Genomic DNA, 56822 nt, shown 5'->3' with positions numbered 1-56822 from the left:
CCGTGCGTGGAGGTGTGGCTGTCGCCGCAGACGATGGTGGCGCCCGGCAGCGTGAGGCCCAATTCTGGCCCAATTACGTGCACGATGCCCTGGCGGGCGTGGCCCAGGCCGTAAAGCTCGATGCCGTATTTCTGGCAGTTTTCGGTGAGCTTATCCACCTGCGAGCGGGACAGCGGCTCCGCAATCGGCAGGTGCTGGTTGCGGGTGGGCACGTTGTGGTCGGCGGTGGCTAGAATGCGGCCGGGCCGGTACAGCGGCAGCTCCCGCGCCGCCAGCTCCTCGAAAGCCTGCGGGCTGGTTACCTCATGAATCAGGTGCCGGTCGATGTAGAGCACGTCGAGGCCGCCGGGCACGGAGTTCACCAAGTGGGCATCCCAGACTTTGTCGAATAAGGTGGTGGCCATGAGTGCTGAGTGCGTTTAGAACTGAGAGTCCCGCGAGAAATCGTTCTGGCTTGGTGGCGTCTGCTTCGTCAGCGCTACCGCGTAGCTAATCCAGTCGGTATAGCGTGGCGAGGGCGCGGTTTCTTGCGCGGCCTGAGGGCTCTGTTTTTCTGCGCCGGTCGTGCCGGCCCGGCCTGGTTCCAAAGTAGTCATAATTAGTAGGTGTATTAGAGGGAGGTTACGAGTTTTTCTTGTTCTACCAGCGCGTGTAGGTCTTCGTCTACTACCTCGCGCTTGCGGTCGGCGAGTTGCAGGAAACAGGCGTAGGCTTTGTTTAAAGCGACTTTCTCGAAGTCATAGCCGATCTTCTGGAGCCGGTACGCCAGGGCCGCGCGGCCGGAGCGGGCCGTCAGCACAATGGAAGAATCGGCCACGCCGACTTCGCGCGGGTCGATGATTTCGTAGGTTTCGCGGTGCTTGATGATGCCGTCCTGGTGAATGCCGCTGGAATGCGAAAAGGCGTTGGCCCCCACAATGGCCTTATTGGGCTGCACCGGCATGGTCATCAGGTGCGACACCATAGCCGAGGTTTCGGCTAGCAGGCGGGTGTTGATGCTGGTGTCGAGGTTCAGGTAAGGGTGTTGGCGCAAAATCATCACCACTTCTTCCAGGGCCGTATTGCCCGCCCGCTCGCCCACACCGTTGATGGTGCACTCAATCTGCCGCGCCCCGTTCAGCACGCCCGCAATGGAGTTGGCCGTGGCCAGACCCAAATCGTTGTGGCAGTGCGTAGAAAGCCGCACGTTTTGAATGCCGGTCACGTTTTCGTGGAGGTACTTGATTTTGGCGCCGTACTCCTCTGGCAGGCAGTAGCCGGTGGTATCCGGAATGTTGAGGACGGTGGCGCCGGCCTTGATGGCCGCTTCGCAGACGCGGGCCAGAAACTCGTTGTCGGTGCGACCGGCGTCTTCGGCGTAGAACTCCACGTCTTCCACGAAGCTCTTGGCCAGCCGCACGGCCGCTACGGCCCGCTCCAGCACGGCCTCCTGCGTGGTACAGAGCTTGTAGAGAATGTGCGTTTCGGAAGTGCCAATGCCAGTGTGGATACGCGGGTAACGCGCTCCTTGCAGTGCCTCGGCCGCCACCCGAATATCATTTTCAACGGCCCGCGAAAGACCGCACACCGTAGCTTCCTGCGTTTGGGTGGCAATGGCCCGCACGGCGGCGAAGTCGCCGGGGCTGGAAACGGGGAAGCCCGCCTCAATTACGTCCACGCCGAGCAGTTCGAGCTGCCGGGCAATAACAAGTTTCTCGTCCCTGTTTAGCTTGCAGCCGGGCACTTGTTCGCCGTCGCGCAGGGTGGTGTCGAAAATCTGTATTTTTTGGCTGGTCATAAGCTGCTTTGCGAAAAATCCGGCAGGGCTTCTGCTTTCCGGTCTCGCAAATAGATTGGCTTAGCAGCTATGGTGTAAACCGAAGTTTACTGGTTCGTACGATTTTCAATCCTTCAGTTTGTGTATATAAATAGTTGAAAATGTAGGTATTGCGAAACGCTTCCGTACGATGCCCAACGAAATAAATGACCCCGTTTTTCAGCTAATAAAATCATTGTCGCGCTCCGAGAAGCGACACTTTCGGCTATTTACCAACCGGCAAGGCTCATCGGAGGACCTGAAGTTTCTGCTGCTTTTCGATGCCCTCGACCAACTGCCGCAGTACGACGAAGAGCGAATTCTGACCCTAACGCCCACCATCCGGCGCGTGCAGCTCGCCAATCTAAAAGCCAACCTCTACCGCCACTTGCTCGCCAGCTTGCGCGTGTACCAGACCGGCCAAAACCTCGACATTCAATTGCACGAACAGCTCGACTACGCGCGGGTGCTTTACAACAAGGGCTTCTACCAGCAAAGCCTGCGCATGCTCGATAAAGTGAAAAACGCGGCTCGCCAGGCCCGCCTCTCGCACATCGTTCTAATTGCGCTAGACTTTGAGAAGCTCATTGAGTCGCAATACATTACGCGCAGCATTGAGGGCCGCGCCGAGCTGCTGACGGCGGAGGTAACCGAAACAGTGACGCGCGTGTCGCAGATGCACGAGCTGTCGAACGTGGCGCTGCGCATGTACGGGTTCTTCCTAAAAGTAGGGCCCGCCCGCAACCAGCACGACCACGAAACCATCACCGCGTTTTTTCGGGCTGAAATGCCTGCTTTAGACGTGCGGGAGGCCAGCTTCTTTGAGCGGCTGTATTATTACCAGGCCCACGTGTGGTACTACACCATTGTGCAGGATTTTCGGGCCTGCTACCGCTACGCGCAGAAGTGGGTGGATTTGTTTGAGGAGGCACCGGCCATGAAAGACCAGCAAGCCATGCTCTACATCCGGGGGCTGCATAACTTGCTGGCTGTGCTGTATAATATGCTGTACTACAGCCGGTTTATGGAGGTGCTCAAGACGCTGGAGGATTTCGCAGCCAGCCAAACCCGGCAGGCCACGCTCAACACGGAAGTGCTGCTGTTTCAGCACCTAGGCACCAATCGGATCAACGCTTATTTTCTGGAAGGGCGCTTTACGGAAGGACTGGAGATAGTGCCGGAGCTGGAAGAAAACCTGGAGCTTTTCCGTCCTCAGCTCGACGTACACCGCCGCCTGATTTTTTACTACAAGATTGCCAGCCTGTATTTCGGCAGCGGCCACTACGCCAAGGCCATCGAATACCTGCACAAAATCATCGACCACAAAGACGTAACCTTCCGCGAAGACCTGCAATGCTTCGCCCGCATCCTCAACCTGATTGCCCACTACGAAGCCGGTCTCGACGAGCTGTTGGACTACCAACTCAAGTCGGTGTACCGCTTTCTGGGCAAGATGAACGACCAGCAGCAGATGCAAACGGCCATCCTGCGGTTTCTGCGCAATCTGGGCCACATCGAGCCGCATCAGCTCAAAGAAGCTTTCAAGAACCTAAAGGCCGAAATGACCACTATTGCCACCAATCCCTACGAGCGGCGGCCCTTTCTGTACCTAGACATCATTTCCTGGCTGGAAAGCAAGATTGAAAACACCCCCGTCCAGGAAATCATGAAACGCAAGTTTCTGCGGATGAAGTAGTAAGCACTGCGTCTCTCGTGCTAAGGTTGTAATGCTAACCTTAAGTCAGGAAGGACATAGTCAAGCCCCGGAGGGGCGGCATATTGGTAGTACTACCGAAACAAAAAATGAACAAGCCCCATCGGGGCGACACATGCATAACCGGGTGTCGCCCCGATGGGGCTTTAACCCCTTTCATGGTGATTCTTTCTACCGATATGCCGCCCCTCCGGGGCTCGACTATATATTCTCAGGCATGCTAATGAAGAACATCACCCTAGCGAGAGGCTTCGGGCCCTGGCTTGATGCGCCACATGCCGCTGCATGACAAGGTAAACAACGACCGTTCATCAGGTGCTTCCTGGCGTCAGTAGGACAGTTTAAACAAAAAGCGGGTCATCCTACAGGATGAACCCGCTTTTTACGGATGCTTGTCTGGCGCTAGCTGCGCTGATAGAAGGGCTCTTGCTGGCGGAAATACTCGTTGAGAGGTTCCTCGCCAGCCGGGTTCAGCAGCATCATGTCCACGAATTGGTAGCCTTCGATGCGGCCTTCTAGGAGGGGGCCCAGTTCCTGGAGGAACTCTGGGTTCTGGTCGGGCGTGTCGGCTTGGAAGGCGAGCAGCAGACGCGGCGGCTCCTGACTGTTTTCGATGCGTAAGGCGGCTACATAAGCCTTTTCCAGGAAGTCTTTGCCGGCGCAGAATTCCCGCAGGGAGTCGAGCAGCTCGCTAGATAAATCGGTGGGCGGGCCTAGCTGCACTGGAACTTGGCCTTCGCCACCGGGAGCTTGCGGCAGGTTCACCAAGTCGCTGGCCAGCAGGTCTTGGATTTCCTGGGTGGTGAGCAGCTTGCCGGCGGGGGAGAAGGGGTTCAGGACGCAGTCGGTGGCCTGCACCATTTGCAGCAGGTCGAGGCCCCGTACGCGGATATAGCCGACCGTATCGGAAGTTACGCCGCCTTCGAAAATCCGGTCAGTGGACGTAAAGAGCGGAATTTTGCCGTCGTGCAGCACTTGCAGTTGGATTTCCATGCCGGGCGTCACGGTGATTTCGCCACTTTCGCCTTCACGGGGCAGGGTCACGGCGAAAAGCTCTTCATGGAGCAGGGCCTGGTAGAAGGCCGGCCGCAAGTTAGCCTCGTGCACGGCGCGCAGCAGCAGCTCTTCCAACACGTTGGTGGGCTGGTACGGTAGCTCAATGGGCTGGCCAGGCTCCGGGTCGGGCTGCATCATGGGCATGGGCGGCATCGGTGGGCGCGCGGGCGCTTCCTCCACGGGCAGCGTGTAGTTGGAACCCTTGTAGCGTGGGCCGGAAGTGGCCGGGCGGGGGGCATCGGGCGAGGAGGAAGCTGGAGTCGCGGGGGTGGTTTCCGGCGTTTCCGGCTTCTTTTTCAGAAAGTCAAACAGACCCATAGGAATACGAAAGATGAAGGTGCAATCTAACCAGCTTTACGCGAAGATGCACGGCTGAGTAGCGCACAAACTGCTATCGAAACACGGAGAAACAGTAAGTTTCTGAATGCCAATAGCTGTACATGTTGTGCCAAGACGCGGCTTGCGCCCCATGTTGCGCACTAGAGCTATAAGCTAGTTCCCCTTCTTGGAAAAGAGGGGAACTAGCTTATAGCTCTAGTGCGCAATTATAGCTCGTGCTACTGCCCGTCGCTGCCGTGGCAGGGCGCTAGCAGCTCCGACACTTCCCGCACCGTGTAGGGTTCGTTCTGATTGCCCCAATTGCGCTGCACAAAATTGAGCAGGTTGGTGATTTGCGAGTCGGTGAGGTCTTCGTGGCCGGGCATCACCTGGTTGTAGAGCACGCCATTGACGACCACCGGGCCCTTCATGCCCCGGCGGACGAGGCAGGGCAGTTGGGCGCGGTGCTGGGCCACGTAATCGGAGGCGGCGACGGGCGGAATGAGGCGGCGCAGGCCCTCGCCATGCTCACCGTGGCAACTGGAGCAGTGCGTTTGGTAGAGCGTGGCACCTTCGTTTTGCCGGTTGGAAAAGCAGCCCGGCGCGGTAACCAGCAGCGCTCCGGCCGCCACCACGGTTGTCCAGCGCAACGCGGGCAGCAGCTGGCTCATTTCTGGGCGACGGACGCGGCTAGGTTTTCCTCCTTCAGCAGCAACGGCAACTCCCGAATCAGCCGGTCCACCTCGGATTTCTCCATGCCATCATACAGCCCCCGGATACGCCGTTTCGAATCTACTAGGGCGAAGGTGCCGCTGTGGGCGTAGCCACCAACCACGCCCTTATCTACTTGCGCGGCCGTCATGTAGGCGCGGGCCAGCGCGAATATGGTATCGTGCGGGGCGGTGGCGAAGTGCCAGCGCGAGGCATTCTGGATGCCAAGGCGCTCGGCGTAGTCGCGCAGCACCGGGATGGAGTCGTGGGCCGGGTCGATGGTGTGGCTCAGAAACAGCACGTTGGGGTTGCCCTTGAACTGCTCGTATACGCGCAGCAATTCGCTTTGCATCTTGGGACATATACTGGGGCAAGTGGCGAAGAAGAAGTCCGTCACGTAGACCTTGCCCGCGAAGGTCTGGTTGGTGATGATTTGCCCGTCCTGATTGGTGAGCCGGAACGACGGTACGGGGTCGGGCAGCGTGTCGGCCGGGGTGGTGGGCTCGGCCTGTTTCATGCCGAGAACAGGCAGCCGGGCGGGCTCATCGGCTTTGTTGTCGGTGCAGGCGAAAGGCAGTAGGGTGGTGGCAGCAAGCAGGCCGGCCACCAGAGCGCGGCCCGCGGAAAAGCGCAGGTTGGAAAGCATCATTGGGTTATTGGGCAGAGGTAGGCGGCGTTCCGGCCGCGCGCAACAGCAGGCGGGCCGAGTCCACACTAGTACGAAACAAGCCAGCCACCGAATCGATTTTGCGCTGCTGGCCGGCAAAGTAGCCGAGGCGGCGGGCGGTGGCCACCGTGTCGGCGGGCTTGCGGTACTTGTGCATCCAGTCCATCATGCCGGCATCGGCAGCGAGCAGGGCGCGGCGCTGGCGGGCCGCAGCGGCCGTATCGGGGCCGGGCGACTTCTGCAGCTGCTGGCGGAGCGTGGTGAGCTGGTCCATTTGGGCCATTAGCTCGTCGTGCTTGGCTAGCACGGCCTTTTCGGCCGCTTCGGTCTGCTGCTCCTCACTATTGAGCGAAAGGCAAGCAGGTAGGAAAGCCAAGGCAGGCAACAGGAAAAACAGGCGGAATATTTTCACAGCCGCAAAGGTAGCACCAGCCAAGCTGAATGGGTAATGAAGTGCTTCTGAACACGTATGTGTCCGAGCTGGTTCGGCGCCGAATAAGTCTCAGCCGCCAGCCAGGAAATCAATCTTCTTTGAGGTCATCAAAAGTCTCACCCGTATAAATAGCAGCATCATAGACTACTATTCTTTCCACGTTATACGGTACATAGGCCTGGCTCATTTCCGGTAATAAATCCAAGACAAGATCTATTGCGGAGTGTAGCATCTCACTGTTGATAAAGAAGTCTTTTTTAACAAAGCCGCTCATAATTCCTTCCGTCCCTTTCCGCTTCAAAGAAATATAGCCGTAGCCCGAGTCTACGTAGACATAATTGATGATCTGGCCCTCCGTCGGCTCGCCTTGTTTGGTGAAAAACTTCACTACGATACCGTCTTCGTTTGAAAAGACTTCCATATCGCACTCACGGTCTTGGTATTTGAAAGTCATAAATCGTTTTAAAACAAGCGGTGCGAGTGTATACGTGAACGTACAAGAATGCCTAAGGCTGTTTAGACTATGCTTGAAAGGATAGTTACTGAAAATACTCCCAGAAATATCGCAAAAGATGGTAGCTGCCCCGCACAACAAGAGTGTACCCGCCAAGTATGACGCTGAAAATAAGCACTATCAATCTGGTACTGCTTCCCTGGTACTTGCCCTCGGCGTAACGGCTCCGCAAAAGTCGTACGTTCCGGCCGTTGGCTTTATAGGTGAAGTCGGGGATGGTGGCGGGCGTCCGCGTATTCTTCACCTTAACTCGTTTGGTTGGGCTTCGTATGTAGTGGGCGGGCTGCTAGGGTAGCGGCTAGCGTATGATGGTCTCTTTACTTCTCCGTATTTATGCTTCATCTCCGCTTGTTCTTCGTCAAGCAGTTGATTTCAGGGGTGGCCTGTTTGATCTTGCTTTCGGGCTGCGACTCGGCCGCCTCAACCGATACGGCCGCCACCAACCAACCCAGCGCCAACGGCTCTAACAAGCCGGCTACCGCCTCGACCTCCGACGCCGTGACTGGTCTGTCGGGGCCGATAACCGAGCCGGTGCCCGCGTTCAGCGGGCCGCTGCCTGCCGCTTCGGCCGAGGCCAAGCGCGACGTAGCCAAGGCCCTGCGCGTGGCCGGGTTCATGGCGGTTTACCCCATCTCGGCCGCTGACCAGCATAGCCTGGAGGCGGCGCTCCTGAAGGATTACGAGGAGGATAAGCCCAACTATGGTGATGTGCGCACCATCTACACGGGCATCATGCAAACCCCAAGCGACCCTATCGCCTCGGCCGAGACACGGGAGCGGTACTGGAAGTGGCTGGGCTCCGCCATCGCAGCCCGCCCCGAGAAATTTCGCACCGGCCTGTGGGGTCTGATCCAGCAATACAACCCGGTACTGCTCGTCCACAACGGCCGGGTCGTGACCAAGGCATCCGTACATGACCGACTGGCTACGCAAAGCGCACTAGCGAAAGCGGCGGGCATCACCATGCAGGACCAGCGCCCGGAGGCCGTCGTCGTGGCCGATGGCTGCCGCGCCGCCGTCCGCGACTTTGCCCGCCTGCCCGACGCCGAGCAGCTGGCCCTGGTACGAGGCGAAAGTGAGCACGCGGGCATCACGAACATGCTGCACTCCAAGACGAAAGCCGGGGCCGCCGCCGTCGCCTGGGCCAAAGCCAACGTCCACACCGATGCCGACCTGGTTACGCTGCACCCGCAGGTGCTGGCGCAGGCCATCACCTTCGACCGGCAGCAGTCCAACGCCTCAATGGCCGCCTTCCGCGCTGATATGCAAAACATGGCTGCTGCCAATCAGGAAATCGTGGGCCTGGGAAAAGCGGCCAACGACATCACCAAGGGCTCGGCCCAGCGAGCGAAGGAATAAGCTTTGAGAGTAGTACGCAGGTGAGATTTTTCCAACCCCGGCATGGCAGGGCGGCCGCGACTGGCATTCGAATCAGTTACGCCGCACCGGACAGTAATACGACGCATCTCAAAGCCGTACAACAGGGAATGGGTTGTCAATTGCATTGCTTGCTGGTCAGCAAGGCAGTTGTCTGCTTCTGCACTCTCTGCGGATTAAAACCAAGTGCCCACGTAAGCCATCAATTCACCTGACAGCCAACCCTGAGGACCTATTTAGCATACTGCCAGAGCCAGACGCCAGCCGACCACAATCCCCACACGAGAAGGCCGAAAACGGCCAGCAGCCCGAGTATAGCGACCAGCAATAGCCCGCGACCAGTGCCCTGGTACTTGCCCTCGGCGTAATGGCGGCGCAGCAGGCGTACGTTCTTGTCGTTGGCTTTGTAAGTGAAGTCGAAGATGGTGCCTACTACTGGGATGGCGCCAATGATGGTGTCGAGCAGTACGTTGAGCAGCATGCGGACCACTACGGCCCCGCTGGCGCCGTGGCGCATCATGGTCAGGATCAGGACGCCGGAAATGGCTAGGGACGGAATGCCGCCCACCACTGGAATCAGGCCCATGATGGGGTCGAGGCCGAAGCGCCAGGTGGTGCCGGGCACACGGAACTGGCTGTCGAGCAGGTGCGAAACCTTTTCCACCCAGCGCAGCCGCTCATCATCGGCGGGAGTGGAGAGGGGGCGAACGGAGTAGCGTTGCGTGGGCATGGTGGTGGGTTTGGCGGTTAAGGAGGTAGCTGGTAATAAGGCGGCAATAAGTTGATTAATAGTAATTTGATATTTGTTCAGTAGCTCATTACTTAGGACCTATCACTTAAACGCAGAAGAGGTTGCGTCGGGTTGTAGCTGGCTGCTGCCAACCATCCGACGCGGCCAGTGGTTCTAGGCATTCCACGCATCCAAAACCCTACGTTATGCAACAGCGCACCCTCGGCCGCTCCGGCCTTTCAGTTTCTGCCCTTGGCCTCGGCTGCATGGGTATGTCGGACTTCTACGGCCAGCGCGACGATGCCGAAAGCCTCCGCACCCTGCACCGCGCCACGGAGCTAGGCGTCACGTTTTTCGATACGGCCGATATGTACGGCCCCTTTACGAACGAAGAATTGGTAGGCAAGGCCCTGCGCGACCGGCGCCAACAGGTCGTGATAGCCACCAAGTTCGGCATCCTGCGCGACCCCGCCGACCCAAGCAAGCGGGGCATCAGTGGCCGACCCGAATACGTGCGCCAAGCCTGCGAAGCCAGCCTGCGCCGCCTCGGCACCGACTACATCGACCTCTACTACCAGCACCGCGTCGACCCCAACACCCCCATCGAAGACACCGTGGGCGCTATGGCCGAGCTGGTGAAAGAAGGCAAAGTGCGCCACCTTGGCTTGAGCGAAGCCGCTGCCGCCACGCTGCACCGCGCCAGCGCCGTGCACCCCATTGCGGCTTTGCAAAGCGAATACTCACTCTGGAGCCGCGACCCCGAAGATGGGGTGCTGCAAGCCTGCCGCGAGCTAGGCATTGGCTTCGTGCCGTACTCGCCGCTGGGCCGGGGCTTCCTCACTGGTCAGATTCAGAAGTTCGAGGACCTGGCCGAAGACGATTACCGCCGTCATTCGCCTCGTTTCCAGGGCGAGAATTTCCAGAAGAACCTCGACCTGGTGGCTGGTATCAACGAACTAGCCTCTCAAAAAGGCTGCACACCCGGCCAGCTGGCCTTGGCCTGGGTGCTAGCCCAGGGCAACGACATCGTGCCTATCCCCGGCACCAAGCGAGTACAGTATTTAGAAGAAAACCTGGGCGCGCTGCAAGTAGAGCTGCGTCCGGAAGAGCTAGCCCAGCTCAATACCCTCGCCCCCAAAGGAGCTGCCGCCGGCCTGCGCTACCCCGAGCAGATGATGGGCAGCGTGAATGGGTAGACGAAGCACTGTCATTGCGAGGAGGCACGACGACGCAATCCTTCCTCTCCGTGAGCCAAGCTTACTGAAGCAATAAGCGCTTCTTCGTTAGGACGATAACCCTAACGAAGAAGCGCTTATCTGTAAGGGGCGTTTAGTGCGAATAGAGGAAAGATTGCTTCGCTCTGCTCGCAATGACAGTTACCGTCTTGGCGGGAGCAAATCGATTAAGCCGTCTTCGCTGACTACGATGGCTAGGCAGGCGTAGCGGCTGCTTTCTACGTAGCGCAGGGCCGAGTTGTAGCGGGAGCCGCGCGAGGAGTCGCCTTTTTCGGTGGCGAGGCCGTCGAGGATGGCGCCGATGGCGTAGCAGGTGCCGTGGGGTTCGATGAGGACGGCGCCGTCGATGTTGGTGACGAGGCGAAGCACGGAAGGCGTCATCAGGCGCGGGGCCACGCGGAAGCACTGGCGCGTGAGGCGCGCGGCTTCCTGGGCGGCTCCTTCGGAAATGACCAAGATGGTGCCGTTGGTTTGTTCGGTGGCTCGTTGCGTAAGCTCCCACAGGTAGTCGATGGTGCCCGTATCGAGGCGTGGGAACACCCGGTGCACGGCACGCGCGAAGTTCGCGGCATCGACGCGGCCCTGAGGCAGGCGCGGCGTGTTTGACACCACCTTCATCATCACCTGGTCGTCGTGCGTCAGCTCCCAGCTGTAGTGGCGAGTGAAGTGCACGGTGAACAGTGGCTCGAAGGCGGGGTCTTCGGGCGGTACAAGATAGCCGAGGCCAAACACGTCGGTGGCGTCGGAAACCAGCGCCGTGCGGTCCTCGCTCAGCTCCAACAGCTTCCGAATGCGGCGGTGGTCGCGCAAGGAAACGGGGCTTTCCAGCGTGAGCACCGGCACGATGGCCGGGTGATGGCGCCGGGCGACGAGCATAGTGCCCACGCCTTCGTCGCCTTCATGGCGCAGGGCAGCGATGCCGTTGCAGGCATCGTAGAGGCCGTGGGTGCCCGCGGCGGCGCCGAGCATGAAGCTGCGGCCGGCAGCGCGCAGCACCTCGTTGTAGTCGCGGTCGAGCACCGGCCGGTCGTCGTCGGTGTCGGACTCGCGCAGGGCGCGGCTGCAATCTTGCAGAAACTCCTGCGCCGCCGCGTGCAGCAACGATACCGGCCGATTGCTCGGGCCGCGCACGGGCAGCGCGTAATAGGCGTGGTACGCCTCGGCTGAGAGTTGCAAAATAACCACTACCTGATAGCCGTACAGGCTCACGGGCGGCGAGCAGAAGCTGAGGCGGTCTTCGCCGCGGGTTTTGGCCAGGTTGGTGAGGGTTTGTTCGGTGGCGCGGCGCAGCAGTTCGTACCAGCGCAGTTTCTCGTAACGGTCGTGGTCGGCGGGGTGCAGGTGATATACTACGTCGCGGGGGCCATCGGGCTCCAGGGCTGCGGCAGTGGCTTTCACCCCGGCAAAGTCGGCGGGGCTATACCGCAGGGAAGTAGGTTCTACCACCACGGCCTGGGGCTCATCGGTTTCCTTGGCCGAGGCCAGGCCAAGCAAAAATACTTCGGGTTTAAGCGTCCGGTCGAGCGAGTTGAAGATGCCTTCAGCAAATAGCTGGGCCGAAACACGGAAAAGACTTTGGTGGTCCCACATCGATGGGAGCGGAAAGCTGGCGGAGGACGGCAAAAGCGGGAGATAAGGCGTAGAATCCAGAAATACGGAAAAACACTGTCGAAGATAGGAGCCTTCGCCAGCAACTTCTCAGTCGGAGTGAAGTTATATCTACGGCAAAACATGCCGTTGTGCTTGCGCTACGGGTCCTGAAAACGTAATTTTAGATAACAGCCACTACCGTCATGCTTGTCTACTATATACTCTCCGGGATAGGGATTTTGTGCGCGCTCTCCGTGCTGCCACTCGTGACGGGCTATTGCGCCGCCAGTTACGGGCGCTCGTTCTGGCTGTGGTTTGCTCTAGGCTGGCTGCTACCCTTCGTCTCGTTTTCTATTCTAGTTGCCCTCATCCTGCGCAGCCAGCTAAATCCCGGTGAGCGGCTCCTGGCCGAAGCCAAAGCCATCCTAGCCGCCGCTGAAGCGAAGGAGTTGTTAATGAAGAATGAAGAATGAAGTTTCTTGACAGCCTAAGCCCCAGCGGGGCGGCACCCATGTCGTTGAAACAATAGGTGCCGCCCCGCCGGGGCTCTGTTCTTGATGGTGTACTCACTGCTACCGATATGCCGCCCCGCCGGGGCTCACGCCATCGGTCCTACTATCCCATCTCAGTTCTTGATTCAGAACCACCGGTCTACCCGCTTTTTCGGCGGGCTGAACGGTCGAAGGGCGCGCCATTTGTTTGATGAGCAATTGCGGTAACCGGCCAGACGAAACAACGATAGCTGACGGCGACCGGTCAGCCCGCCGAAAAGCGGGCAGACCGGAGCCAACGACCAATTCCTCATTCATAATTCATAATTCCCTTCGCTGCCCAGGCGGCGGTGCTGAAGCAGCCTTGGAGGAGGTAGCCGCCGGTAGGAGCTTCCCAGTCCAGCATTTCGCCGGCCACAAAGGTGCCGGGGCGACGGCGCAGCATCAGGTGCCCATCCAGTTCGTCCCAGGCCACGCCGCCAGCCGTGCTGATAGCCTCATCGAGGGGGCGCAGGGCGTGCACGGGTAAGGGCACTTGGCGTAGGAGGCGGGCTAAGGCTTCGGGGGTGGCCGTGGCTTCGGGCGGGGCTACTTCGCGCAGCAGCGTAGGCACGGGCGGACCCAGGCGGAGCGTTTGGCGCAGGAAATCGGGGAGGGAGCGGCCGGCGCGGGGTTTCTGGAGCTTGGCAAGGAGCTGCTCGTCGGAGAGGTCGGGCTTAAGGTCAAGAAGGAGCGGGGCGGTAGTGCCTTGGCGTAGCGCGGCGCGCAGGGCGGGCGTGAGGGCGTACACGGGCGTGCCTTCTACGCCGTACTCCGTCAGGAGCAGCTCGCCGCGTTGCGTGTGTTCGCCGCAGCGGAGAGCAATGTTTTTAAGCGGCGCACGGCCTACTTTGGCCCGGAAAAAGCCGGACCAGGCTATTTCGGCGCCGCAGTTGCCCGGCTCAAATGGCAAGCACCGGACGCCTATCTGCTCCAAAGCCGTTACCCACTGTCCATCGGAGCCGGTTTTGGCCCAGCTCGCGCCACCTAGCGCCAGCAGTGTGGCAGCAGGCTGCACCGTAAAATCTTCGCCGGTAACCTCGTTGCGGAGGCGCAGTCCGGTTTCGCCCGCGAAGCCTAGCCAGCGGTGGCGGGTGTGCAGCTGAACGCCCAATGCCTGCAAGTGGCGCACCCAGGCCCGCAGCAGGTCGGCGGGCTTGTGCTGCTCGGTGGGGAAGATGCGCCCACTCGTGCCCACAAACGTGGCGATGCCCAGCGAGGCGGCCCAACGCCGCAAGTCGGCGGGGGAGAAGTGGGTGAGGAAGCTGGCAAACTCGGGGTGCCGGGTGCCGTAGCGGCTGGCGAAGCTGGCTGAGCCTTCGGAATTGGTAAGGTTGAAACCGCCGTGGCCGGCCACCAGAAATTTGCGCCCCACCGTGGCTTGCGCCTCATACAAGTCTACGCGGCAGCCGGCTTCGGCCAACAACTGCGCCGCCAGCAGCCCCGCCGGCCCGCCCCCGATGATGGCAATTGATTTCAATGAGTGAATAACGGAATGAGTGGCTGAGTGAATTGTTTGCTCCGGTCTGCTGGCTTTTTCGCCAGCTGACCGGTCGTCGTAGAAACAATACGTGGCTAGGAGGTGCTGAGGCGAACAGCGGATGGTTTTAGCCAGTTCGGGTTGTCCTGCGGAGGCGGAGCATCTTGCGTGCGGACATTGTTTCCCTCGTCATGCAGACGAAGAAAGCATCTGGCGTGCTGAGGTTGTTTAGCGTGTCATGCAGAGCATTCCGCGCATCAAGCGGCGACGAAGCATCTCGCGTGCTGACGTTAGTGTAGCAACTAAGCGGAGTTACCACCCTAGCGAGATGCTTCGGCTACCGCCTCTGCATGACGGTTAGCATTGCAACCTCAGCTTGCGGCGACCCGTCAGCCCGCGAAAAAGCGGGCAGACGGGCGGGTGGCAGATTCAACTCAATTTGAGGAGAAGGTGCCGTTGCGGGCGAAGAAGTTCTTCCAGGCGCCGCCGGTGGCGGTGGACCAGTTTTGGAGGTTGAAGCTATGGTTGGGGCCGCCGCGCAAGACGTACGCGCGTACGGCCTGGCCGTTTCGGTCCCAGGTGAGGGGCTGGCCGGCGGCGCAGACTTCGGGGCCCTGCGCCCCCGGCACGAGGAAATAGGCCTGGCCTTCGCCGAAGACGGTGGCTTGGCCTTGGCCGTCGATGGCTACGGCGGTGCGTTCCTCTACGCCGATGCCGCGCGGCTGGGCCACGGTGCCATCTTGCCGCAGCCGCGCCAGAAACGCCAGGTGCCGCCCGCGCCGGTCGGGGTTGTCGTAGTGCGAGTCCGTGACTACGCCGGCCAGCCAGGGTGCCGTTTGCAGAAAATTGCCTGACAGGCTCACTTTCGGGTCGTAGGGATTGCGGAGGGCCTCTGTGCTCGTGACGGTGCCTTGGCGCGCATCGAACACTAACTCGCCCAGCACGGCGCAACCTGCCGAGGTGCCGCCGACTGGCACGCGCTTCTGCGTAATGAGATAGTTGAGGGCCTCTTGCACAGGCGTGCCGCGCCAGTAATTCACGTAGTTGGCCTGGTCGCCGCCGGCGATGAACACGGCTTCAGCTTGGCGAATGCGGCGGGCCACGCGTGAGTCGCGGGCCAGCGCCTCAGAGTTGAGCAGCAGCGTCTCGACGGAATTGACGGCGGGCGTGAGGCGGTAGAGATAGTCGTTGTAGCCGGTGCTGCCGCTGGCGCGCAGAATCAGGACGTCGCCGCCGCCGCTGCGGCCCAGCAGCCACTGCATGGCCGCGTCCACGTCGGTGCTGCCGCCCATCAGCAGCAGGCCAGGCTGCACGTTGGTGCCGACTACATCAGCCGTGTCGCCGCTGGTGCCGAGTGAGCCAGGCACAACTTGCGGAACGGTCGGCGGGGTGGGTGCCACGGCCGCGGATTTCTGGCAGGCGGCGGAGCAGGGCAGCAACGCCAGCAAGCTAAGCCGTAGCGCCCGGAAGACGTATGGTTTCATCATGGCCCCAAGATACGCGGCTAGCCGTAGAAGGGCTCTGTACCGTATAGCTTCCGGCATTGCTGCTTCCCGTAAATCTTACGCATGGGTTCCTACTCCATTCTCATCGGCCTCAGCATCGCCGTCATTCTTTCGTACCTCTTCGACGTGGTGGCCCGAGCCACCAAGGTACCATCGGTGCTAATGCTGCTGCTAACCGGCATTGCCCTGCGCCAAGCCGCCGACTACTTCAGCTTTGCGCTCGATATTCCGAAAGTGGTGCTGGAAATATTCGGCATCATCGGGCTCATCATGATCGTGCTCGAAGGGGCCCTCGACCTCAAGCTCACCCGCGACAAGGCCCCGCTGATTCGGCGCTCCTTCTTCGCGGCGGCCCTTATTCTGGTGGTGCAGGCGGTTGCTATTGCGCTGCTGTTGCAGGCCTACATGGGCGCTTCGTTTCAAACCTGCCTGGTGAATGCCGTGCCGCTGTCGGTCATCAGCTCGGCCATTGCCATTCCTAGCGTAGCCAACCTGATGGGCGAGAAGCAGGAGTTCATCGTGTACGAAAGCACGTTTTCCGACATCCTGGGCATCATGCTCTTCAACTTTGCCCTGCAAAAGAATTTCGCGCAGGGCATTTCGCTGGTTACGTTTTCGCTGGATGTGGTAGCCGTGGCGGCGGTGGCGGTGATAAGCACGGCGGCCCTGGCATTTCTGCTAGGGCGCATCCGGTTGCACGTGAAGTTCTTCCTGATTCTGGCCTTCCTGGTGCTGCTCTACAGCCTGGCCAAGCAGCTGCATTTGTCGTCGCTGGTGCTGGTGCTCGTGTTTGGGCTGGCCGTCAACAACGCCGACCTGATTTTGCGGGGGCCGCGGCTGCAACGCTGGCTGCATCCCGAGCAATTGGCCGCCGAGCTGCATCCGCTCAAAAGCATCACCGCCGAGTCGGCGTTCCTGATTCGCACGTTCTTTTTCCTGCTGTTCGGGTTCAGCATTACGCTCGGCAGCCTCATGAACGGCACGTTGCTGCTGCAAGGGCTGCTCATTGTGGGTGTGCTTACAGCCATTCGTTACGTGTACCTGCGCCACATTGCCCGCATCGACCTCGTGCCGGAGCTGTTCATCGCTCCCAAAGGCCTCATCACGGTGCTGCTTTTTTACAGTATTCCCGCGCAGCACCATATCGGTGAGGTAGGCGAGAACATCCTGTTCATGGTGATTCTGCTCACCGGCCTGCTCATGATGATAGGCCTGCAACTCGCCAAGCGCGAGCCGGAAATAGGGGAGTACTAGAGAGGTTAGATGTAAGAACTTAAAACTTAGGTGAGTTTCTAAGTTGAAGCACTCAATCAAACGGTCCTTATCCGTCCGGTTTCAGCTTTTTAGAGGCGGCAGCAGGCAGCAGCGGTACAATTTCGTTGTCGATACACCTGCCCTGTAGCCCAGGATTTCAATTCTGGGCTACAAAGTGACGCCGGGTTTCGCAAGGGCATTGCTCTCAAGCTCGCGTGGGGCGCCACGCAAGCTCCCGAGTTTCCGCAGAAGGCGCGTGGGGTCCCACGCAAGCTCCGCGGAAACTTCCGGATGCTTGTGGGGTCCCACGCAAGCTCCGCGGAAATTCCCGAAGGCGCGTGGGACCCCACGGGCCTTCGGCGGAAACTTTTATGGACCCGTGGCGTGCTACGGGGGCTCCGCAGCATTTGCGTGGGGCTGCGAGAGCCAGATGCTTGCGGCGGATATTTCGGAGAAGAGTGTTCCGATACCGCGGTTACGGACAGAGCCGCTGCCTTATTCCGTCTCCTTCAGCAGCTGCTTGCGGTAACCGGCCAGGATGGCGGACTTGAGCAGGAAACCCACGTAGCGGCCCTGGTCCACGACGGGCAGGGCCCAGGCGTTGAGTTGCTCCATGCAGCGGAGCGTGTCGAGCAAGGAGTCGTCGGGGTTGACGGTGGCGGGCGGGTCGGTCATGAGGTCCCGCACGCGGGTGGTGGTGTAGTGCTCGTCGTCGAAAAGAGCGTCGCGGACGGTATCGAGCGTGATGAGGCCGACCAGCTGGCCGTTGTCGTCTACTACCGGGAACATGTCGCGGGTGCTGTGCCGGAAGATATCGACCAGCGTGCCGAGCGTGTCGTAGGGGTGCACCGGCACGAAATCGGTTTGCACGAGGTGGTGCAGATCGAGCTGGGAAAGCAGGCTCCGGTCCCGGTCTTGGTGCACGTACACGCCGCGCTGCACCAGCTTGCGCGTGTACACGGAGTAAGGCTCGAAATAGCGCGTGATGAGGTAGGAAGAACTCGTCACCACCATTAGGGGCACGAACATGGCGTAGCCACCCGTGATTTCGGCGATAAGGAAGATGGCCGTGAGCGGCGCGTGCACCACGCCCGCCAGCACGCCCGCCATGCCCAGCACGATAAAATGCACCTCCGTCACGTTGGTGAGGCCGCTCAGATTGATGAGCCGCGCAAACACGAAGCCTAGCAGCGCGCCCGCAAACAACGACGAGCCGAACATGCCCCCATTGCCCCCCGCCCCCACCGTAATAGTGGTTGCAAACACCTTGAGCAGCATACTGGCCGTGGCCACGGCCAGTAGAATCCACACGTTTTCGTCGCGGTACACGGCGAAGATAGAGCCGCTGACCAGTTCCTGGTCTTTGCCCGCCAACAGCAGCTGCACGATGTTGTAGCCTTCGCCGTACAGCGGCGGAAATAGGAAAACCAGCACACCTAGCGCCAAGCCACCCACGGCCACTTTGCGGTAGGTGCCCGGCCAGCGCTCAAAAAACTTGTCGGCCGCGAAATACACGCGAATCATGTACACTGACAGCAGCGCCGTGCACAGCCCCAGCATCAGGTAAAAAGGCACGGCATCTACGGGCCAGCTGGTGGTGATGAGCACGAAGGGCTGACCCTCAAACAGCGCTTTGGACACCACGGTGGCCGTGGCCGTCGAAATCAGGAGCGGAATGAAATAAGGAGCCGCCAACTCGCTGAGCACCACTTCCACCGCGAACAGCACGCCCGCGATAGGCGAGTTGAAGATGGCCGCCACGCCGGCCGCCGCCCCGCACCCCACCAGCAGGCGCCGCTCGCGCCGGCCCACGCGCAGCAGTCGGGCCAGGTTGGAGCCCTGGGCCGCGCCCGTCACCGAAATAGGGGCCTCCAAACCCGCCGAACCCCCGAATGACACCGTGATGAAGGAAGTCACGAACTGCGAGTACAGCTTGCTGCGCGGCACAATGCTGCCCTGCCGGGCAATGTTGTAGATGATAGGCCCTAGCCCCCGGCTCAGGTTGCCATCGAGAAAGAAGCGCGTAAACAGCACCGACAAGGCAATGCCGATGATGGGGTAGAGAAACAGCGCAAACACGCGCTTCTCTTCGGGCACCCAGGAGTACAATAACGACTGCGACCGAAGCACCGAATTTTTGAGTAGCACCGCCGTCAGGCCGGCCAGCAAGCCCACCAGCACACTCACCAGAATCAGGTATACCCGGTCGTTGATATGACGCAAGCGCCAGAGCAACAGGGGACTTAGAATCCGGTGAACAATATTTTTGGGCATAGCCGCAAGGCAAAAGGAAGGGCCGGCGCTTCGAGCCGACAAGCAGAGGGGGCAGTATCTCAACGCAGGATAGCAAAAATCCGGCGTGCATAAGCATATAAACTTCGGAAAAAATGGCCTATTGTGCCAGCCCCGGCGTCACATATCCGGCCTCCTGCAACATGGCTTTCACGGCCTGCATAATGTTGCTCTTTATCTGAAGCGTGCCGCGCCGGTATTCATCGGCCGAAGTCCAGAAATACACGCGCAGGTCGGCGGTGGTACCGGCGCTTTTTTCGAGGATGATGTAGGGCAAGTGGGTTTCTTCGTGCTGCACGGTGGGCTGGGTGAGCAGAAAATCCAGGATTTGCTGGCGCACTTTTTCCGGGTGACCAGTCTCGCCGTGGTCCACGCTCACCAGAAAATCCTGGCGTAGGTTACCGTCGCGGGTGAAGTTGATGAGCGGCTCCTTCAACACCAGGGAGTTGGGCAAAAAGACGTGCTTGCCCTCGAAGGTGCGAATGAGCGTGGTGCGGAGATTGAGGGCCTCCACGTGCCCCACTTGGTCCCGGATCTGCACGGTGTCGTTGATGTGGAACGGCCGGTTGAAAGCTAGAATAGCGCCGGCCAGGAAGTTCTCGGCAATGTCCTTGAACGCGAAGCCCACGATGAAAGCCGACAAGCCCGCCCCCGCCAGCAGCCCACTCACAATGCCCGACAAGCCCACCACCTGCATGGCCAGCAGCAGCCCCAGCAACACGAGCCCCCACTTGCTAATGCGGGTGAGGAAATCGGCCAGCAGCGGGTCGTGGGAGCGGCTGCGCAGGCGGCGACCCAGCAACTCGCTGGCTCGTCCGGCCACGAAGAGAGCTATCAGCAGCACAACCAAGGCCAGCGCCAGCTTGGGCAGTACAAACAAAAACTGCTGCCAATACGCCGACAGCACCCGGTGCAAATCCTGAATCATGGTAGTGCTTAGTTGGTAGTGCCTCGTGCTTAGGTTGTGCTTATGTCAGAACATACTAAGCACGAAGCACTACGCACCAAGCACGAGGCACTAGATGAAGCCGCCCCGCGGCATGGGCCAACGGGGCGTTAGGGTAGCCATACGGACAAACTGGGCGGCCAGGTTTGAAAGGTTGAACTTAATAGTTGGCTAACAGCAACAGCACAGGCCCTTGTTTTCCCTTAGCTAACCAAGCAAAATTGTCTCAGCTCTGAGTTCTCAGTTCTGACATCTAACTTCTTACAATACCTACGCGGGCCGGTTCAGCCAGCGCCAGAACACCAAACCACCCACGGCGTAGGCCACTACATCGAGCCAGTCGGCGGTAGCGGCGTGGGGCTGAAGGCGCGGCAGTAGCAACTCAAACCACACCGCTAGGAGCAGCCAGGTGCTGAATATCCAGGAAGCGGGCAATACGAAAGCCGGCCGCCGGAAATATAGGCGCCGCATCACAGAAAGGCCCACTGTCAGCAGTAGCGGCAAAGCCAGCACGTCGGCTAGGTGGTGGTTGATGAAGGTCGGTAGCGGCCAAGAGCCCCAGCGGCGGGCGCAAAAGTGAAGCAGATAAAGCGTCGCCAGAGTCAGAAACAGCGGATGGCGCAGCTCCAAGGGCCACCACTTGAGTGTGCCGGTTAGCCGGCCAGCAGCGTCACGAGCCATAGCATGAAGGAAACAAGCGCCGCAAACGCCAACTGTCCGCCCCGGATGATGTGCTTGAAAAAGCGCATCGTCGGGCTATCCTCGGGCTTGATTTCAATTTGCAGGAAGGTGGGCAATGGCTCTTTGGCCTGCTCTTCCCGCAGCTTCTCACTCCGCAGACGCTGGGCGTCCAGCAGCAGGCCGCACCGCTCGCACCGGTCGTCGGCCTGCTGCTGCCAGCGGCTCCAATAGGCGCAGTGCGGGCATTTTTTGGAAGCAGTGAGCGGGGCGTGGTCCATGCAGGCGGTAAAGGTAGGTGTAGCGCCGGTTTTCGCCTGGGCTGATAGGCGCGGCTACGGGTGCTACAGCTCCATAATGTCTTCGTTCCAGAGCGTGGGTTCGGCCTCGATAAACTCCTGCATCATCTGCACGCACTCCTCCGAATCCAGAATAACGACTTCTACGCCGTGGCTCTCCAGAAACTCCCGCGACTCGCCAAAAGTGCGCGCCTCACCCACAATGACTCTGGGAATTTTGAACTGCACAATGGTGCCGGCGCACATGTAGCAGGGCATGAGCGTGGTGTAGAGCACCGTGTCGCGGTAGGTGCGCTGGCGGCCGGCGTTGCGCAGGGCGTCCATTTCGCCGTGGGCAATGGGGTCCAGTTCCTGCACGCGCTTGTTGTGCCCGCGCGACACGATTTCGCCGTTGCGGACCAGTACCGAGCCAATCGGAATACCGCCTTCCTGCCGGCCCTGGCGGGCTTCGGCAATGGCAGCTTGCATGAATTCGTCCATGAGGGGTAATGGTTGCATTGTTTAATGGTTAAATGGTTGATTTAATAGTTAAATGGCTTAATGGTTACATGGTTGATTGTTCAATGAGCCGCAAGAACGACCAACCATTTAACCATTAAACAATTAAGCCATTCACCTAGCGCAAATGCCCCGATACGGGCAGTATTGGCACTTGTCGAGGTCGTCGGTTTTGCGGATGGGCTCCTGGGGGTCGAGGATGCGGTTGATGATGCGGCTGAGCAGTTCTTCGCTGCGTTGCTGAAAATCCTGGCCTTCGTCGGTGAGGAAACTCATGTCGGCCGACATAGGGCCGGCGCTAAGGTTGCGCAGCGAAATAATGGCCGCGTCGGCGGCGGGCCGGCCGCCCTGGGCCAGCATGAAGCGGTAGAGCCAAAGCTGCCGCACCTTGTCGGCGGCCGAGGTGGCATCGTGAACGAGGCGCTCGGCGGCATCGGCGGAGGTTTCGCCGCGCTTCACCAGGCGCAGATCGTAGGGCTGCACGAGGCCGGTTTTGTAGTCCACCACCCGCAGGCGGCCGTCGGGCAGTTGATCTACCCGGTCGGCAAAACCAATGAGACTGACGCGCAGCTTCTCACCATCGGGCAGGGGCACGTACACGGTGGCTTGCAGGCCTTCCTCGATGCTCTGAATCTGGAGCGGCAGGCCGTCTTTTTCGGTGAGCAGGCCTTCGAGGTAGCGGCGCACGAGCTGCGAAGCCACCTGGCCCAGCACGTGGTTGAGGCCTTCGTCGGCGCGGGCGTGGCGGTCCTTTTCCTCTTTGCGCAGCGCCTTCGCCACCATCACGGGCGCCAGGCCCACGAGGCCCGGAATGTCGGCGGCCGTGAGGGGCTGGCCGCTTTGCTGAAACGGTTGGAGCAAGTCTTCCAATGCCTCGTGCACCACCGTGCCGAAGCCGTCGGCGCCCAGGGCTTCTTCCACCTCATCGGCCTCGCGGAACCGGGCCAGGCGGTTGAAGTAGAATTTCAGCGAGCAGGCCAGGTATTCGTTTAGAGCGGTGGGAGAGAGGCCTTTGTCCAGGACTTCGCGCAGGGCCTGGAGCATGCCGGCGTCTTTTTCGAGGACTAGGTCGGTGGCCTCACCCCCCCGGCCCCCCTCTCCTAGGGGAGAGGGGGGAGCCACGGCGGCGCGGTTATTATCTATTGGTTGGTGGCTGTGTAGTGGAGTCTGGTTTAGGGTTGGGCCTAGCGCCAGTTTATTAGGAGTAAAAGGGGCTGCGGCTATACGGTTGGTGATGATATCGTCAATGTGCTGTAGTACGGCCGGTAGCTGCTGAATTACTGCCTCGTTCGTGAAGCGAACAATGCGGAAGCCACGCTCCTCAAGCTCGTGCGTGCGCCCTACATCGTACTCTGCTTGCTCAGATTCGTTGTGGACTTCGCCATCTACCTCAACCACCAGCCAATTTTCTAGGCTAACGAAGTCGACGATAAATTGACCGATGTGGTGATGGCGCCGAAACTTTGCACCGCTGGCTAGTTTTCTGCCTCGCAGAGCTTGCCACAAAACATCCTCGGCATCCGTCGGGGCCTGACGCATGGCGCGGCTGTATTCCTTGGTCTTCTTATAAGTTTTAGGGTCGGCCGTTGTCCAATGCAAAGAGCCATCATCGAAAGGCTCAGCATCGGTGTCAACATCAGCAACCAGCGGCAAAGGCGAAGCGTCTGGCTCCCCCTCTCCCCTAGGAGAGGGGGCCGGGGGGTGAGGCCCCACCACCGCCACCACGTCTTCCAGCACCATCTGGGGGCTTTGGGGGAGCAGGTCGTTTTGGAGCTGCAATAGGAAGCGGCTTCGCTCGCCGGTGCGGGTGCCTTCGGCGCCGGGCAGCACGTGTACTAGGTCTACACGGCGGGCGCGCTGGAGCAGGCGCCAGAAGTGGTAGGCGGTAGCGGCTTCGTGGTCGGCGTAGGTGGGCAGGCGGAACTCGGTCAGGACGTCGTAGGGGAAGAGGGACGTGTGGCGCTTGGGGGCCGGCAGCACGTTTTCGTTGCAGCTGAGCAGGATGACATGGTCGAAGTCGAGGGCGCGGGTTTCGAGCAAGCCCATCACCTGCACGTCGGCAATAGGCTCCCCGCTGAAAGGCAGGCGGGTGCGCGTCATCTGCTCGTAGAGAAAGCGCCGGAACGAGCGCACCGACAGCCGCTGCTCCCGGCAGTCGAACACCGAATCGAGCCGCTTGACCAGCGTGTAGAACAGGTACAGGTACTCCGCCTCAATGGCCGAATGCTGCTCCTGGTACACCTGCTTCAGCAAGTCGATGAGCGTGTAGCAGGCCGCGATGATGTCGTCGCAGGTGTCCCAGGTCTTGAACAGGGCCTCAATCAGCTCGTGCTCCTGGCCCAGCTCCAGCAGCTCCGAGGCCGGCAGCAGCACCGCGTTGCGCTTCACGATTTCGCGGCATACGTGGTCGAGCAGGCCGTGGTAGCGCGGGTCGGGCTGCTTGTCGAGCCACTGCTGGTAGCGGCGCAGAAACGGGTGGCTCAGCAGCTTGCTCACGGCCAGGTGGTGGTAGCGCGGCACGCCGTAGCCGGTTTCGCTGGAGCCTTCCCGGATGCCGGTCAAATGCACCTCGAACAGCAAGTCTACGAGGTTGAAGAGCGGCGTGCTCTGGAAGCTCAAACCCATGGTCACGTTGTAGTCGGGCACCACGTCGGGCGGCAGGCCGTGCAACACGGGCAGCAGCAGGGTTTCGTCGGGCAGCACCACGGCCACGGTGCTGCTGGGGTGCAGGGTGCGGGCCTCGGCCAAGAGCTGACCCGCCACTTTACCCTGCATGGAAGCATTGGCCACGCCCACGAAGCGCACGTGCCGCGGCAGCCCGCGCAGCAGCTCCGCCGGCCCGCCGAAGGCTTCCCGCGGCAGCTCCCAGCGCGTGAGGTAGCGGCGCAGATGCTGGCCGGCGCGGTTGGGCGTGTCGCCTTCCATATAGAACGCGTCGGCATCGAAATGCACCTCAGCCCGGCCTTCCTTGAGCAGCATCTGAATGAGCCGCTCCTCGGCCCGTGAAAGGGAGCCCAAGCCTATAAACACGTGCTGGGCAATGGGCTGGCCGTTTTTGATGCGCTCCGCCACGCGCTCCGTGGCCCGGCGGTAGGCCAGGCCGGGGTAGGCCACGCGCAGGTCGAGCATGCGGCGGCGCAGGCAGTAGTACACCTTGCTCAGGTCGTCCCAGAACTTGAAGTAGGCACCCGTCACCGACTGCGGCGCGGGCGCCTCGCTCAGCTCCCAGCGTTCCAGGGCCTTGGCCTGCGAGAGGTATTCGAACACCTTATCGGCGGGGGCCAGGTTCTGGTCGAGGCTGGAAAAGTCTTCCAGCAGCAGGCCCGACCAGCCCACGAACCGGTCGAAGTCCAGCTTGGGGTCGATGTCGCGCAGGATGTCGAAGAGCAGCAGTTGCAAGGCAATGGGCTCTTCCACCTGCACGCCGGCCAGCTCCACCATGTAGTCTTCCATGGCCGCCACGCGCGGGCTCCACACCGCCTCGCCGGCGTCGGTGGCCATGGCCAGCTCGTTCTTGAGGTACACCACCGCCCGCCGCGTGGGCACCACCACCACCAGGTCCGACAGCTCCTCGGGGGCGTAGCGCGTGGTGAGCTCGCGCGCCATCTGGGAGAGAAACGATTCAGTAGAAATAGCAGGGGAAGTAAGGGCCGGCGGGGAAGAGAGATTCATGAAAAGTAAAGATACCTTGCGAGGCCCCAGAAAAGGCGTCCACGTCAGAAAATGGTCGATTACTACCGATGAACAAGAGGAAGCTATACGGAAGTGCCCTATTGCTCGTCCTGCTCATAGGGTTGAGCTGGTGGCTTGTTTCCCGCCCGCGAAATCCGCCCGCCGCCGAACAAGCCACGCCTCCCGCCCCTGCGGCAGTTGCCGCTGATACGGTGGTGGCCGCCGCGGCCGTGCCGGCCGCTTCTCTCCCCGATACCGCCGATATAAGCAAGCAGGAACTGCGCCTGTCGGTGGCCGCAACGGATACCGTGCTGCGAATAGAAGGCCGGTTATACCACCTGCGTATGCGCGCTACGGCCGACTCCGCGCACATGCTCAGTGTCGTCACGGGCGGTATTGTGGGCAATGCCTTCGCCGCCGATGATGATTTCGCCAGCACTAAAAAAGTACGTGGCCCTGAGGGCCACTATAGCATCACGCTAACCGATTCCGTGGGGCGGCAGGTATTCCTGCGGGAGTTTCGCAAAGCGGATTTCTTCAAGTTCGTAGGCCCCGACATTGCCGTAGTGGCTGAGCCGGAGCCCGCCCTATTTCTTGGTTATTATCCCGAACTCGGCGGCCTAGCGTTCTGGCAGAGCATTGGCATTCCGCAGAGCGACGTGGGCGATTACCTGTTCCTACTGATGGACTTGCGCGGGCAGGTGCTGGAACTGTCGCTAAGCAATTCCTGGGGCAGTGGCCACGTAGATTGCAGTCCGGCCCCGGCTCCCAACGGCCAAGCTTTTTTGACCTGCGCCAAGCTCCTGCGGCCGGGCCGTCCGCCTTTGTCGCTGGAGAAGCCCAGGTCCGACTTAGTGCTGGCCCGTTTTCTCAACGATAGTACGCTGCTCACGCTGTATGCCTACGGCGAAATGCACTACGAGTATGAGGCAGACAGTACCGTGAAATCGATGGAATTTGTGGAGCCGCCGCAGATGCGGCGTGTACCAAACGCCTTCCTGACTACAGTGCACGGCACTAAAGTCGCCAGTTTCCGCTACGATGGCGCCTGGGAGGTATTGGGATACTTCGTGCCCCGCACCTACGTGCATTCCTTGCGCACCTATTATTTGCTGGACGAAAACCGAGGGCTGCGCCTGATCGACAAGCAAAATCCGTCCGCCACGCGAGAAGTGCGGTTCCAGCAGATGGCCCGCTTCAAGCCACCCCAACGGCCGCACGAAGTGCGTTTTCAGGTGCAGTCTGAAATGGCCGCGTTTGACTTCTACGCCGACCAAGACCATCCTGAGCGGCTTCGCTATCAAAAGTCGAGTAATCAATAGCGAATAGATTTCACCCCGGCTTCCTTCTCGCCGCCTGCCCAGCTGCCACACCCATTCCAGGAACCGTTCTATGACCAAGAGAAAGACGTACGGCAGTGCTTTACTACTCAGTCTACTAAGCTGGCAGCTCATTTCCTGCACGCAGAACCAGCCAGCCGCGGAGCGGGCAACGTCTCCCGCCGCGGATACTGCGGCCACCACCGCGACTACCCCGGCGCTGCCCGAAGTACCCCAAAAGGCGGTGGCCGATACCACGGATTGGAGTACCTATCGGCCGCCACTTCGTGCTTCCCCCGACACCAGCTTGCTCATCAACGGCCAGCGGTATAGGCTGTTGCTTTCTGCCGCTCCCGATTCCACCAAGCCCCTGACCGCAATGTTCCAAGATGCCTCGGGCTCATCCACGGTGAATGGTTTCGATGCTCGCTACCAGATTCTGCTGCGAAACGCGGCCGGTCGAACCGTGTTCCAGAAGCAGTTCCGGAAACCGGATTTTTACCGGGCGGCGGCCAAGGGTATTGTAATAGAAGGTGATCCGGAGCCGCCGCGGTTCGTGGCCTATAGCCCGGTGTTGCAAGCCCTCTTGTTTACACAGGATTTTTGGGTGTCTGAAAGTGACGTGGGAGCGCAAGCTGCCTTGCTGCTGGGGCTGGACGGGCAGGTGCGGGAGTTGTCGGAAAGCAACACGTATGGCGGTAGCGGAGCGGAGTGTACCCCGCACTTCTCGCCTAGCGGGCGGGCTGTGCTTACGTGTGGCAAGCTGCTGGTGCCAGGGCAGGCCCCGGTAAACCTCATTAAGCCAAAAACCTTCCTTGTGGCCGCCTGCTTTCTGACCGATAGCACCCTGCTAACCGTGTATGAATACGGGCAATATCAGTCCACCTATGATTCCCTGGGACGAGTAGCAAGTTATAGTCTGGTAGAGCCGCCCCGCTACCGCCAGGCGCCCAATGCTTTTGTGTTGAACCTGCGCGGCCAGCCCCTGGCCAGCTTCCGCTACAAGGGGTACAGCAATGAGCTGGATTACACCGTGCCGCGCCGTTATGTGCATCAAACCCGCACCTACTACCTGCTGGATGAAAAGCGCGGTCTGTGGCTGCTGAATAAACAGCAGGCCAACCAAGCTACCGAAGTTCGCTTCGCGGCCATGACCCCATTCCGGCCGCCGCAACGCCCCGGGGAGGTGAGACTCACCTTCGGTACGGAGAGCAGAACCTTCGATTTTTACGTTAATCCCGCTCAGCCCCGCAAAATCCGTTATGAGCAAGTGAGCGAAGAATAAAAGACAGGGTTTGAACATCAGCTTCTCTGGTAAGTCTGCCAGGCAAGCCAGTAGTACCTTCTAATAAAAAAATAAGAATGTACTACAATTCTGTAGTACATTCCAAAAAAATAAAACGATGGTACTACAATTTTGTAGTACCATCGTAAAAAATATTTCGAGTGTACTACTCCGTTGCAACAACAGCTGAGCTGCCTTGAAGCCTATACTGTCGCACCTGTTTCGTCCTGCGCCACCGTCACGTACTGCAAGAGGCTCAAACCTTAACTCAACTGCTGGCTCCGGTGGCCACGTCGAACATGCACCTTGGAGGAAGGCCAGCGGAGAGTGCTCAACCAAGAGCATGCTGAGCGGCTGTGCTAGTGAAAGCCGAACAGTATTTCCATCCTAGAGCGGTTCTCAAGTCAGTGTACCTGCCGGTCTGCTGGCGAAAAGCCAGCAGACCGGGAAGACGGCCGCCTACAGCAACCGGAAAACCGCTTTAATTTCACGCGTCCACATTCTCCTCATCAATCTATATCCATGATTCCTGACTTTTTGCAGCCTTTTGCGCCGGAGCTGGAACGCCACGCGCTGCCGAGCATCCGCATCACGGCCACGCCGCTGGAAACCGATGGGCCCGCCTCGGCGGCCAGCAAGTTCCGGGGGCTGCCGCAGCTGCCGCGCACCATCCCGTACCCAACCGATGCCAATGGGCAGCCCCTGCTGATGCTGGCGCAGATCAATCTGGCGGAAGTGCCCGCCAACGACTTCCTGCCGGCCGCCGGACTGTTGCAATTCTACGTGTCGGCGCAGGAGTGGTACGACATGGACTCGCAAGTGCTCTACATCGGCCCGGAGCATGAAGGCGCGGAAACGCACCAGGATTTCAGCTTCCTGCCCGTCACGCACTACGACGACAGCCCCATCAACTGCGAGCATCGGTTGGCATTTACACCAGCGAAGGACTACGGAGGGCTGGAAGATTCCCGGTTTGCGGTCAGGTTCAACGGACTGAATGGTTACGACTACTACGAGACGCTGCCCAAGCCGCAACAAGAGGAGTTCAGCGCCTTCCTGGACGGTAGCGGGCACAAGCTAGGCGGCTACGCCACCTTCACGCAGGGCGACCCGCGCGAGCCCGAGTCCAATACGGCACTCGATGTACAGCTGCTGCAAATCGACGTGGACGAGCAGATTATGTTCGGTGACTCCGGCGTGGCGCACTTTTTCATTGCGCCGCAAGCCCTGAAAAACCGGCAGTTCGATAAGGCCTATTTCTACTGGGACTGCTGCTAAGCCGCGCAACCTCGGCAGGAACCCGGCCGGAAAGCTCGTCGTACCCAGTTGCAGCCTTCCACCGCAACTCTTATTTCAGTACGATGAACCCCACCCAACTCAGCTACGAGCTTCGCAACGGCCAAAGCGCCGACCTCACCCGCCGCCGCTGGATCATTGGCCTGTCCATTCTGGGCGTGGCCGCCGGCCAGATCGTGAGCCTCTACCAAACCGGCATCATCAAGCACCTGCCCGACCCACCCATCGGCCCCTTCGACTCCGACAAGGTAGACGCCTCCGACTACGGCTACAAGCGCCTCGACACCCCCGACGCGCTGCCCATGATGGTAACGTATGGCCTCACGGCCTGCCTGGCCGGGGCTGGTGGCCTACACCGCGCCTCCCAGCAACCCGCCCTGCCGGTAGCCATGGGCCTCAAAACCCTCTTCGACTCGCTCACCACCGTGAAGCTAGGCCAGGAAGAGTGGAGCGAAAACAAAGCTCTGTGCTTCTACTGCCAGGTAGCCACCGTCGCCTCCTTTGCCTCGCTGGCCCTGGCCGTGCCCGAAGCCCTGAAAGGCCTCAAGAAGCTACTCGGCCGCGATTAGTGAGGTAGTTAGCAGTACAAGTTGCTCCGTACCTTGAGAGAAAAGTGGTAGAGAATAGGCGATTTCCTAGGTTCTCTACCAATGTCATCTGGTGCGCGAAACAGCCGCCTGCATCTACTTCTTCTCACATGCGGCGCCGGTCATTAAGCCCCGTAGGGGCGGCATATCGGTAGTTTCACAACAGCCAAGAAACCGCAAAGCCCCGGAGGGGCGGCACCAATCGTTAGGTGTCGCCCCTACGGGGCTTTATAATGGTGTACACACTCAACGACTACCGATATGCCGCCCCTCCGGGGCTCACGTGCCGCACTTCATAGCTTGTGTTCGATATATGACTCAACTGTACAATCAGAATCCAGAGTGGTTCTTGAGAATGACTGGAACCGCGTCGTAACAACGATTATCGTGCAACGCGAAGCCGGAGCTTCGCGCTACAGGCTGGACCGCAACCTGAAACTCGCCCTGATTATTCAGTACCTACTTCTCACTACTCAATGCCCCGCCGCCACCTCGGGAGCTGCCACGGGTGCGGCCGGCGCTACGTAGCGGCGCAAGGAGCGCATGGTCAGGAGCAGGCTGCCGACGGTGAGCACGGCCCCGGCCAGGAAGGCGGCGCCGGGAAAGTGTACGGGAGCTTTGGGGCTGGTGAAGAAGGAGAATAAGTTGGTCATCAGCGGCGGCCCGACGATGGACGTGAGGCTGACGAGGCTGGTAAGCGCTCCTTGCAGCTCGCCCTGCTCCGTGGGCGGCACCTGCCCCGACATGATGCCCTGCAAAGCTGGAATGGCGATGCCGCCCAGGCAGTAAGGCACCAGGAACGCAAACATCATCCACCCTTGGCCCGCGAAGGCGAACAGCAGGAAGCCCACCGCGTAGAAGCTCAACCCAATGAATACCGAGCGTTTCGGGCCTAGCTTGGGGTTGATGTAGCGAATGAGCAGGCCCTGCACCAGCGCCGTCAGCAGGCCCACGGCGCCCAGTGAGTAGCCCACCCAATCCTCGTTCCAGCCAAACTGGTACATTGTGAAATACGACCAGGTGCTTTGCGTGGCGTGCGCGGCAATGTAGAGCATCACCAACGAGCCCACCAACCCCAGAATAATAGGATAGCGCTGCAACTGCCGGAGCGAGCCGATGGGGTTGGCCCGCTTCCAGTCGAAGGGCCGGCGGTTTTCCTTGGGCAGCGACTCGGGCAGCACGAAGAAGCCGTAGAGCCAGTTGAGCAGCGTCAGGCCCGCGGCGGCCAAAAACGGCACCCGCGGCCCAAAGTGGCCCAGCAAGCCCCCAATCACCGGCCCGATGATAAAGCCCAGCCCGAAGGCCGCTCCTATCATGCCGAAGTTCTGGGCGCGGTTTTCAGGGGTGCTGATGTCGGCAATGTAGGCGGAGGCAGTGGTGAAGCTGGCTCCGGTGATGCCCGCAATAACCCGCCCCACGAACAGCCACGTGATGCCCGGCGCGAAGGCCAGGAACAGATAATCGAGCCCGAAGCCGAACAGCGCCGTCAGCAGCACCGGCCGGCGGCCGTACTGGTCGGAGAGGTTGCCGAGCACGGGCGAAAACAGGAACTGCATGCTGGCGAAGGCAAACATCAGCCAGCCGCCGTAGCGGGAAGCATCGGAAAGGGTGCCGCCGGTGAGCTGCGTGATGAGCTTGGGCAGCACCGGAATAATGATGCCGAAGCCGATAACATCGAGCAGCAGCGTGATAAAGATGAAGCCGAGGGCGGCTTTGCGGGGAGCGGAAGTAGCAGCCATAAGCGCAGAATCAACGAGCGGCAAAGCTAAGAAATTTGGCAGGGCCCCAGAACACTTAGCTTGCTATCTGGAAACACTTTCATTGAAAACTGCCAAAATCCTGCTTAGCTTCGTGCGGCTGTATGCCGCTCAGTTCATCCCAATCCACCAAACCTTATTTGCGTTTCGCATGAAAAAACAACTCCTCACCGTAGGCCTATGCCTGGCCGTCAGCGCGTTTTCCGCCGCCCACGCCCAGTTCAAAGTCAACACCAAGTCGCTCGGCGCGGGCCTGAAGGCGGCGAAGGCCGCCACGCTCAGCGACGAAGAAGTGGTGCAGCACACCAAAGAATACATGGCCTGGATGGACGCCAACAACCCCCTAGCGCCCGCCACGCACCCGCTCGCCAAGCGCCTGGACAAGCTGGTGGCCAACCTCGGCACCTACGACGGCATGAGTATGAACTATAAGGTGTACTTGGTGAAGGATGTGAATGCCTTTGCCTGTGCCGACGGTAGTGTACGGGTGTTTGCCGGCCTTATGGAAATCATGAACGACCAGGAATTGCTCGGCATCATGGGCCACGAAATCGGCCACATTAAGAACAAAGATTCCAAGGATGCATTCCGCACGGCGTTGCTCAGCTCGGCGCTCAAAGAAGGCGTGTCGTCGCAAGGCGGCGTGGGAGCCGCGCTGTCCGACTCGCAACTCGGCGACATGAGCCAGGCGTTGGCTAACGCCTCGTTTTCGCGGGCCCAGGAAAGCAGCGCCGACACCTACGGCTACGAGCTGCTGAAAGCACAAAAGGTGAATCCCTGGTACATGGCATCGGCTTTTGGCAAGCTCCAGCAGCTTTCGCAGGAAGCAGGCGCGGCTAAGTCCTCGAAAAGCGCTCAGCTCTTCTCCTCGCACCCCGACACCGAGAAGCGCATGGCGGCCGTGTCTGAGCGCGCCCAGAAAGACGGTTTCGCTAAGCCGACGAAGTAATAGGCAATGATTTTCTGCGGAGGCCCGGCCCGCAAGGCGGCTGGGCCTCCGCGTAATCTTCGCTCTTCTATTCGCCCAACTATCTACTTTTTCCGATGATATTCTTTTTTGGAACCGGCACCAGCCACATCACCACGGTGCCGCTGCCGGGCGTTGTGTGTGCCCACTGCGGCAACTCGGACACCCTCACGAGCACCGTCATTTCGCGCTACGCCCACATCTTCTGGATTCCGCTGCTTCCCCTGGGCAAGTCCAGCGCCACGATGTGCCACCACTGCAAACAGGTTCTGACCAGCCTCTACCAAATGCCCGTCGCGTACCGCGAGCCGGTGCAGGCCATCCAGAAGCAGGCTCGTATACCGCTCACCAACTACGCGCTGGCCTTGCTGTTCGGCGCGGGCGTGGCCTTTATGATTGTGGCAGGAGTGATTGGTCGGCTCACCGGCTCCGGGAATTCAAAGGCCGGCGAGTCAGCCGGAGAGTTGTCTGTTGTAGCAAACGATCCTTCGGATACGCCAGAATCTGAATGGCCGAAAGCGGAAGTGGGCACCCGCTATAAGATTAGCGCAGATGATGGGACCTACCTGCTGGCGCAAGTAACGAGGGTCACGCCCGACAGCGTGTACTACCGAGCAACGGGGGTGCTTAGATCCGAGCTATCGGATGCCTCGGCTTCCCTCGCTCTGCGCGATTCCGTAGCTCCACGAGACGAAAAACATGCCGTATCTACCTTTCAGTGGCATTACGCTACCACCGGGCAAGGTATGTTCAAGCGTCTCCGCTAACTAATAAGCGTCGAGGCTCGACTACCCGAAATCCGCCATCTGGGCTACCAATTGGCCGGTATAGCATCAGGGGTAAACTCCTACTTAAGTAGGAGGTCGTAGGTATAAGCTATCGGACAACTAGCAAACTTAAGGTGCGGTGTAGCCGCGTAGCGGCTGAAGGATTATAGAACACCAGATCTGGAACAACCCCGCGCCGCGTAGCGGTGCCAGATTGATGGGTGTCTCTAGCACCGCTACGCGGCGCAACTCCTAGAACCGACTTGGGGCTACAAACCTGTCACCGCTACGCGGCTACGCCGCTACACCTTGAGTTTGTAAGATGCTGTGGATTGGCCTCCTACTACCAATTGCCAGCTACTGACTACCTACTTAAGGTCTAGCCCAACACAACTCGAATGGTCCTGCTTCATCTGGCGTCTGCTGGAAGAAGCAGGACCATTCTTCTTCAACAGATTCATTTTTTGGATAGGTTCTTATTGTGACGTTGAGTTGCCACGCGTGTCGAGCTGCTTTGTCCTTTTAGCGTATTGCCGGCCAACTGCTCGGCCAGAGCCTCTAAAACACCACCACTTCTTCCGTGCCGAAATAGTACAGCACGCATTCCACCTGGTTGTAGCCGAGCTGCCGAAACAGCTGCGCGTACTGCTGCAAGGGCAGGCGGTGGGCGGGGCTCGGCGGCGGTACTTTGAAATCGAGGAGCGTGACGCGCACGGCAGCGCGGCCCGCCGCGCCGGGCACGGTTTCAAATACCACCCGATCGGGCTTGTAGTCGCGCCGCTTCACGCCGCCCACCAGAATCTCCCGCTCCGTCTCCACCGATACCTGCTCGCTGAAGTAGCGCGCCAGCTGCGGATTATCGACCACCTGCTGTAGCCGCTGCTCCAGTGCCTCCCGTTCCCGGTTGCTGATGAAGCCTTCGGCCTGAAGCTGCCGCCCCACCCGCTCCACGTCCTGGGCCAACACCAGGCGGCGTAGCCCGTAGTGCAGCTTGCGGTTCCACTCGCCCAGTTTCTCCTGCGTGTCGAAGTCGAACACCGTATTAGCGTGTCGCCGCAAGCGGAGCCGCTCTTCCCAGGGCGCCGTTTCGAGGTTGGTCAAGAGAAAATTTCTGACTTCCGGTTTCTGATTGCCTGTCTCAGCGGGCGCGTAAGTTCCCTCGGAGATGATGAAGGACACCTGCTCATCGTGCCACTGCCCTTGGTGCAGCAGGTACTGATGCAGCAGTGCCGCCACGTTTCGGGCGGGGCCGTCGGGCGCGGCGTCGGTATCACCCGTTTTTTTACTTGGCTCCGGGCGTTTGCTGATGATGTAGAGCCGGTGGCGCGGCCGCGTGAAAGCCACGTACAGCATGTTCAGCCCTTCGAGGAAGGTTTTTTCGCGCTCATCCAGAAACTGTCCGGCCAGCGCCGTGCGGGCTAGGCTTTTGGTGAGCGGCACTACAGCCACAGCGGGCATTTCGGCCACGGGCTTATCCTCATTCGCCAACCGGCCCCAGAGCAGCGTGCCGCGGTAGGGCTCCAGGCTCCAGTCAGCAAACGGCACAATAACCACCCCGTAGGCTAAGCCCTTGGCCTTGTGCACGGTCGTAATGGTGATGGCGTCACGGCCGGCGGGGGCGTTAATGCTCAGGGCACTTTTGCGCTGCTCCCAGTAAGTGAGGAAGTTGTTGAGGTTGTTGCCGTGACGCAGACTGTATTCTAGGGTCAGGTCTAGGAACCGGAACAGGTACTCGCTCTCCCCATTGCGTCCCAGCAGCCCAAACAGTCCAATGAGACGCTCGGTCAGCTCGTAGAGGCCCAGGTTGCCGGTTTCGTGTTCCCGCAAATCGTAGCCCAGCGCCCGAAACTCGTCGAAGAAGTCGGCCGCGTGCTCGGCATTGGCAATAGTAGCAAGATGGCGGGCACGGGGCGGAGTGGGAGCCAGGCGGCGCACCACCCGGTCCAGCAGCAGCAGCGCCTCGGCCCGCGCCAGCGTGTCGGCCGGCTGGTTGAACACCCGAAAGATGGCCACCAGCAAATTCACTACCTCCGCAAACTCCAACGACAGCGAATCGGCCGATACAATATCGTAGCCGCGTTCCTTCAGAAATTTCGCCACCAATCGGCTACCCCGCCGCGTCCGGCTCAGCACGGCCACATCGCGCGGCCGAAACCCGTCGCGCAACGCCTGTTCCACCAGCGCCAGCGTCAGATACAGCGTGCTTTCGTCGTAATCAAGCACCGCGCCCGGCAAGTAGCCCGACAGCGGCTCATCGTCGTAAGACCCGTCCTCCGCATCATAGCGCCGCGCCGGGGCCTCATCCTGCGTGAAGAGAATTTCCACGTGGCCTTTCACCTCACCCCCTAGCCCCCTCTCCAAAAGAGAGGGGGGACTAGCTGCTAGTTTTTCTGATGGGCTAGTTTCTAGAGCTAGTTCCCCCTCTCCCCCCGGAGAGGGGGCTAGGGGGTGAGGCACCTTCTGCTGAAAGCCCGGCTCGAACAAATCCTGCACCAGTTCGAAATCGGCGTGCTGCTCGCGCAAGCGGCTGAAGAAGTCGTTGTTGAAGGCCACGATTTCGGCCGCCGAACGGTAGTTTACGTTTAGGGCGGCGGGCTCCAGGGCGTGGTTGAGGGTGAAGTATCGTTCACGCAGTAGCCGTTGCAGGTCCGGGTCGTTGGCGCGTTGGACTAGTGCTTCGGTCTGACCCTGGTGCAGACGCAGAATCTGCTCCATCTCGCCTCCGCGCCAACGGTAAATAGCCTGTTTGGCGTCGCCCACGGCCAGACTGAGGTGGTCGTTGCCAATGGAGTTTTCCACCAGCGGCAGCAGGTTATTCCATTGCAGCACCGACGTGTCCTGAAACTCGTCGATGAGCAGGTGGTTGTACCGCTCGCCCAATCGTTCGTACAGAAATGGCACCGGCTCCGTCAGCACAATGCCCGCGATGCGGCGGTTGAATTCGCTGATGAGCACGATGTTTCGTTCCCGGCTCACCTGCTCTACTATCTTGTTCAGCTCGCTCAGCAGCGAAGCATGAAATAAGTACGGCTGCATGGCCGTCAGCAGCAGGTAGTCGCCCAGATGCCGCTCGCGCAGGGTCAATAGGGCAGCAAAGGCATCGTCGAGGACGGGGCGCACGGCGGTAATGCGGCTCGCGTAGGGCTCCTTCTTGCCCGTGGTGCTGGCCCAGTTACCCGACTCAAACACCTTGAGCGCGGTGGCCGTGGGCGTGTCGCCTTCCTGTAACCAGCGCTGCCAGTTGGCAAAGTGCGTGTACACGCCCCGCTCGCCACCCGCCAGTAGGGCCGGCTCTAAGTCGGCCTCGCGCAGGGCCGTCAGGGCCTTGGCGGCGGCGCCGGCCACTTCGGCTTCTATTAGCTCGCGGCGCTGGCGCAGGGTGCCGTGCAGGCGGCGGAAATCCTGGAGCGTGAGGGTTTGGAGCTGCGCTACCGCCTCGTGTACGGTTTCGTTGAAGAGAAACTGCCCGAAGCCCGCTAACTCGTCGGGCAGATTGTTCCAGCTTTTGCCTTCTTCGGCCCGACTGAGGGCATACTCCGTGAGCGTGCGGGCCAGCAGCTTGGAGTTAGGGTCGCGGTTCACCTTGTCGAGCAGGGCGGCCACGGCCGTTTCCAGCACGGCGTCAGTGTCCAGCTCCACCTCAAACGTAGCCGGCAGCCCCAGCTCCCGCGTGAAAGCCGTCACGATGCGCTGCACGAACGAGTCGATGGTGCTCACCGCGAAATCGGCATAGTGGTAGAGCACCAGCCGGAACGTAGCCTGGGCCCGGCGCCGCACTTCCTGCTGCTTTTCAGCGGCCGTTTCGGCGCGGCGCGGCAGCCGGCCTTCGGCGTCCAATTCTTCAGCTATCTCCGCTAGCAAGGCATCCGGCTCGCCTTCTGTGGGGTAGGCAAACCGCCGCAACGCCCCAATAATGCGCTGCTTCATCTCACCCGCCGCATCGTTGGTGAACGTGATGGCCAGAATACGCTTGAAATACCCCGGGTCCTCATCACCGAGGGCCAGCTTCAGGTATTCCTTGGTGAGCTGGTACGTTTTGCCGGAGCCGGCAGAAGAAGAGTAGATGCGGAATGTGGCGGGCATTGGGAAGTTGATATATTGAGTACCCTAACACATAAAACCAAAGTAGATGCAAAAGCTAGCGTATTCTTTCTGGGTAAGTTTGGTGTGCATGCTGTTGCCTCACCCAGTTACTTCTTGTTCGTGTATAGGGTTAAGTGTGACAAGGCTAGTGCGTTATGCAGATCTTGTTTTTCGGGGCACACCGGTAAGTCGGCATCCCACTCAGATCAATCACTCGGGCATGAATGTAGATGGAGAAGCCGTTTGCTTTCGGGTAGAGCGAATCTACAAAGGGGAGAACAAGCCTCGTTGGGTTTACATTGGAGTGGTTTATGGTTCAGGCGCTTGTGGCTATCATTTCAAGCAAGGGCAATCTTATATAGTATTTGCTAAAAGAAGGTACCCTCGCTTTAACTCAGTATCTTACTTTAGCTATTCTCATGCAACAGGTCTGTGCCTTGGTAATCAGGTGTTTTCCAATGCGAGAGAAACAGATATTCTTAAGAATATCAAACCACCTTTCCTCTGGCATTAGTTTGTGCACTGATTTAAAGCGTAATGTCTCCCCACAACCGCGCCACCATCTCCGGCTCCACCCGTGCTGGCCGTTTCGTTTGGGGGTTCAGCAGCACCCACTGCGTTTCGGCTTCGCAAAGCAACTTACCATCAGCGGCTCGCTCGATGCGCACGAACCGTTGGCACTGCGCGCCGCGCACTTCGCCGATCCAGGTGGTGCAGCGTAGCTCGTCGCCGAGCAGGGCGGGGTGGTGGTAGCGGATGCGGTGTTCCCGCACCACCCAAATGTATTGTTCCCGCTCGCCGGGCGGGTAGGCCGCCAGCCAGTGGGCCCCGGCAGTATCCTGCACCCAGCGCACGTACTGCACGTTGTTGGCATGGTCCAGCTCGTCGAGGTCCTGGGGCTGCACGGTAAGAAAGCGGGAGAAGCGGAAGGCGGGGGTGGACATGCGAAGAATGGAAAGGGAATGAGCAAAGAAATACCTAACCAAGCGATTCAGAGAGCGATACGGCGGCTGGTGAGCAACAACTTCTGGGCATCCGGGCGCCAAACTGAAAACTTCCGCTATCTTTGGGACAGTTTAAGAATTGTGGCTTACACAGGCCTGTTGAGTACTTTCGATTGAGAAGGGGAAAGCAGAGTTGAGTGCTGCTTTGCTTAAAGAAACATCCATCATCACAAGTACCATGCAGACAGGAACTGTAAAATTCTTCAACGAAACCAAAGGTTTTGGTTTCATCAAAGTGGACGAAACCGGCGAAGACATCTTCGTTCACGTAACCGAGTGCGTTGACGAGATCCGCGACAACGATAAGGTTCAATTCGAAATTGCTCAAGGCCGTAAAGGTCTGAACGCTGTAAAAGTGAAACTGGCTTAGTCCACTTCCTTTTTCGGATAAATGAAAAGCAGGCTCCTGAGTGGGGCCTGCTTTTTTGTTGTTGCTCTATCTATTCTAGGCGCGTGTGGCACGGACTTCAGTCCGTAGCCGGCCAAACAAGTTTATAGGTCAGACAAGCCTGAGGACTAGACGAACCCGAGGAAAGGGAGCCACGGACTGAAGTCCGTGCCACACGCGCTTCTGGTGCATGGCACCCAACTTTCTGCAACCCTGACCCGCAGTGAAAAGTAAAACAGGTTACGTCTTCGCTTAGGACCTCAACACAACAAGCACCGCAGGTTCCGGCAAATAGTGAGAGGCATATTGCCTTCCCAGTAAAAAAAGTCCTACCTTTGCAGCCGCATTTGAGAACGGCCACGTTCCGCGCAGCTTGTGGGCTGCCTTTAAAGAAACCTGTTGGGCCGGCTTTGTCTTCCGTCCGTTGCTTCCGTCACTTGTCGTTGTGTAGAGTGGGAGAAGAGCGTCGCTGAATCCGCTGTTTTCAGAGCATAGTCTCCACTCCATAACACAGACATGGAAAAAGTAAAATTTGAAGAGCTGCCCCTCTCCGAGGAAATGCAGCGCGCTATCACGGAAGTCGGCTACGAAGAGGCTTCCCCCATCCAAACGGCTGCTATTCCGGTTCTGCTCGAAGGCAAAGACGTAATTGGTCAGGCCCAAACAGGCACCGGCAAAACCGCCGCCTTCTCTATTCCCGCCATCGAACAAGTCGACACCAACTCCCGCGAGGTGCAGGTGTTGGTACTGTGCCCCACGCGCGAGCTGGCGGTGCAGGTTTCTGGCGAAATCCAGAAGCTCGGTAAGTACAAGCGGGGCCTGGCCGTAGTGCCCATCTACGGTGGCAGCTCCTACGACCGGCAGTTTCGTGCTCTGGAGCGCGGCGTGCAAATCGTAATTGGTACGCCGGGCCGCGTAATGGACCACTTGGAGCGCGGTACGCTCAAGCTGGATCATTGCCGCATGATTATTCTTGATGAAGCCGACGAGATGCTCGACATGGGCTTCCGCGACGACATCGAGACGGTGCTGGGCAAGATGCCCGAGGAGCGCCAAACTGTGTTCTTCTCCGCTACCATGAGCAAACCCATCATGGAGCTGACCAAGAAGTACCAGAAGTCGCCGCAAATCGTGAAGGTCAACCATCAGGAGATGACCGTTACGAACATCGAGCAGAGCTACTACGAGGTGCGCGGCCCCCAGAAGAAGGACGTCCTCACGCGCCTCATCGACATGTACAACCTGAAGTCGGCCATCGTTTTCGCCAACACGAAGCGCATGGTAGACGAAATCGTGGGTGATTTGCAGGCGAAGGGCTATTTCGCCGAAGGGTTGCACGGCGACATGGGCCAGCAGCAGCGCCAGAATACACTCGATAAATTCCGCAAAGGCACCCTGGAAATCCTCGTGGCCACCGACGTAGCCGCCCGCGGCATCGACGTGGAAAACGTGGAGGCCGTAGTGAACTACGACCTGCCCGCCGACGAGGAATACTACGTGCACCGCATCGGCCGTACGGGCCGCGCCGGCAAGTCGGGCCGCGCCTTCACCTTCGTGAGTGGCCGCGACATCTACAAGCTGCGCGACATCATGCGCTTCACCAAAGCACAGATCAAGCAGGAGCGCGTGCCGTCCTTCGAGGATGTGTCGGAGGTGAAAACCACGCTCATGCTCAACTCCATCAAGGAGGTGATTGAGAAAGGCAACCTCGACAAGTACGTGTCGCGTGTGCAGCGCCTCATCGATCAGGATCAGGAGGAAGGCATTACGTCCCTGGACATTGCCGCCGCCCTGCTCAAAATGACGATGAAGGAAGACAAGCGCGCCCAAGAAAGCCTCGACGCCAGCCGCACCCAAGGTGCCGCCCGTGCCGGCTTCACGCGCCTCTTCGTGACGATGGGCAAAAAGGACCGCCTGCACCCCCGCGACATCGTAGACCTGATTGCCGAAAACACCAGCCTCACGGCCGGTAAAGTCGGTGACATTGCCCTCTATGACAAGTTCAGCTTCGTGGAAGTACCCAACGAGTTTGTTGAGGAAATCGTCAGCCAGCTTGGCCGCAGCTCTATTCAGGGCCGGCCGGTTGCCTTCAACATCGCTACGCCCCGCCAAGAAGGTGATGCGCAGCAGGAAGGCGGCAACCGCGGTGGTGGTGACCGTCCGCGTCGGGCGCCCGGTGGCTTCGGTGGCGGTGAGCGTCGGGAAGGCGGCAGCAGCTACGGTGGCAACCGTGGCGGTGGCAACTATGGTGGCGGCGGCTTCAACCGCGGCGGTGGCAGCTACGGCGAGCGTCGGGAAGGTGGTAGCAGCTACGGTGGCAACCGCGGCGGCAGCAGCTACGGTAGTGGCGGTGGTGGCTACAAAGGCAACCGCGACGGCGGCAGCAGCTACGGCGGTAATCGTGGTGGCGGCAGCTATGGTAGCGGCGGCGGTGGCTACAAAGGCAAGCGCGAGAACAACGACTTCGACGAATAGATCGCTGACGTACGCCGATAAGGAAGACTTAGTTGATTTCTTGATTCGGCGCCAAGACTTAATGACAAAACAAAAGCCGCTTCATTTGAAGCGGCTTTTGTTTTTATTGACGGGCAATAAAAATTAGCGATTTAGGCAGCGTTCCGAAGAGATTTAATCTTGTCGTGGGCTTCCTGAATGCCTTGGTACTGCTTTTCAATGATGGAGTGAAGTTGGCCGGGTAGGCCTTCAGCTTTCAGGGCCGCTTGATAGGCTTTTACGGCATAGTCTTCGCCTCGCTCGCACTCGTTGAGGATGCTTTCCCGGCTTTTGCTGGTGATGGCGGCCTTGAGGTTGATGAAGGCGCGGTGTACGGTTCCGGTGAGGGAGCTGTCTTCTTCCACCTTGATGTTGAGTTGGTGCATTTGGTTTTCCAGCTCCGTCAGGTAGCCATCACGCTGCACGGCATACTGCTTAAATACCTCTTTCAGATCGTGATCTTCTACGTCGGTCAGGGCTTCTGAGTAGCCTTTTTCACCGTCTTTCAAGGTTTGAACAAGCTCTTTGAGCAATGCATGGGTTGCGTTGGCTTCCATTAGGAAAGTAGTTAAGCGTTGGGAAAGAAAAGTGTGCTTTCCTTTACTGCCAAAGCATAAGTAGGGTTGCGGGTGCCGCCAAAGCAGCCTTATCAGGAGGTGCAGCCCGGCAGTAGCAACCAGCTACTTTACCAGCTCGCCCATAGCCCGGCCCGCTAAATAGCCAGTAGTCCAAGCCGCCTGAAAGTTGAATCCGCCCGTGATGCCGTCGATGTCGAGTACTTCGCCGGCGAAGTGCAGGCCCGGCACGCGGCGGCTTTCCATGGTTTTCATGTCTATTTCGCTGAGCACCACGCCACCACAGGTCACGAATTCGTCCTTGTAAGTGGTTTTGCCGCGAACGGGCAGCGCCGTGTTGAGCAAGGCTTCGATGAGGCGGTTCTGGGGCTTGGCGGGCAGCTCGTTCCAGCGCACCTCACTATCGATGCCGGCTTGCTCGGTGAGAGTGCGCCACAGCCGTTGCGGCAGCCCGAACAGCGAGTTGGAAGCTACTATCTTCTTGCCGTGTTGCTCCCGAAACTCGCGCAGCCAAGCCCGTAGCGTTTCTTCGGTGTACTCTGGTACCCAACTAATAAGGGCCGTGCTCTGGTAGCTCAGCTCGTGCAGGCGGCGGGCTCCCCAGGCGGAAAGCTTGAGCACGGCCGGCCCGCTTACGCCCCAGTGCGTTACGAGCACCGGGCCTTCGTATTCTAGCTTTTCGCCCGCTACTCGCACCCGGGCTCGCGACACGCTCACGCCCGGCAGCTCCCGCAACGGCGACTCGGGCACATTGAAGGTGAACAGGCTCGGCACGGGCGCCGCGATGGTGTGCCCGAGTTGCCGCAGCCACTCGTACTGCTCGGCTTTGGGCGCCCCGCCCGTGGCAATAAGGAGCCGCGCAACCGTTAGCTCGCCGGCATAGGCTCCGGTAAGGCTTAGGCGGAAGCCGCCCGCTGGCATCGTCTCAATGTGTTCCGGGTGGGTTTGGGTGAGAATACGCACTCCCGCCTGCCGGGCCGCATCGAGCAGGCACTGGGCAATGGTTTCGGAGGAGTCCGTTACGGGAAACATCCGGCCATCGGCCTCGGTCTTGAGGCGCACGCCGCGTTGCTCGAACCAGCGGATGGTGGCCTGGGCATCGAACTGTCGAAAAGGCTCCTTGAGCTGCTTAGCGCCGCGCGGGTAGTGCTGCACGAGCTGCGCCGGCGTCTCGGCGGCGTGGGTCACGTTGCAGCGGCCACCGCCCGAAATGCGGACTTTGCTCAGCAGCTTGCCGGTTTTCTCTATCAGATAAACAGTAAGGTGCGGGTTAGCTTCGGCGCAAGTAATGGCCCCGAAGAAGCCCGCCGCTCCGCCGCCCAGCACAGCTACCGTAGGGTCAAGTTCATTCACATTGCAAAGGTACGGCTGGTAGCCGTGGCTTCCTTGCGAGGAGGTTTGCTGTCATTGCGAGGACGCAGGACGAAGCAATCCTTCCTCTTTACGCTGAGAACGTCACTGGTAAGACAAGGCCCTTAGATTGCTACACGAATGCCAAGGGTTTGTCGCTTCAGTAGGGTTTGCATTAAGAGAGGAAGGATTGCTTCGTCCTGCGTCCTCGCAATGACATAACAGCCATAAGGGCACGCCGCTGCTAACAGTATTGCAGCGCGGCTAGCACGTCGTCGTGGCGGAATAGGTAGCCGGTGACTTGCCGAAGGAGGCTGCTGTCGATGATTTTGCCGCTGGCGCCGGCTTCTTCGGGCCGGAAAGTGGGGGCTTCCATGCCCAACTGAGCAGCGGCGGCGGGATAGAATTCGCGGCGGGTGGGGTGCTGGGCGGCGCAGGCGTTGAAGGTATAGCCCCAGGCACGTTCGCGAATGATGTGTCGCAGCAGCCCTACGCAGTCGTCGAGGTGAATGAGGTTGACGGGCGCATTGCCTTGATCTAACTGCTGCCGGCCCGCCAAGAAGCGGCCCGGCGGGCGCTCTGGTCCGAACAGCCCACCTAACCGGACCACAGTGGTCAGCCATTGGCCCCAGCGCGGCGTAAACTGCCCTTCGGCCCGCAACAGGTCCGAAGGCGCGTCCGGCGACGATACTGCGTCGGCCTCGCGCATGGTACGGGCTTCGTTGGGGTAGACGCTGGTGGAACTTACGAACAGGACGTGCCGCACGCCGGCCGCCGCTACGGCCGAACCCACCGGGCGCAGCAGGTTGGGGTAGGCGCCCGCCGCCGCCGCGCGGGGTGGCACGTTGAGCACCAGCACATCAACGCCGGCCAGTAGGGCGTGCAGAGAGTCGGCGTCAGTTTGCGAAAATTCCGGGCCCAGGCGTAATAAGTACGGACGGATGCCTTCGTCGCGGAGGGTTAGTAGTTGTGAGGGAGTCGTGGTGGAGCCGTTGACGGCGTAGCCTTCGGCCACTAGCGCCTTGGCTAGTGGCAGTCCTAGCCAGCCGCAGCCGAGTACGGCAATGGTTGTAGGAACAGGTCGGGAGGAGGGGGGAGAAGCAGCCATGTGGGGTAAAGGTGCGGAAATTTCTTTCGCGGCCCGAAAACCGAACATTAATTGTCTGATCACCTTCGGGGAGAGGCGGGGCTATGTTAGGAGTTTTTTTGAACTTGCCCGCGGCTGTTGCAAAAAAGGAAGTCATTTCCCGTTCCAGGCGCGTTTTCCTCGGACCGTATGGAGCAAGAATTTGCCGCCGTACTTTTGCCCGACATCCATTCATTCCTTTCATTCCCACAACTCATTTTCACTGCATGTCCGCTCATCCCTACGCCCAACCCATGCTCCGCGACAACGCGCTCCAAGGCAAAACCATCGTCGTGACGGGCGGCGGTACCGGCCTGGGCCGCGCCATGACCACCTATTTTCTGCAACTCGGGGCCAACGTGGTCATCAGCAGCCGCAAGCTCGACGTGCTGGAGAAAACCGCCGAAGAGCTGCGCCAGCAAACGGGCGGACAGGTACTGGCCGTGCAGTGCGACGTGCGCAAGTACGACGAGGTGGAGGCCATGCTTCAGAAAACCATCGACACGTACGGCGGGGTGGACGTGCTGCTCAACAACGCGGCCGGCAACTTCATCAGCCCCACGGAGCGCTTGAGCCACAAGGCGTTCGACGTGATTGTAGACATTGTGCTGCGTGGTTCCTACAACTGCACGTTGGCGTTCGGTAAGCGTTGGATAGCCGATAAAAAGCCCGGTACTATTCTCAACATCGTCACGACGTACGCTTCCGTGGGTTCGGCCTATGTGGTGCCATCGGCGGCGGCAAAGGCGGGCGTGCTGGCCATGACCCGCTCGCTGGCTGTGGAATGGGCCAAGTACGGTATCCGCTCCAACGCCATCGCGCCCGGTCCTTTTCCGACCGAAGGCGCCTGGAGCCGACTTTTCCCGGAGCCGCTAGCCAAAAAGCTCGACCCCGCTGCCAGCGTGCCGCTCAAGCGCGTCGGTGACCACCAGGAACTAGCCAACCTCGCTGCCTACATGGTGTCGGATTTCGCTGCGTACATGAACGGGGAAGTTGTAACCCTCGATGGTGGCGAATGGCTGAACGGGGCCGGCGAGTTCAACAAGCTCGAAGCCATTCCAGCCCCCATGTGGGACGAGATAGAAAAAGCCATGCGTCGCTGAATCGCGGATTATGCGGATTTAGGATCGCGGATTGTGCGGATTTAGGGATTGCACGGATTTTGTTGACGATTGTCCACCTGTCCACTTAGTACTAAAAAGGCCTGCTAATCAGCAGGCCTTTTTAGTACTAAGTGCCCCATGCAAAGCACGGCGGGACGAGAAATCGTCAACAAAATCCGTGAAATCCTTAAATCCGCACAATCCGCGATTATAGTTTATACTCCGGGAAATCCCTGGAGAATTCGGTTAGGGGGATGGGTTGGTTGGGGACGATGTCGCTGAACTCGAATTTTTCGAACAAGCCTTTGTCGTCGTTGACTTGCACGATGAGCGGGAGCATGAGCTTCTGGTCGACGACGACGATGGTGCGGCGGCCGTAGCTGTTGGGTACTTGCAGCGTTATGCCGACCTCGAGTTTTTTGCCGGGCGTGAGGTTGTTACGTTCCATGACGCGGTACTCGCCGCAGCCAAACTTATCGGCGATGCGCTTGGGCGTGTCTTCGGCTACGGTTTTGTAGGCTACGTAGCGGAACTGCGGAAAGTCGGAGCGGAGCACGTAGCAGGCGCGGCCGGCAATAACGGAGTCGCCGGTGTAGCGGAAGCTTTTCTCGTAGCTATGGTCGCGGCGCTGGGCCGAGCCTTTGATAAGGTCGGCGATGGTACCAAAGCCGGCGTCTAGAATGCTGTGGTGCTGGTTTTTGCGCATGATGGAGCCGTTGGGGTCCAGACTCAGCGTCACGTAAGGAAAGCTGTTCGGATACACCCAGGCATCACCGTCGTTCTGGCCGGCCACCCACAGCACCTCAAGGCCCTTGACGTTGCGCATGTACACGCGCTGCGGGTTGAAGGTCATCTTCATGATGGTGCGGGCCGGCTGGTAACTGCCGTTGGCCAGGCGCTCCTGAGCGCGCACACTACAACGCAGGCTCTTCAGGTTTTCGATGGTGCTGCTGAGGCGGCTCATCAATTGTTCCGTCGTGATACGGTCGGCGCCGGGGGCCGATGCGGGAAGAAACACGCCAGCCGACAGAACCACACCGGAAAAGATAAAGAGGGCCGGCACCCGGAAAAAAAGCGTCATAGGGCGAACAAACGAAAACTACAGCAAGGCAACCGACGGCTCCAGGCACAAACCGGGCCGGACATCGCACGATAAATATAGGGCCTTAACGCTGCCGTGTCGACCAGAGTTAGGCCGGAAAAAGACGAAAGGCAACTTTTTCACGACAGAACAGGAATAGAGAGCATCTGTTACTCTCCCAAGCTCCTCACTATGCACTTCACGGTTATCACGCCGACCTACAACCGCCAGCAGTTTCTACCCGAAGCCGTGGCCAGCGTCCGGGCCACCGTTTCCGCGCCGCTCGATTTCAGCTTTGAGCATCTCATCTGCGAAAATGCCTCCACCGACGGAACCGCCGACTGGCTACGAACCGCAACCACACAAGAAGGTTCGCCTCTGCGCTACTTGAGCCAAAGCACCAAGCTGCTGCCCGGTCCGGCCCGCAACCTGCTCATCCGCGAGACGCCCGCCGATGGCTGGCTCGTTCCTCTCGACGACGATGATGTGCTGCTGCAACGCTGCCTCTACCACTACGCCGACCTCTTGCAGCGCCACGCTAACCAGCCTTGGTTCGTGGCCGATTTCCTGCGCGTCGATGAGGAGCGCCGCTACCTGCCGGGGGAAGATTATTACGCCTGGCGCTTCGAAACACCCACGGACATGCTACGCGCCATTTTCCGGGCCGAGCATTTCATCCAGGGCAACGTGTGCTACAGCCGCGCTTTGTTTGATGAAGTAGGTGGCTATAACGAGGAGTTGAGCATGGCCGAAGATCTGGACCTGTACGTGCGGTTTCTGCTGGCCGGGCACCTGCCCGTTCTGTCGCCCCACATCAGCCACCTGCACCGCTTCCACTCCAGCAACGTCAGCATTGGGGTAGATGCCGACAAGCACGGCGCCGACCTGCGGGTGATTTATGACCAGTATGCTGCGCAGCTGCAAGCCTTGAGAATAGAGCGGCCGTAGCACGGAAATCTGTTCCGCGCACGAGCCGCAGGCGAGTATCCGGCACTGCGCCAGTTGGTGCTAGCGCGTAGGAACTCGCTCCGCTCGTCGCGGAACAGATCGCTGCGCTACTTCACCTCCACGCCACCTTTCAGCACGAGCCGTACCTGGCGTAGAGCGGCTATGTCTTGCGTGGGGTCGCCTTGCACGGCTACGAGGTCGGCGAGCAGGCCGGGCTGGATGCGGCCCCGGTCGGGGAGCTGAAAGATGCGGGCATTGCCGCTGGTGAAGCCCCGGAGTACTTCCAGCGGCGTGTAGTTGTATTCGCGCACCAGCAGCTCGGCTTCGCGCACGTTGTCGCCGTGGGCGAACACGCCTACGTCGCCGCCGAAGGCCAGCGTTACGCCGCTTTGGCGGACGGCTTTCATGCTGGCGCGCTTTTGCTGGATGCGCTCCGGCTCCGGGCCTTCACCCTTGCGCCAGCCCCGGTACTGCGACACAGCATCGCCGGCCGCTACGGTAGGGCAAAGGGCGACGCCGCGTTGCTTCATGAGCCGGAATACTTCCGCGGTGCCGCCATCGCCGTGCTCTATGGTTTGCACGCCAGCCAGTGTGGCGCGGCGCATACCTTCGGGCGTGGAGGCGTGGGCCACTACCGGGCGGCCGGCGTTGTGGGCCGTTTGCACTATCAGGTTCAGCTCTTCCTGCGAAAAAGTGGGGCGGCTGGGTTCGTCCTTGCCCCAGCGGTAATCGGCGTACACCTTAATAATATCCGCGCCCTTCCCGATTTGCTCGCGCACGGCGCGCAGCACGCCTTCCGGGCCATCGGCCTGCTGGGCGCCCTGGGGTACGTCAACATCAGCGGCAAGCTTGGGGCCGTAGCTGCCCGTGGCCACGAGGGCGCGGGTGGCCACCAACAGGCGCGGGCCCGGTATCAGGCCCTCGTCGATGGCTTGTTTGAGGCCGACATCGGCATAACCGGCCCCTTCGCTGCCTAAGTCGCGGGTGGTGGTGAAGCCGGCTTCCAGCGTGCGCCGCGCGTGGGCGGTGGCCCGCGCCACGCGTAGCGCCTGCGACTCTAGCAGTACCTGGTCGTTCCAGGTGGTTTCGTTGTAGGGGTGGAGCAGCAGGTGGGAGTGGCCTTCGATGAGGCCTGGCAGCAGGGTTAGGCCCGGGAGGTCCAGGACGCGAGTTCCGGCGGGCGTTGGTACCTGCGCGGCCGGCCCAGCGGCTCGTATTCGGTCGTTTTCTACCAAGACCGACCAGCCGGAATGCAGGGTTTCGCCATCGAAGACGGCCGCTGGACGCAACAATAGCAGTACGGTGGAGGAGGCTGGGGGCGGCGTTGCGCTGAAGAGGCCCGTGAGGAGCAAGAGGCCGTAAGCGAGGAGAATCCGATTCAAAAGAGAAATGTAAAGCAGGGAGACAGCTAAAGTTAGGCCCGCTACTTCAATAAAGTATAGGATACGCCCACCTGCGCATCCCACACAAACAGCTGTTGCTTTTCAAACCGAAAGTTAAGATCCTCAACCGGAACACTATGCAGGAGCACCCGCGGGTGGAATATGGCTTCCAGGTTGAAGCGGCTGCCACCGAGGCGCTGGTAGGTCAGATTGGACCACAGCCCAAAGCCTGGCTTCAGTTCATCACTTCTTTCGCGGGCGCCCACTACGTACAGGCCGGCGCTTGGGCCTAGCGTGACTTCGACTTTGGGGCCCACCGACAGACGACCCGCCAGAAAAGCGTGCAACGAATACAACGAGTTATGATATTCGGTGATGGATCGAGGAGGGTAGCCATCGGGAGAGAACAGAACCTCTTGATACGGCTGGCGGTTGCGAGCGGCTCCGATTGCTACACCACCCCCTACATGTCGGCCAATTGGGAATATGGCGTGTAACCCCGCGGAAGCCGCGCCGGAAAATGACTTCTCGCCCACGCGCGTGTAGCCGCCGGATAGCATCAGTTTTTGGCTGGATCCGGGCTGTATCGTGAGGCACAGCAGTAATAAATAGAAGTACAATGCCTTCATAACCAAAAGAGAGAATGAGTAGGAGTATGACAAAACCGCCCGCTACTACGAGAGCGGCGGGCGGTGGCTAAGGTTGCAGCAACACAAATACCTAACTCACTTTCTCACGGGTATGCTTGCGTTTTACCTTGCTTTTCTCTGGCTTCTTGCCATCGGCCGGGGCAGCAGCGGGCCCGTTCACCAGCGTCATCTCCTGTACCAGATGCCCGGCCCCGGCGAACTTGTCAACTACGAACAGCAGGTAGCGCACATCGAGGGTGATGTTGCGCACCCGGTCGGGGTCGAACATGATATCGGACATAGTGCCCTCCCAGTTACGGTCGAAGTTGATGCCGATTAGCTCGCCGCGGCCGTTGATGACGGGGGAGCCGGAGTTGCCGCCGGTGGTGTGGTTGGTGGCAATGAAGGCTACCGGAACGGTGCCCTTGTAGGCGTAGGGGCCGAAGTCTTTGGCGTTGTACAACTCCACGAGGCGGGCCGGCACTGTGAACTCGGGATTGGTAGGGTCGGCTTTTTCCATGATGCCGTCGAGGGTGGTGTAAAAATCGTACTTCGTGCCGTCGGCGGGTTGGTAGGGCTGCACTTGGCCGTAGGATACGCGCAGGGTGGAGTTGGCGTCGGGGTAGAATTTGCGCTCCGTTTGCTGCTGGCGCAGCCCCGCCACGTAAGTGCGTTGGAGCAGCGCAATCTGGTCAGTGGCCGCCGTATAGATGGGCAGAATGTTTGTGCGGTAATTAGTGATGATGCTGGAGGCCAGTTGAATAGCCGGGTCATCGAGCAGGGTGCGGAAGTTGCCTTTGGCTACTTCGTCGAAAATAGCCCGGGCACCTGCGTCCGTCGTGAGGCGCGACTTATCGTAGAGCTGGGCCACGTAAGCCGCCCAGCCGCCTTTGCCAGTGTATTGCTTTTGCACCTCCTTCACGTAAGAGGGCAGCAGCGCGGCGGGCGTACCGTTGGCGTAGAGGGGCAGTAGCGCGGCGGCCACTTTCTCGTCCGTGGCGAGGTTGGACCTCTTGTAGAAATTGGCCGTGCCGCCGCGAAATTTGTCTACGGTGGCCGCCAACTCGGCGGGGGGGAGCTTCTTATCAGCCAGCTCGGTCAGGGGCAACAGGCTGTTAGCCAGTGCTACTAGCTCCACGCCCATTGCAGCCTCCGTCACGTAGTCGCGGGCCAGGGTGTAGTCGCGCACGGTGGCGTACTGCTTCTGAAGCTGGGGCAGCAGGGTGGCGTAGGCGGCGCGGCGGGCTTCGTCGCCAGCGGTAGTCCACTGCTGGAAGGCGGCTTCCTGCTCCTTTTTGCGCGTCACGGCGTCCAGCTTTTTGAGGCCCCGGTTTTCGCCCATCCACTTCTTCCAGTAGTTGGCAAGGCTGGCATACTTGGCCGCGTACTGAATGCGGATTTGGTCAGACGCCTTCATATCGGCATCCCACACCTTCAAACGGGCGTCGCGAATTTTGATTTTGGCGGGGTTGGAAATTGAATACACCTCCTCAACGCCCCAGGAAGTGAGGTACTCGTTGGTCCGGCCAGGGAAGCCGAACACCAGCGTGAAGTCGCCGGGCTGCACGCCGGCCAGCGAAATGGGCAGATGGTGGCGCGGCTTAAAGGGCACGTTGGCAGCGGAGTACGGCGCGGGTTTGTTGTCGGGGCCGGCGTAGATGCGGAAGATGCTGAAGTCGCCGGTGTGGCGGGGCCAGGCCCAGTTGTCGGTGTCGCCCCCAAACTTGCCGATGCTGCTCGGTGGGGCTCCCACGAGGCGCACATCCTCGAACACCTCCGTCACGAACAGATAGTACTCGTTGCCGTTGTAAAACGGCCGCACAAAGGCTTGGTAGTGCGTGCCTTGCACGGCGGCCTGGGCAATGCGCTGACTGTTGGCCTGCACCAGCTTTTCCCGGTCGGCTTCCAGAATGTTCTGCGTAGGCACGCCCGCCAGCACTTGGCTGGTCACGTCTTCCATGCGAACAATGAAAGTGGCCGTGAGGCCGGGATTGGGCAGCTCCTGCTCCCGGTTCATGGCCCAGTAACCCTTGGTGAGGTAGTCGTTTTCGACGGAGGAATGCTGCTGGATCTGGCCGTAGCCGCAGTGGTGGTTGGTGAGCAGCAGGCCCTGGTCGGAGATAATCTCGCCGGTACAGCCGCCCCCAAACTGCACCACGGCATCTTTGAGGCTGCCCTGGTTGATGGAATAAATCTGGTCGGCGGTGAGTTTGAGGCCCTTGCGCTGCATGTCGGCCTCGTTGAGCTGCTTAAGCAGCAGCGGCAGCCACATGCCTTCATCGGCGCGGGCGGCGGGAATCAGGGTAACAAGGGTGAGGGCCAGTAGAACTAGCCGGGAAATAACGCGCATAAAGAGTGGGTGGTGAGCGGCAAAGATAACCTGCTTGTGCATGGCGCAGGCGTGGTTTCTCGCAGTGTTACGCAGTGTTACGCAGTGTTACGCAGTGTTACGCAGTGTGCTAAACTCAAAACGCCCAGCCTGGAAAGGCCGGGCGTTTTGGTGCGGTAGCGAAAGCGGCGCGTTAAGAGTGCCCCATTTCGGCGACGGCCGGGGCGTTTTCGGCGTTGGTGTTGGAGGCGGCGTAGACTGGGGTTGCGGCAGCGGCTGGTATGTCGTCAGTTTCTTCAGCAGCGTGGGTTTGCTCCCACTCGCGGAAACGGGTTACTTCTCCCTGAAACTTCTCCACGAACCAGCTCAGCAGCGCCAGATCATCCAGAAAACCCACTACCGGGACGAAATCGGGCACCAGATCAACGGGGGAGAGGGTGTAGAGCAGCACACCTAGCGCCGCCACAATGGTGCTGGTTTCGATTTGGCGGTAGCTGCCGCTTACGTAGTTGCGCACCAGCCGAACCACGGTGCGGGCCACGTCAAAAAGCTGCTTGAATTTGTTGTCGCCGCTTTCTTTGCTGGCGAGCTTGTTGGCCACTTCGTTCAGCACCAACACCACCTTAAACGGACGCCCGAGCAGCTTGCCGGCGCGGTTGAGAAACACGCTGAACAGTGCGTTTTTGGAAATAGAAAGACCTTTTTCGACGAGAGAAGACATGGGCAAGGAAATATGAGGATGAAGCTACTTGTACGCAGGAAGCTAAAGTGCAGTTAGCCTGCTCCTCGTAACGCCGGAACGACTACAGCGTCTGATCTTTGAATAAATCATCGGACAACAGTTGCGCGCCGGCAATGAAGCTTGTACGTGTATTTTCGAAACCCAAGAAATAGATTACAAATAGAGTTGCGTTTTTGTAATCTATTTCTTGGGTTTTGAAAATACACGTACAAGTCGCAGGCCTTTAGTCTGCTTAGAAACGAGCTATTTGCCTCTCCTACCTACTGTCGGCTCAGCAGCTCGATATTGCTTTATGCACCTGCTCCACCTGCACCTCCAAACGGCCGACCTGGCAGCCACCCGGCGCTTCTACGCCGAAACCCTTGGGCTGCCCACGCACAGTTCCAAAACGGGCCAAGTGACGGTATCGGTGGGTACTTCCACGCTGGTGTTTCATCCGGCGCCGGCCGGGGAGACGCCCTTTTACCACCTGGCCTTCACGGTGCCCGCCAACCAAATAGAAGCGGCGCAGTACTGGCTACAAGCCCGTCTGGAGCTATTGCCCGTGGACGAAACAGGCTGCATTGCCGACTTCCGCAACTGGCAAGCAAAGTCCGTGTATTTCCACGATGCCACCGGCAACATCCTCGAATGCATAGCACGCGCCCCGTTACAAAACGCTTCCACTACGTCATTCGGGCCCGACTCCTTATTAGAGTTGAGCGAGGTAGGCTTGGTGGTGCCCGACGTGCCGGCGTATTGCCACTTATTGGCGCAGACCCATGGCATTTTGCCTTTTCCGCGTGGCCCCGTGCTGCCGGAATTCGCGGCTTTGGGTACCGATGAGGGCTTGCTCATTGTGTCGGGGCAGGGACGAGGCTGGGTGCCCACGCGCCGCCCGGCCGTGGCGTATCCGCTGCACCTGACGCTCCGCCACCAAGGAGCCCGGCGTACGCTCACGCTGCCTGGCCCGGATTGGCCGCCGGCTGAAGTTGAATCAAGCTAAGGCTGCTACTGCGTAGCATGCTCGAAAAATGGGCAATTTGTGCTACGTTTGCCCGCATGAGCCACTTTATCACCCGCCCCGCCGACACGGAGTACGCGCCTTACTACGAGCGCTACACCAGCCGCATTCCCACCGGCCACGACCCGCTGGAGCTGCTGCGCACCCAGCCGCAGCAACTGCGTCAGCTGTTAGCTGGTCTCACCGAGGAGCAGGGCCGCCTGGCCTACGCGCCCGGCAAATGGACCCTCAAGGAAATGCTCGTGCACGTCATCGACACGGAGCGCATCTTCGCCTACCGCGCCCTGCGCATCGCCCGCGGCGACCAAACGCCGCTGCCCGGTTTCGAGCAGGACGACTACGTGCCTGCCTCCGGCGCCAACGAGCGGAGCACGCCGGATATCCTGGCCGAATACGATACCGTGCGAGCCGCTACCCTGAGCTTGCTCCAGTCGTTTGGGGCTGAGCACTTGGGCCGTACGGGTACGGCTAGCGGCCAGCCGGTGAGCGTGCGGGCCTTGGGCTTCATTTTGGCCGGCCACGAAGCGCATCATCTGCATATATTGCAGGAACGGTATCTGCCGCAGCTGATAGCTTAGTGGGTTTGCGGGCAACATGCCCGCCGCCCGAAGCGTTATTTCAGCAACTTCTCACCCTTAATTCCTCAACTCATCATGGCTAAGGCACAAGACGCTCGCAAGGAGAAAAAGAAAGAGCCGGTCAAAACCACCAAGGAGAAAAAGGCCGCCAAAGAAGAGAAAAAACAAGCGCGCGCGCGCAAGCAGGAATAAACGCCTTGCTGCTCCGAAGAGGCGGCCGGTACAGCTTCTGCTGCGCCGGCCGCTTGTTTTTTTAGTATTGAGTAGTCAGTAGTGAGTATTGAGATTAAAAGCAACTTGTCGAAAAGCAGTAGCAGTTGATACAACACGTCTGACTACTAATGTCTCACTACTCACGTCTCAATACTCACTACTGACTACTCACTACCAACCCCACACCTGTGTCCCAACGTATTGCTCTTGTTACGCTGGTAGTCGCCGACTACGACGAAGCCATTGACTTTTACACCCGTAAGCTGGGCTTTGCGCTGCTGGAGGATACCGCTCTGAGTCCCGAAAAACGGTGGGTACGGGTAGCCCCGCCCGGCAACACCGGCGCCGAATTGCTCCTGGCCCGCGCCGACAACGAGGAACAGGCCACCCGCATCGGCAACCAAACCGGCGGCCGCGTGGCCTTCTTCCTCTACACCGATGATCTGGCCCGCGACTACGCCAATCTGCAAACTCACAACGTCAGAATCACTCAGCCGCCCATCAAGCATCCCTACGGAGAGGTCTTGGTTTTTGCTGATTTGTACGGCAATCTTTGGGACTTAATTCAACCTGCTTAAAACGTACTGCTGAATTATATTTCAGCAGTGCTCACACTTACTTAATTTTGAGATTATGTGCAGATATGGCATGTATTCCTACAAAGCACATTACGCCTGCTTTGCGTGTCGAAAAACCTTCAAGCGCAGGATATTACATGATATTGATAGAGATAAAACCTATAAGGATTCGCTAGACGCAAAATGCCCCGAGTGTAGTGGCCTTATGGCCGACATGGGCCTGGATTTCAAATCGCCCAAAAAAGACGATTTGAAGGCGTGGAGTCATCTGCAAAACCTGTATACGGTGGGAGTTACCTTTCATTCCTGCGGCTGTTCAGGCCCCGGTTATATTCCAGCCACCACCGAAAAGCTCATAGAATATTTGCAGGATAAGAAAGATAAATATGTAGCCGGTTTACGCTTTTGGATGAAGCGCGAAGAGCCAATAACTAAAAAAGAATCGGAAGAAGATAAAATAAAAAACGCACACCAAAGATGGGCTATACCACGTGATTTGTCCGATAAAAAAGGACGTATTTTAAATGCCGATGCTATCCGATATTGGAATGAAAAGATAGGAGCACTAGATGAAAGTTTGAATAACCTGCTACTGTCGGGTAGTTAAAATACTTACAGGGTATAATACACTTCCTTTTCCTTGTCGTGGTGCTTGATATAGCCGTGCAGCGTTAATTTAATAAGGGTGCGAAAAGCCCGGCGCTTCCCGATATTCAGCAGCTTCATGTACTGCGCCAGCGTGATGCGCGGGTTTTTGCCCAGGTAGTCGAGCACGGCCAACTCCTCTTTGTTGAGGGGCAGCTTTTCCAGGCGCGGCATTTCCAGCAGGTCGTGGCGTTCCAGGGCTTTTTCGGTGAGCTGGCTGGTTTGCACGCTTTCGTCGCGCACGCGCACGTAGCCCCGCCAGTCGCCCTCGGCCACCTGGGCGCGGTGCGGCTTGTGCGCACTCTCTGGCACCGTCACAACCAGCACGGTGCGGCCTTCTTGCTCCAACTCCTTGATTCGCAGCGTCAGCGGCGGGTCGGCGTACTGCTGGGCGGCTTGGCGCAGCAGATACATTTCCTCCTCCGCGTCGCGCACGCCCACAATGCGGCCATCATCATCCACGCCCACCAGCACCCGGCCGCCGCGCGTATTGGCCAACGACACCAGCGTGCGCGAGATACGGGAAGGATGCGTGGTCTTCTTCTTGAATTCCAACTGCTCTCCTTCTCCCTGACGAATAAGTTGCTCTAAGTCAGACATGATGTAGGCTCCGCTTCAGCTTGTGCCACCCCGCGTTTCCATATTATAACTCTCTCACGCACCAAGTGGTTGCTCTTTGGAGGGGCCATCTGGTGCAAGCCAAGGCTTATGCCACTCCGGTTTCTTCTTCCGAAATGCGCCACAGCCGCGCTGCTTCCGAGCGGCTCTGCGAACGGTCGGAGCAGCGGCCGGGCCGGGCATTTTTGAAGTAGCGTCCGCTCACGCTGGCCACCTCGGGGGCCGTGGCCAGATACAAACTGGTGCGGGCACCCTGCTCCGGGCTCACCATAAACGGCTTGGCCGGATACCACAGCGCCTTCATGGCCCAGGAACTGCCTTGGTGCACCAGCCCCGTATCAACCAGCCCAGGATGCAGGCAGTTGGCCGTCACGGAGGTTAGCTCCAGCCGTTGCGCCAGCTCAGTGGTGAATAAGATGTTGGCGAGCTTGGAGTCGGCGTAGGCGGTAAGCCAGCTGTACTTCTCGGGCGCGTTGCGGATTTCCTGGCTTGGCTCAATCTCCCCGAACCAGTGCGCTTCCGAAGAAACCGTAACCACCCGGCCCGCCTCGGCTTCGGTCAGGAGCGGCAGCAGCAGGTTGGTCAGCGCAAATACCGACAGGTGGTTGGTGGCCCAGCTCAGCTCGTGCCCCTCCGGGGTAATAGTAAGCGGCCCCGGCATGATGCCCGCGTTGTTGACCAA

The 56822-nt window shown here is 59.6% G+C and carries 49 protein-coding genes (2 of these 49 cut by a window edge); 19 read left to right on the top strand and 30 right to left on the bottom strand.

Annotated features, from left to right (window positions below):
* Window positions 1-404 carry the 5' portion of a 3-isopropylmalate dehydratase large subunit gene (gene leuC / locus ACYSMN_RS08245; RefSeq protein ID WP_488923383.1) on the bottom strand. The gene continues 991 nt to the left of window position 1, outside the view, so only the first 404 of its 1395 coding nucleotides appear in the window; the start codon lies at window positions 402-404; its stop codon lies off the left edge, out of view.
* A 206-nt stretch (window positions 405-610) separates the two neighbouring features.
* A complete protein-coding gene (locus tag ACYSMN_RS08240) occupies window positions 611-1777 on the bottom strand; it encodes a 2-isopropylmalate synthase (RefSeq protein ID WP_488923382.1) in 1167 nt (388 codons plus the stop codon).
* Window positions 1778-1946: 169 nt separating this feature from the next.
* Between ACYSMN_RS08240 and ACYSMN_RS08235 the strand changes: the two genes are divergently transcribed.
* Complete coding sequence (locus tag ACYSMN_RS08235; RefSeq protein WP_488923381.1) at window positions 1947-3491, top strand: hypothetical protein; 1545 nt, start codon at window positions 1947-1949, stop codon at window positions 3489-3491.
* A 420-nt stretch (window positions 3492-3911) separates the two neighbouring features.
* Here the strand turns inward: ACYSMN_RS08235 and ACYSMN_RS08230 are convergent, their stop codons facing one another.
* From ACYSMN_RS08230 to ACYSMN_RS08210, 5 genes are all read right to left on the bottom strand, one after another.
* A complete protein-coding gene (locus tag ACYSMN_RS08230) occupies window positions 3912-4883 on the bottom strand; it encodes an enhanced serine sensitivity protein SseB C-terminal domain-containing protein (RefSeq protein ID WP_488923380.1) in 972 nt (323 codons plus the stop codon).
* Between the two features lie 239 nt (window positions 4884-5122).
* Entirely contained in the window at window positions 5123-5554 is a 432-nt protein-coding gene (locus tag ACYSMN_RS08225) for a c-type cytochrome (RefSeq protein WP_488923379.1), read from the bottom strand.
* Window positions 5551-6243 carry an SCO family protein gene (locus ACYSMN_RS08220; RefSeq protein ID WP_488923378.1) on the bottom strand — a complete coding sequence of 231 codons (693 nt, stop codon included), beginning with the start codon at window positions 6241-6243 and terminating at the stop codon, window positions 5551-5553. Before ACYSMN_RS08220 ends, ACYSMN_RS08225 begins: the two co-directional genes overlap by 4 nt.
* Window positions 6244-6247: 4 nt before the next feature.
* Window positions 6248-6673, bottom strand: coding sequence for a hypothetical protein (locus ACYSMN_RS08215; RefSeq protein WP_488923377.1), 426 nt, complete (start codon window positions 6671-6673; stop codon window positions 6248-6250).
* A gap of 109 nt (window positions 6674-6782) precedes the next feature.
* A complete protein-coding gene (locus ACYSMN_RS08210) occupies window positions 6783-7148 on the bottom strand; it encodes a hypothetical protein (RefSeq protein WP_488923376.1) in 366 nt (121 codons plus the stop codon).
* 393 nt (window positions 7149-7541) lie between these two features.
* Here ACYSMN_RS08210 and ACYSMN_RS08205 point away from each other — a divergent pair, with 393 nt between their 5' ends.
* Complete coding sequence (locus ACYSMN_RS08205) at window positions 7542-8567, top strand: hypothetical protein (RefSeq protein ID WP_488923375.1); 1026 nt, start codon at window positions 7542-7544, stop codon at window positions 8565-8567.
* A 250-nt stretch (window positions 8568-8817) separates the two neighbouring features.
* Here the strand turns inward: ACYSMN_RS08205 and ACYSMN_RS08200 are convergent, their stop codons facing one another.
* The gene (locus ACYSMN_RS08200; RefSeq protein ID WP_488923374.1) at window positions 8818-9315 is read right to left on the bottom strand and encodes a DUF4112 domain-containing protein; all 498 of its coding nucleotides are present in this window, start codon (window positions 9313-9315) and stop codon (window positions 8818-8820) included.
* A 206-nt stretch (window positions 9316-9521) separates the two neighbouring features.
* Between ACYSMN_RS08200 and ACYSMN_RS08195 the strand changes: the two genes are divergently transcribed.
* On the top strand, window positions 9522-10511 hold the full coding sequence (locus ACYSMN_RS08195; RefSeq protein WP_488923373.1) for an aldo/keto reductase: 990 nt from the start codon (window positions 9522-9524) through the stop codon (window positions 10509-10511).
* A gap of 180 nt (window positions 10512-10691) precedes the next feature.
* Here the strand turns inward: ACYSMN_RS08195 and ACYSMN_RS08190 are convergent, their stop codons facing one another.
* Window positions 10692-12140, bottom strand: a complete 1449-nt coding sequence (locus ACYSMN_RS08190) for a diadenylate cyclase (protein ID WP_488923372.1) — start codon at window positions 12138-12140, stop codon at window positions 10692-10694.
* Window positions 12141-12343: 203 nt separating this feature from the next.
* On the opposite strand from ACYSMN_RS08190, the gene ACYSMN_RS08185 reads away from it, so the two are divergent.
* Window positions 12344-12613, top strand: a complete 270-nt coding sequence (locus ACYSMN_RS08185; protein ID WP_488923371.1) for a hypothetical protein — start codon at window positions 12344-12346, stop codon at window positions 12611-12613.
* Window positions 12614-12941: 328 nt separating this feature from the next.
* Here ACYSMN_RS08185 and ACYSMN_RS08180 read toward each other — a convergent pair whose 3' ends face one another.
* Both ACYSMN_RS08180 and ACYSMN_RS08175 read right to left on the bottom strand, forming a co-directional pair.
* The gene (locus tag ACYSMN_RS08180) at window positions 12942-14150 is read right to left on the bottom strand and encodes a TIGR03862 family flavoprotein (protein ID WP_488923370.1); all 1209 of its coding nucleotides are present in this window, start codon (window positions 14148-14150) and stop codon (window positions 12942-12944) included.
* A gap of 434 nt (window positions 14151-14584) precedes the next feature.
* Entirely contained in the window at window positions 14585-15637 is a 1053-nt protein-coding gene (locus ACYSMN_RS08175; RefSeq protein WP_488923369.1) for a cyanophycinase, read from the bottom strand.
* Window positions 15638-15718: 81 nt separating this feature from the next.
* Here ACYSMN_RS08175 and ACYSMN_RS08170 point away from each other — a divergent pair, with 81 nt between their 5' ends.
* Window positions 15719-16909: a cation:proton antiporter gene (locus ACYSMN_RS08170; RefSeq protein ID WP_488923368.1), complete on the top strand. Its 1191-nt coding sequence runs from the start codon at window positions 15719-15721 to the stop codon at window positions 16907-16909.
* A gap of 495 nt (window positions 16910-17404) precedes the next feature.
* On the opposite strand, the gene ACYSMN_RS08165 is transcribed toward ACYSMN_RS08170, so the two are convergent.
* The 6 genes from ACYSMN_RS08165 to ACYSMN_RS08140 form a co-directional block, all read right to left on the bottom strand.
* A complete protein-coding gene (locus ACYSMN_RS08165) occupies window positions 17405-19183 on the bottom strand; it encodes a chloride channel protein (RefSeq protein ID WP_488923367.1) in 1779 nt (592 codons plus the stop codon).
* 118 nt (window positions 19184-19301) lie between these two features.
* The gene (locus ACYSMN_RS08160; RefSeq protein ID WP_488923366.1) at window positions 19302-20129 is read right to left on the bottom strand and encodes a mechanosensitive ion channel family protein; all 828 of its coding nucleotides are present in this window, start codon (window positions 20127-20129) and stop codon (window positions 19302-19304) included.
* Between the two features lie 288 nt (window positions 20130-20417).
* A complete protein-coding gene (locus ACYSMN_RS08155; RefSeq protein WP_488923365.1) occupies window positions 20418-20828 on the bottom strand; it encodes a hypothetical protein in 411 nt (136 codons plus the stop codon).
* Complete coding sequence (locus tag ACYSMN_RS08150) at window positions 20801-21106, bottom strand: hypothetical protein (protein WP_488923364.1); 306 nt, start codon at window positions 21104-21106, stop codon at window positions 20801-20803. Before ACYSMN_RS08150 ends, ACYSMN_RS08155 begins: the two co-directional genes overlap by 28 nt.
* Window positions 21107-21169: 63 nt before the next feature.
* A complete protein-coding gene (locus ACYSMN_RS08145; RefSeq protein WP_488923393.1) occupies window positions 21170-21604 on the bottom strand; it encodes a nucleoside deaminase in 435 nt (144 codons plus the stop codon).
* Window positions 21605-21736: 132 nt separating this feature from the next.
* Window positions 21737-25294: a PD-(D/E)XK nuclease family protein gene (locus ACYSMN_RS08140; RefSeq protein WP_488923363.1), complete on the bottom strand. Its 3558-nt coding sequence runs from the start codon at window positions 25292-25294 to the stop codon at window positions 21737-21739.
* 101 nt (window positions 25295-25395) lie between these two features.
* Between ACYSMN_RS08140 and ACYSMN_RS08135 the strand changes: the two genes are divergently transcribed.
* The 4 genes from ACYSMN_RS08135 (at window position 25396) to ACYSMN_RS08120 (ending at window position 29763) form a co-directional block, all read left to right on the top strand.
* On the top strand, window positions 25396-26616 hold the full coding sequence (locus ACYSMN_RS08135) for a hypothetical protein (protein ID WP_488923362.1): 1221 nt from the start codon (window positions 25396-25398) through the stop codon (window positions 26614-26616).
* 70 nt (window positions 26617-26686) lie between these two features.
* Complete coding sequence (locus tag ACYSMN_RS08130) at window positions 26687-27898, top strand: hypothetical protein (RefSeq protein ID WP_488923361.1); 1212 nt, start codon at window positions 26687-26689, stop codon at window positions 27896-27898.
* A gap of 522 nt (window positions 27899-28420) precedes the next feature.
* Window positions 28421-29176, top strand: coding sequence for a YwqG family protein (locus tag ACYSMN_RS08125; protein ID WP_488923360.1), 756 nt, complete (start codon window positions 28421-28423; stop codon window positions 29174-29176).
* An 83-nt stretch (window positions 29177-29259) separates the two neighbouring features.
* Window positions 29260-29763, top strand: coding sequence for a vitamin K epoxide reductase family protein (locus ACYSMN_RS08120; RefSeq protein ID WP_488923359.1), 504 nt, complete (start codon window positions 29260-29262; stop codon window positions 29761-29763).
* Between the two features lie 491 nt (window positions 29764-30254).
* Here ACYSMN_RS08120 and ACYSMN_RS08115 read toward each other — a convergent pair whose 3' ends face one another.
* Window positions 30255-31520, bottom strand: coding sequence for a TCR/Tet family MFS transporter (locus ACYSMN_RS08115; RefSeq protein ID WP_488923358.1), 1266 nt, complete (start codon window positions 31518-31520; stop codon window positions 30255-30257).
* A gap of 169 nt (window positions 31521-31689) precedes the next feature.
* Between ACYSMN_RS08115 and ACYSMN_RS08110 the strand changes: the two genes are divergently transcribed.
* Together ACYSMN_RS08110 and ACYSMN_RS08105 are read left to right on the top strand one after the other, a co-directional pair.
* Window positions 31690-32487 carry a M48 family metalloprotease gene (locus tag ACYSMN_RS08110; RefSeq protein ID WP_488923357.1) on the top strand — a complete coding sequence of 266 codons (798 nt, stop codon included), beginning with the start codon at window positions 31690-31692 and terminating at the stop codon, window positions 32485-32487.
* A gap of 95 nt (window positions 32488-32582) precedes the next feature.
* A complete protein-coding gene (locus ACYSMN_RS08105; protein WP_488923356.1) occupies window positions 32583-33272 on the top strand; it encodes a hypothetical protein in 690 nt (229 codons plus the stop codon).
* 558 nt (window positions 33273-33830) lie between these two features.
* On the opposite strand, the gene ACYSMN_RS08100 is transcribed toward ACYSMN_RS08105, so the two are convergent.
* Window positions 33831-37355 (bottom strand): UvrD-helicase domain-containing protein, encoded by a 3525-nt coding sequence (locus ACYSMN_RS08100; RefSeq protein WP_488923355.1) that lies wholly within the window; start codon window positions 37353-37355, stop codon window positions 33831-33833.
* A 527-nt stretch (window positions 37356-37882) separates the two neighbouring features.
* Complete coding sequence (locus tag ACYSMN_RS08095; RefSeq protein WP_488923354.1) at window positions 37883-38299, bottom strand: acyl-CoA thioesterase; 417 nt, start codon at window positions 38297-38299, stop codon at window positions 37883-37885.
* A gap of 238 nt (window positions 38300-38537) precedes the next feature.
* On the opposite strand from ACYSMN_RS08095, the gene ACYSMN_RS08090 reads away from it, so the two are divergent.
* Both ACYSMN_RS08090 and ACYSMN_RS08085 read left to right on the top strand, forming a co-directional pair.
* Window positions 38538-38729 carry a cold-shock protein gene (locus ACYSMN_RS08090; RefSeq protein WP_488923353.1) on the top strand — a complete coding sequence of 64 codons (192 nt, stop codon included), beginning with the start codon at window positions 38538-38540 and terminating at the stop codon, window positions 38727-38729.
* A 534-nt stretch (window positions 38730-39263) separates the two neighbouring features.
* Window positions 39264-41222, top strand: a complete 1959-nt coding sequence (locus tag ACYSMN_RS08085; protein ID WP_488923352.1) for a DEAD/DEAH box helicase — start codon at window positions 39264-39266, stop codon at window positions 41220-41222.
* A gap of 131 nt (window positions 41223-41353) precedes the next feature.
* On the opposite strand, the gene ACYSMN_RS08080 is transcribed toward ACYSMN_RS08085, so the two are convergent.
* From ACYSMN_RS08080 to ACYSMN_RS08070, 3 genes are all read right to left on the bottom strand, one after another.
* A complete protein-coding gene (locus tag ACYSMN_RS08080; RefSeq protein ID WP_488923351.1) occupies window positions 41354-41797 on the bottom strand; it encodes a ferritin-like domain-containing protein in 444 nt (147 codons plus the stop codon).
* A 123-nt stretch (window positions 41798-41920) separates the two neighbouring features.
* Entirely contained in the window at window positions 41921-43168 is a 1248-nt protein-coding gene (locus tag ACYSMN_RS08075) for a BaiN/RdsA family NAD(P)/FAD-dependent oxidoreductase (protein ID WP_488923350.1), read from the bottom strand.
* A gap of 241 nt (window positions 43169-43409) precedes the next feature.
* Entirely contained in the window at window positions 43410-44273 is an 864-nt protein-coding gene (locus ACYSMN_RS08070; RefSeq protein ID WP_488923349.1) for an SDR family oxidoreductase, read from the bottom strand.
* Between the two features lie 245 nt (window positions 44274-44518).
* On the opposite strand from ACYSMN_RS08070, the gene ACYSMN_RS08065 reads away from it, so the two are divergent.
* Window positions 44519-45394, top strand: a complete 876-nt coding sequence (locus ACYSMN_RS08065; protein WP_488923348.1) for an SDR family oxidoreductase — start codon at window positions 44519-44521, stop codon at window positions 45392-45394.
* Window positions 45395-45602: 208 nt separating this feature from the next.
* Here ACYSMN_RS08065 and ACYSMN_RS08060 read toward each other — a convergent pair whose 3' ends face one another.
* Entirely contained in the window at window positions 45603-46475 is an 873-nt protein-coding gene (locus tag ACYSMN_RS08060; RefSeq protein ID WP_488923347.1) for a LysM peptidoglycan-binding domain-containing protein, read from the bottom strand.
* A gap of 192 nt (window positions 46476-46667) precedes the next feature.
* Here ACYSMN_RS08060 and ACYSMN_RS08055 point away from each other — a divergent pair, with 192 nt between their 5' ends.
* Window positions 46668-47423: a glycosyltransferase family 2 protein gene (locus ACYSMN_RS08055; protein ID WP_488923346.1), complete on the top strand. Its 756-nt coding sequence runs from the start codon at window positions 46668-46670 to the stop codon at window positions 47421-47423.
* Window positions 47424-47530: 107 nt separating this feature from the next.
* Here the strand turns inward: ACYSMN_RS08055 and ACYSMN_RS08050 are convergent, their stop codons facing one another.
* The 4 genes from ACYSMN_RS08050 to ACYSMN_RS08035 all read right to left on the bottom strand — a co-directional run bounded on the left by ACYSMN_RS08050 (window position 47531) and on the right by ACYSMN_RS08035 (window position 52484).
* Window positions 47531-48805, bottom strand: a complete 1275-nt coding sequence (locus tag ACYSMN_RS08050) for a metal-dependent hydrolase family protein (RefSeq protein WP_488923345.1) — start codon at window positions 48803-48805, stop codon at window positions 47531-47533.
* Window positions 48806-48846: 41 nt separating this feature from the next.
* Window positions 48847-49434, bottom strand: coding sequence for a hypothetical protein (locus ACYSMN_RS08045; protein ID WP_488923344.1), 588 nt, complete (start codon window positions 49432-49434; stop codon window positions 48847-48849).
* 91 nt (window positions 49435-49525) lie between these two features.
* Window positions 49526-51826 carry a S46 family peptidase gene (locus tag ACYSMN_RS08040; protein WP_488923343.1) on the bottom strand — a complete coding sequence of 767 codons (2301 nt, stop codon included), beginning with the start codon at window positions 51824-51826 and terminating at the stop codon, window positions 49526-49528.
* Window positions 51827-51956: 130 nt separating this feature from the next.
* Window positions 51957-52484: a YkvA family protein gene (locus ACYSMN_RS08035; protein ID WP_488923342.1), complete on the bottom strand. Its 528-nt coding sequence runs from the start codon at window positions 52482-52484 to the stop codon at window positions 51957-51959.
* Window positions 52485-52797: 313 nt separating this feature from the next.
* Between ACYSMN_RS08035 and ACYSMN_RS08030 the strand changes: the two genes are divergently transcribed.
* The 4 genes from ACYSMN_RS08030 to ACYSMN_RS08015 all read left to right on the top strand — a co-directional run bounded on the left by ACYSMN_RS08030 (window position 52798) and on the right by ACYSMN_RS08015 (window position 55484).
* Window positions 52798-53490, top strand: a complete 693-nt coding sequence (locus ACYSMN_RS08030; RefSeq protein WP_488923341.1) for a VOC family protein — start codon at window positions 52798-52800, stop codon at window positions 53488-53490.
* 56 nt (window positions 53491-53546) lie between these two features.
* Window positions 53547-54086 (top strand): DinB family protein, encoded by a 540-nt coding sequence (locus ACYSMN_RS08025; protein ID WP_488923340.1) that lies wholly within the window; start codon window positions 53547-53549, stop codon window positions 54084-54086.
* Window positions 54087-54487: 401 nt separating this feature from the next.
* The gene (locus tag ACYSMN_RS08020; RefSeq protein ID WP_488923339.1) at window positions 54488-54877 is read left to right on the top strand and encodes a VOC family protein; all 390 of its coding nucleotides are present in this window, start codon (window positions 54488-54490) and stop codon (window positions 54875-54877) included.
* Between the two features lie 70 nt (window positions 54878-54947).
* Window positions 54948-55484, top strand: a complete 537-nt coding sequence (locus tag ACYSMN_RS08015) for a hypothetical protein (RefSeq protein WP_488923338.1) — start codon at window positions 54948-54950, stop codon at window positions 55482-55484.
* 5 nt (window positions 55485-55489) lie between these two features.
* Here the strand turns inward: ACYSMN_RS08015 and ACYSMN_RS08010 are convergent, their stop codons facing one another.
* Window positions 55490-56122: an AlbA family DNA-binding domain-containing protein gene (locus ACYSMN_RS08010; protein WP_488923337.1), complete on the bottom strand. Its 633-nt coding sequence runs from the start codon at window positions 56120-56122 to the stop codon at window positions 55490-55492.
* A gap of 106 nt (window positions 56123-56228) precedes the next feature.
* Window positions 56229-56822 carry the 3' portion of an SDR family oxidoreductase gene (locus ACYSMN_RS08005; protein ID WP_488923336.1) on the bottom strand. It continues 279 nt past the right edge of the window, so only the last 594 of its 873 coding nucleotides appear in the window; its start codon lies beyond the right edge, outside the window; the stop codon is at window positions 56229-56231.

The sequence above is a fragment of the Hymenobacter sp. M1-2 genome (assembly GCF_057808495.1).
The sequence above is the reverse complement of the archived record's forward strand: the minus strand, read 5'-3'. Positions and strand labels throughout refer to the sequence as shown.

What these genes read in the sequence shown, in the direction of transcription:
- ACYSMN_RS08240 (WP_488923382.1), bottom strand. Translation starts at nt 1,777, where the DNA reads ATGACCAGCCAAAAAATACAGATTTTCGACACCACCCTGCGCGACGGC.
- ACYSMN_RS08235 (WP_488923381.1), top strand. Translation starts at nt 1,947, where the DNA reads ATGCCCAACGAAATAAATGACCCCGTTTTTCAGCTAATAAAATCATTG.
- ACYSMN_RS08230 (WP_488923380.1), bottom strand. Translation starts at nt 4,883, where the DNA reads ATGGGTCTGTTTGACTTTCTGAAAAAGAAGCCGGAAACGCCGGAAACC.
- ACYSMN_RS08225 (WP_488923379.1), bottom strand. Translation starts at nt 5,554, where the DNA reads ATGAGCCAGCTGCTGCCCGCGTTGCGCTGGACAACCGTGGTGGCGGCC.
- ACYSMN_RS08220 (WP_488923378.1), bottom strand. Translation starts at nt 6,243, where the DNA reads ATGATGCTTTCCAACCTGCGCTTTTCCGCGGGCCGCGCTCTGGTGGCC.
- ACYSMN_RS08210 (WP_488923376.1), bottom strand. Translation starts at nt 7,148, where the DNA reads ATGACTTTCAAATACCAAGACCGTGAGTGCGATATGGAAGTCTTTTCA.
- ACYSMN_RS08205 (WP_488923375.1), top strand. Translation starts at nt 7,542, where the DNA reads ATGCTTCATCTCCGCTTGTTCTTCGTCAAGCAGTTGATTTCAGGGGTG.
- ACYSMN_RS08200 (WP_488923374.1), bottom strand. Translation starts at nt 9,315, where the DNA reads ATGCCCACGCAACGCTACTCCGTTCGCCCCCTCTCCACTCCCGCCGAT.
- ACYSMN_RS08195 (WP_488923373.1), top strand. Translation starts at nt 9,522, where the DNA reads ATGCAACAGCGCACCCTCGGCCGCTCCGGCCTTTCAGTTTCTGCCCTT.
- ACYSMN_RS08190 (WP_488923372.1), bottom strand. Translation starts at nt 12,140, where the DNA reads ATGTGGGACCACCAAAGTCTTTTCCGTGTTTCGGCCCAGCTATTTGCT.
- ACYSMN_RS08185 (WP_488923371.1), top strand. Translation starts at nt 12,344, where the DNA reads ATGCTTGTCTACTATATACTCTCCGGGATAGGGATTTTGTGCGCGCTC.
- ACYSMN_RS08175 (WP_488923369.1), bottom strand. Translation starts at nt 15,637, where the DNA reads ATGATGAAACCATACGTCTTCCGGGCGCTACGGCTTAGCTTGCTGGCG.
- ACYSMN_RS08170 (WP_488923368.1), top strand. Translation starts at nt 15,719, where the DNA reads ATGGGTTCCTACTCCATTCTCATCGGCCTCAGCATCGCCGTCATTCTT.
- ACYSMN_RS08165 (WP_488923367.1), bottom strand. Translation starts at nt 19,183, where the DNA reads ATGCCCAAAAATATTGTTCACCGGATTCTAAGTCCCCTGTTGCTCTGG.
- ACYSMN_RS08160 (WP_488923366.1), bottom strand. Translation starts at nt 20,129, where the DNA reads ATGATTCAGGATTTGCACCGGGTGCTGTCGGCGTATTGGCAGCAGTTT.
- ACYSMN_RS08155 (WP_488923365.1), bottom strand. Translation starts at nt 20,828, where the DNA reads ATGGCTCGTGACGCTGCTGGCCGGCTAACCGGCACACTCAAGTGGTGG.
- ACYSMN_RS08150 (WP_488923364.1), bottom strand. Translation starts at nt 21,106, where the DNA reads ATGGACCACGCCCCGCTCACTGCTTCCAAAAAATGCCCGCACTGCGCC.
- ACYSMN_RS08145 (WP_488923393.1), bottom strand. Translation starts at nt 21,604, where the DNA reads ATGGACGAATTCATGCAAGCTGCCATTGCCGAAGCCCGCCAGGGCCGG.
- ACYSMN_RS08140 (WP_488923363.1), bottom strand. Translation starts at nt 25,294, where the DNA reads ATGAATCTCTCTTCCCCGCCGGCCCTTACTTCCCCTGCTATTTCTACT.
- ACYSMN_RS08130 (WP_488923361.1), top strand. Translation starts at nt 26,687, where the DNA reads ATGACCAAGAGAAAGACGTACGGCAGTGCTTTACTACTCAGTCTACTA.
- ACYSMN_RS08125 (WP_488923360.1), top strand. Translation starts at nt 28,421, where the DNA reads ATGATTCCTGACTTTTTGCAGCCTTTTGCGCCGGAGCTGGAACGCCAC.
- ACYSMN_RS08120 (WP_488923359.1), top strand. Translation starts at nt 29,260, where the DNA reads ATGAACCCCACCCAACTCAGCTACGAGCTTCGCAACGGCCAAAGCGCC.
- ACYSMN_RS08115 (WP_488923358.1), bottom strand. Translation starts at nt 31,520, where the DNA reads ATGGCTGCTACTTCCGCTCCCCGCAAAGCCGCCCTCGGCTTCATCTTT.
- ACYSMN_RS08110 (WP_488923357.1), top strand. Translation starts at nt 31,690, where the DNA reads ATGAAAAAACAACTCCTCACCGTAGGCCTATGCCTGGCCGTCAGCGCG.
- ACYSMN_RS08105 (WP_488923356.1), top strand. Translation starts at nt 32,583, where the DNA reads ATGATATTCTTTTTTGGAACCGGCACCAGCCACATCACCACGGTGCCG.
- ACYSMN_RS08100 (WP_488923355.1), bottom strand. Translation starts at nt 37,355, where the DNA reads ATGCCCGCCACATTCCGCATCTACTCTTCTTCTGCCGGCTCCGGCAAA.
- ACYSMN_RS08095 (WP_488923354.1), bottom strand. Translation starts at nt 38,299, where the DNA reads ATGTCCACCCCCGCCTTCCGCTTCTCCCGCTTTCTTACCGTGCAGCCC.
- ACYSMN_RS08090 (WP_488923353.1), top strand. Translation starts at nt 38,538, where the DNA reads ATGCAGACAGGAACTGTAAAATTCTTCAACGAAACCAAAGGTTTTGGT.
- ACYSMN_RS08085 (WP_488923352.1), top strand. Translation starts at nt 39,264, where the DNA reads ATGGAAAAAGTAAAATTTGAAGAGCTGCCCCTCTCCGAGGAAATGCAG.
- ACYSMN_RS08080 (WP_488923351.1), bottom strand. Translation starts at nt 41,797, where the DNA reads ATGGAAGCCAACGCAACCCATGCATTGCTCAAAGAGCTTGTTCAAACC.
- ACYSMN_RS08070 (WP_488923349.1), bottom strand. Translation starts at nt 44,273, where the DNA reads ATGGCTGCTTCTCCCCCCTCCTCCCGACCTGTTCCTACAACCATTGCC.
- ACYSMN_RS08065 (WP_488923348.1), top strand. Translation starts at nt 44,519, where the DNA reads ATGTCCGCTCATCCCTACGCCCAACCCATGCTCCGCGACAACGCGCTC.
- ACYSMN_RS08060 (WP_488923347.1), bottom strand. Translation starts at nt 46,475, where the DNA reads ATGACGCTTTTTTTCCGGGTGCCGGCCCTCTTTATCTTTTCCGGTGTG.
- ACYSMN_RS08055 (WP_488923346.1), top strand. Translation starts at nt 46,668, where the DNA reads ATGCACTTCACGGTTATCACGCCGACCTACAACCGCCAGCAGTTTCTA.
- ACYSMN_RS08045 (WP_488923344.1), bottom strand. Translation starts at nt 49,434, where the DNA reads ATGAAGGCATTGTACTTCTATTTATTACTGCTGTGCCTCACGATACAG.
- ACYSMN_RS08040 (WP_488923343.1), bottom strand. Translation starts at nt 51,826, where the DNA reads ATGCACAAGCAGGTTATCTTTGCCGCTCACCACCCACTCTTTATGCGC.
- ACYSMN_RS08035 (WP_488923342.1), bottom strand. Translation starts at nt 52,484, where the DNA reads ATGTCTTCTCTCGTCGAAAAAGGTCTTTCTATTTCCAAAAACGCACTG.
- ACYSMN_RS08030 (WP_488923341.1), top strand. Translation starts at nt 52,798, where the DNA reads ATGCACCTGCTCCACCTGCACCTCCAAACGGCCGACCTGGCAGCCACC.
- ACYSMN_RS08025 (WP_488923340.1), top strand. Translation starts at nt 53,547, where the DNA reads ATGAGCCACTTTATCACCCGCCCCGCCGACACGGAGTACGCGCCTTAC.
- ACYSMN_RS08015 (WP_488923338.1), top strand. Translation starts at nt 54,948, where the DNA reads ATGTATTCCTACAAAGCACATTACGCCTGCTTTGCGTGTCGAAAAACC.
- ACYSMN_RS08010 (WP_488923337.1), bottom strand. Translation starts at nt 56,122, where the DNA reads ATGTCTGACTTAGAGCAACTTATTCGTCAGGGAGAAGGAGAGCAGTTG.